The organism is Microbacterium sp. A8/3-1 (assembly GCF_040267695.1).
Taxonomy (GTDB): Bacteria; Actinomycetota; Actinomycetes; order Actinomycetales; family Microbacteriaceae; genus Microbacterium; species Microbacterium luteolum.
In genome coordinates this window covers 3,608,900-3,665,097 of sequence record NZ_CP158357.1, presented here as the reverse complement: position 1 = coordinate 3,665,097, position 56,198 = coordinate 3,608,900, and the positions used below count along the sequence as shown (strand labels likewise).

Genomic DNA, 56,198 nt, shown 5'->3' with positions numbered 1-56,198 from the left:
GCACGTCGGGAGCGCTGTGGGTGCCGCCCGGATCGACGGCGTCCGAGGTGCCGACCCTGATCGAGCGGTTCATCGCGCTGCGCGCTGAGAACGCCGCGGCCGGCTTCGACACGTCCACGGCGAAGGCGATGGTCGACGGCGTGCCGCACGGCGAGACCGCCGCGCTGCTGGAGCCCTACTGCAGCCACGCCGGAAGCGGTGAGCTGCACATCGATGCCGCAGCGCTCGAAGCCCTCGTGGTGGGTCTGGACGCCGCCGGCTTCGCGATGCACCTGCACATCATGGGCGATCGCGGAGTTCGTGTCGCCCTCGCCGCCGTCGAGGCCGCGCGGCGCGCGAACGGCACGGGACAGCGCCACCATTTCGCCCACCTGTCGATGGTGCATCCGGACGACGCGAGGCGTTTCGGACCGCTGGGCATCACCGCGAACATCCAGGGCCTCTGGGCGTCCCACGACCCGGCCGTCGTCCCGATGATCGGCGAGGCGCGCATGCGCGCCGGCTATCCGTTCCGGTCGATCGCCGACAGCGGCGCCGCTCTCGCGATGGGCTCGGACTGGCCCGTCTCCCCTGCCGACCCGTGGCTCGCGATCCACGTGGCGGTCAACCGCAGCCTGCCGGGCCCTGGAGGACAGCCGAGCGAGCCCCTCGACGCGACTCAGCGTCTGACGCTCACCGAGGCGCTCGCGGCGTACACGAGCGGATCGGCGGAGCTCGTGCTGGGAGACGGCGGGATGCTGCGCATCGGCGCCCGCGCGGACATCGTCGTGTCGACCGTCGACCCGTTCGCCATCCCGTCGGAGGCTCTGATCGGTGTCGGCACGGCTGTCACGATCGTCGCCGGAGAGGTGGTCTACTCCCGCTCGGACGGCTGAGCGGGGGGCACCGCGCTCACGCCACCGGCACCGGAACCGAGTCGATCAGCAGTCGCGTGTAGTCGTGCTGCGGGTCGCCGAGGAGCTGCTCCGTCGATCCCGCCTCGACGATCTCGCCGCGGCGCATGACGATCGTCTCGGCGCACACGCGTCGCACGACCGCGAGGTCGTGGCTGATGAAGAGCAGGGTCAGTCCCTGATCACGACGGATGCCGGCGACGAGGTCGAGCACCTGCGCCTGCACCGAGACGTCGAGTGCGCTCGTCGCCTCGTCCATCACCAGCAGCGCGGGTTCCACGGCGAGCGCCCGTGCGATCGCCACGCGCTGCCGCTGCCCTCCGGAGAGGGTGCGGGGCCGGGCGGCGACGTGCTCTTCGCCCAGCCCGACGGCGGCGAGGAGTTCGACCGCGCGGTCTCGCGCCGCCGCGCCGCGGCGCCCGGTGTGCAGCGTCAGGACGTCTTCGATCGCGCGGCCCACCGGAATACGCGGGTCCAGCGACAGGTACGGGTCCTGGAAGACCATCTGCACGCTCTTCGCGCGCTTCAGGCGGTCCACCCGCGAACGGGGGATGCCGGCCATCGAGCGTCCGCCGATCCTGATCTCACCGGCGTCCGGCTCCTCGAGGCCGACGATCATCCGGGCGAGCGTCGATTTACCCGACCCCGACTCCCCCACCACCGCGAGAGAGCCGCCGCGCGGGATCGAGAGCTCGGCGTTCGCCACGGCGACCACCGGTTCCTTCCCGCGTCGGCGGTAGGTCTTGCCCACGCCCGACACCACGAGCTGAGCGTCGGTGCCGGTCGCCGGCGAGGGTGCGGTGATCGCCCCGGAGATGCGCGGGGTCGCCGCCACCAGCCGCCGCGTGTAGTCGGCCGCGGGGGCCGAGAGCACCGCGGTCGCCGGCCCTTCCTCGATCACCGCGCCGTCCTTCATGACGACGAGTCGGTCGCACAGCGAGCCCGCGAGATTCAGGTCGTGGGTGATGAACAGCATCCCCATCCCGTTCTGCGCGCACAGCTCTCGCAGTACCCGCACGATCTCGGCCTGGGTCGTGACGTCGAGCGCGGTGGTCGGCTCATCGCACACGAGCAGGCCCGGCGATGCACTCAGGGCACCGGCGATCATCACGCGCTGCAGCATGCCGCCGGAGAGTTCGTGCGGATGCTGCCGGAGATGGTCTTCCGGAGCGGGGAGCCCGACCGCGGTGAGCAGCTCCAGGGCTCTGGCGTGCGCGGCTTCCCTCGACCATCCCTCGCACAGACGCAGCGCCTCGGTCACGTGGTCGCCGACCGTGCGCATCGGGTTCACTCCGGCGCGCGGGTCCTGGAAGACCATGGCCGACTCATGACGACGGATCTCCTGACGCGCGGCGGCGCCGGCGAGCGGCGAGCGCCCGTTCACGGCGATGTTGCCGCCGACGACCGACCGATCGGGGAGGAGTCCGAGCACCGCGCGCGCGGTGAGGGACTTGCCCGACCCCGACTCGCCGACGAGCCCCACGGTCTCGCCGGCCGCGACCTGCAGGCTGATGCCGTGCAGCAGCCTGTCGCCGTCCGGGAGATCGAGTGTCAGGTCCTGGATGTCCAGCAGAGTGCTCATGCGGGGGTTCCTCCTCCGATGCGGTCGGACAGCTCCTCGCCGATGATGTTCACGGCGACGACGACGAGCACGACCGCCACGGCCGGTGCGATGGCCGGCAGAAACTGCCCCGCGGCCACGCCCGACTGCGCCTCGTTGATCATCGCGCCCCAGTCGGCCGTCGGCGCCTGCACGCCGAGGCCGAGGAACGAGAGACCGGCGAGCTCGGCGAGCACGTATCCGAAGTTGAGAGTGGATTGCGCGCCGACGATCGGCGTCACGTTCGGCAGCACGCGGCGCAGCGCGATCCACGCACCCCCGAATCCCTGCACCCGGTAGGCCGAGACGTAGGGACGCGTGCGCTCGGCCGCCACCAGCGACCGGGTGAGTCGGGCCACGAACGGCGCGTAGGCGATGCTCATCGCGATCACCGGTGCGACCAGTCCCTTCCCGAACAGGGCGACGGCCATGATCGCGATCAGGAGCGACGGGAAGGCGAAGAGCACGTCGAACACCCGGCTCAGGGCGGCGTCGATCCAGCCACCGCGCCAGCCGGCCCAGAGCCCGAGCAGGATGCCGATCACGGTCGAGAAGACGACGACCAGGAGCGGTCCGATGAGGGCGGTGCGTCCGCCGTAGATGAGGCGGCTGAACAGATCCCGGCCGAGAGAGTCGGTGCCGAGCCAGTGCGCGGCGGACGGTGGGGCCAGGAAGGACAGGAAGTCCACGGCATCCGGATCGTACGGGGCGACGAACGGCGCGAAGATCGCGGCGAGTGTGACGACGGCGAGCACGACGATCGCCGCGAGGAAGAGGAATCGCGGCCGCTTCCGGCGCGGCGAGCGCAGCAGCCGGATCGCGAGGGTGGGGGTCGAAGAGGTCATCGGGCACCTGCTCCCGCTGCGGAGCGCGGATCGATCCAGGGTTCGAAGATGTCGACCAGGGCGTTCATCACCACGAAGGCGAGCACCACCAGGAGGACGATGGCCTGCACGACCGGGAAGTCCAGCCGGTCGACCGACTGCACCAGGAGCGAGCCGATGCCGGAGAGGCCGAACGCCGCCTCGACGATGGAGCTCGCGACGATGAGCCCGGCCACGAGCACCCCGCTCACGGTGAGGATGGGACCCAGCGCGTTGCGCAGGACGTGACGACGGATGACCGTCGATCGGCGCACGCCGCGACTCGTGGAGACCTCGACGTGCTCACGGCCCAGCTGATCGACCATGGCCGACCGGGTCACCTTCCCGACCAGCACGATGAAGACGAGCGCCAACGCGAGCGAGGGCAGGGTCAGGTGGTAGAGCATGTCGAAGAACCCGTCGCCGGAGCCGAAGGAGGGGAACCAGCCGAGCTGGATGGAGAACACGGCGATGAGCACGATCGCGCCGACGAAGGACGGGATGGCACCCAGCACGGTGAGTCCGATGAGGATGAACCGATCGACCGCCTTCCCCCGGTTGAGCGCCGCGGCAGCGCCGAGCACGACCCCGGCGATGAGCACGATCGCGCCGGCCATGGCGACGAGCATCAGGGTCGCCGGCAGCCGATCGCCGATCACCTGGGTGACATCCTGCCGGTACTGCAGCGAACGGCCGAAGTCCCCCTGCAGCACGCCGACGATCCAGCGGAGGTACTGCTCCCACGGCGGAAGATCCAGACCGTACTGCGCCGTGACCGCGGCCACCGCCTCGTCGCTCGGCTTGCGGCCGCGCAGCAGGAAGCTCACCGGGTCGCCCGGCACCAGGAACCGCGAGAAGAAGACGAGCAGCGACGCCAGGAAGAGCGTCAGCAGCAGCCCGCCGAGCTTCCCTGCGACGCGTCGCGCGCTGCTCATCGAGCGCCGATCGTGGCGGCCCACGGGTAGTACATGAAGGCCACAGAGGGCTGGACACCGGTGATGCGCTCGCCGAGGTACAGCGAGACCGGCGCCTGGTACAGGGGCAGCCACGGCAGCTCGGCGTTCGCGATCTGCTGCGCCTTCGCGGTCACCTCGCTGCGCGCCGCCGGGTCGTCGATCGCGGTGGCCTCGGCCACGACCGCATCGAACTCAGGGTTCGACCAGCCGCCGTAGTTGCTGAAGTCGCCGGTGCGGAGCACGGAGTACATCTCGAGCGCGTCCGGGCTGGAGAGATACCAGCTGGTGTAGAACAGATCGACGCCCTCACGGGCACTCGGGTCCGAGAACAGGGCCGTGTACGCGTTGGGGGTCACGGTCTCGACGTTCACCTTCAGGCCGATCGACTGCGCAGCGGCGACGGTCGCCTGCGAGATGACGGCGAAGTCGTTGCTGATGGGCGCGGTCACGTAGGTCAGCTCGGCTCCCTCGGCTCCGGCTTCGGCGATCAGCTTCTTCGCCTCCTCGACGTTCTGGTCGTAATGGCTGACATCGTCGAAGGCCGCGCCGCGCCCGGCATCCGACGCCTCCTGCCAGACCGATTCCGTCGTCATCACGTCGGTGGTCTCCCCCACGCCGCGGTAGGCGGCCTGCAGGATGCCGTCGCGATCCAGCGCGAGCAGCAGCGCCTTGCGCACCCGGAGGTCGCCGAGCGGGCCTTCGAGGTCGCTGACCACGAGGTTGCCGACGGCCGTGTTCAACCCGAAGACCACGTCGCCCTTGCCCGAGGACTGCAGAGCGGGGACGGCCTCCATCGGCAGCATCCAGGAGCCGTCGACGCTGCCGGACTTCAGCGCGTTGATCCGCGCCGTGGGATCCGTCATGAACACGAATTCGACCTCGCCGGACCGTGCCTTGAGCTCGTCGTCCCAGTAGTCGTCGAAGCGGGTCAGCGTGATCGACTCGCCCGACTCCCAGGCGGCCAGCTCGAACGGGCCGGTGCAGTTCACCCCGCCGGTGGAGTTGCCGTAGTCGGCCCCCTTGTCGGCGAGCGTCGCGGCCGACTCGATGACACCGGCGGCGCCGCCCATGCCGAGGTTGAACTGCGAGTCGGGTCCGTTCATGGTGACGGTCACCTGGCGGTCGCCGGTCTGCTCGATCGATGCGACGTTCTGGTACACCGAGAACCAGAACGATCCCACCTCGGGGTCGAGGTGCCTGCTCATCGAGGCGACCGCGTCGGCCGCGGTGAGCGGCGTGCCGTCGTGGAACGTCACGCCCTCGCGGATCGTGTACACCCAGGTGTCGGGGGTCGGATGCTCGAACGATTCGGCGAGACCCGGGCTGAGGGAGAAGTCCGGGTTGAGGCGCAGCAGCGACTCGCAGACGTTGGCCAGCACGGAGTTGTCGGCGTAGTCGAACGCGTAGGCGTAGTCGAGTGAGTTCGGCTCGGCGTAGCTCGCGAACGTGAACGAGTCGATGTCCCCCGAGGGCTCGGCCGTGGTCTCGGTCAGTTCCCAGTCGATGGGGTCGTCGGCGCCGGAGTCGGCCGTGCCCGCCGGGGCGCAGCCGGCGAGCGCCGCGACGGCGAGGATACCGGCGAGCACACCGGCGCCCGTGCGGCGGGTGGAGCGTACGGAGGAACGGGAGCGGAGAGTGCGGTTCATCAGGACTCCTGGCGATCGTCGGCGGATGCGGTGCGTTCGGGTGCAACAGGTTCGGATGCAGCGGGCTCCGGTGCGGTGTAGACGCGGCGCCCTTCGATCCAGGTCGAGGTGACCCGGGTGAGGTGCAGATCATCGGCGGGGATGCGGAAAGGATCAGGGGAGATGACGACGAGGTTGGCGAGACAGCCCTCGCGGATGCTGCCGGTGTCGTCGTCGCGTCGATTCACGTAGGCGCTGCCGGAGGTGTACGCGGCCAGCGCCGTCTCGAGGTCGAGACGCTGGTGCTCGCCACCGAGAGGCGGATGCTCGGATCCCGGGTAGGCGCGGTTCACGGCGACGTGGATCGCCGCGAGGGGGTCCGCCGTGGACACCGGCCAGTCACTGCCGGCGGCGAAGCGCACACCGTCGCGCGCCAGGTCGCCGAACGGGTACTGCCGATCGACCTGCCCCTCCTGCAGGAACGGCAGCGTGAGCTCATCGAGCTGGTCCTCGTGAGTGGCCCACAGCGCCTGGATGTTGGCGACGGCACCCAACTCCGCGAACCGCGGCACGTCATCGGCGGCGACGACCTGCAGGTGCGCGAGGTGGTGGCGGCCGTCGGTGTCGCCGTTGGCGTCGTGTGCGACCTGCAACGCATCGAGCGCCTCGCGCACGGCGCGGTCGCCCAGTGCGTGCATGTGCACCTGCTGACCCGAGGCGTCGAGCGCGGTCACGTACTCGCGCAGCCTTTCCGGCTCGATGAAGCTCAGACCGTGGTTGCACGTGTCGTGGCCGGCATCGTCGCGGTAGGGCGTGAGCATCGCCGCGGTCTGGTTCTCGGCGACCCCGTCGACCATGATCTTGGTGGTGCCGAGGTCGATACGTCGATCGGGGTGGGCTGCGGCGGCGCGCTCACGCCGCTCCGCCATCCGCTCCACCTGGTCGATCCCGCCATCGCGCCTCCACCACTGCGCACCCACGACGTGCACGAGCAGCCGTCCGTCGGCGGCGGCACGCTCGTACGCGGCGAGCGGATCGGCGATCCCGCCGGAGTCCGCTCCCACCATGGCGTCCTGCCAGCCCGTGATGCCGAGCGCGATGAGCTCGTCCTGCGCGCGAAGCAGCCCCTGGTAGGCGAGGTCGTCCGAGGTCGCAGGACGCACAGCGGCGAAGAGGTCCCCCGCCCCCTCGTGGAAGGTGCCGGCCGGGTATCCGTCCGGCTCGCGCACGATGCGTCCGTCGTCCGGATCCGGGGTGTCCGCGGTGATCCCGGCGCGTTCGATGGCGGCCGTGCTCGCCCAGGTGCTGTGGTGGTCGCGGCTCTGCAGCAGCACGGGGCGCCCGCCCGCCGCCTCGTCGAGGATGCCGCGCGGCGGATTGCCGCCGGGGAAGTGGTCCATCCCCCACCCGCCGCCGAGGATCCACTCCTCTTCGGGGTTCGCCTCGGCGTACGCCCGGATGAGCTCGGCGGTCTGCGCGGCATCCTCCGCCTCCGTGAGGTTGCACTGGAGCAGTTCGATGCCGCCCCCGACCGGGTGGATGTGCGCGTCCTGGAATCCGGGGCTGAGGAGCGCGCCACCGAGGTCGACGCGCTCCGCGTCGGCGAAGGCCGGCAGGGCGACCGACGTCTCGGGGACCACGGCGACGATGCGACCGTCGCGCACGACCACGGCGTGCTGCTCGAGGGGCGCCCCGGCACCGGTGAACACGGGACCGCCATGGAAGATGAGCTCGTCGGCCATCGTTCGTCTCTTCTCGTCGTGCTTCGCCATCGAAGCTGCTGGATCGCCCCACGGTAGAACGCCGACGGCTATGCTGTCAACAGTGTTGACATCGGCGTGGACGAATTCGAGCGAAGTCGTGCCGATCGACGTGACACGATGGACTCGGACGGGACCGGAGAGACGATGACGAACGACAAGGCGACCACGCGGGTACGACTCGACCGGCAGCTGATCATCGACACGGGCTTGGAGCTCGCCGAGTCGGGTGCGGCCACGATCTCGGTGCGCGAGCTCGGCAACCGGCTGGGCGCGGATCCGACCGCGATCTATCGCCACTTCGCGAGCAAGGATGCGCTGATGAGCGCCCTCCTCGACGAACTCACCGTGCAGGCCACGGCATCCGTCTCGATCCCGGTCGAGGACTGGCGCGGCCGCCTCCGTCAGCTCAGCGAGACGACGCTCGGCGCCTTCACGCGCTACCCGGCCATCGGGGCGGAGGCGACGTCGCTGACGACCCACGGCCCCGGCGAGCTCGCGGCCATCGAGCTCATGCTCGAGGCGTTCCATCGCGCGGGCCTGCGCGGTGAGGCGCTGGTCCGCCATTACGCGCTGCTCGCCTCGTATGTCCTCTCCGCTGCGGCAGGCATCGCGCGAGCGCGCGCCGGCCATGCCGACGAGAACGCCGACACCCCCTGGATCGACTCTCCCCTTCTGGCCGACCCCCGGGAGTTCCCGCACATCGCCGAGAACGGCATCCTGCTCTCCGAGCTGAAGGACCGCGAGCTGTTCCTGCTCGGCGTCGACGTGATCCTCGAATCGGCGGAGCGCGCCGCCGAGCACGACTGAACATCCTCTTGCGCTCCGTATAGTTTTGTGACAAAACTATAATCGCTGCTCACGACGAGCAGAGATCAGGAGAGATCGATGAAGATCATCATCGTCGGCGCGGGCATCGGCGGCCTCGCCGCCGCAGTCAGCCTTCACGAGGCGGGCCTGCGGGACGTCGCCGTCTACGAGCGCAGCACCGCGATCCGCGGACTCGGCGTCGGGATCAACCTGCTCCCGCACGCACTGCGCGAGCTGACCGAACTCGGCGTGGCCGAGACCATCGCCGCCCTCGGCGTCGCCCCGACGAGCCTCAGCTACTTCAATCGGCACGGACAGCGCATCTGGAGCGAACCCCGAGGCATCGCCGCCGGGTACAGCTGGCCGCAGCTCTCCGTGCATCGCGGACGCCTGCAGCTGGCGCTGGGCGATCTCGCCGAAGCCCGCCTCGCCGAGCCGATCCGCCTCGGTCATCGCCTCGTCGGCGTCACCGCGAACCCCGACGGCACCGAGACCGCCCGCTTCGCCACGGAGGACGGCGAGGTCGAGGCGACGGGCGACGTGATCGTCGGCGCCGACGGCATCCATTCCGCGCTGCGCGCCCTGCGCTATCCCGCCGAAGGTTCGCCGCCCTGGAGCGGCCTGACGCTGTGGCGGGGCGTGAGTCGGATCCCGACGTTCCTCGACGGACGCACCATGATCATGGCGGGAGACGGCGAGCAGAAGTTCGTCGCCTACCCGCTCTCGGAACCGGATCAGGATGGACGGATGCTGGTGAACTTCATCGCCGAGCGCCGGGTGGGCGGCACGGGAGACGCGGACTGGAACCGCTCCGTCGATCCCGGACCGATCGCGGAGCTCTTCCGAGACTGGCGCTTCGACTGGCTCGATGTGCCCGCCGCCATCGCCGCGGCCGACGAGATCCTCGAGTACCCGATGGTGGATCGGGACGCCCTGGCGCAGTGGACGTTCGGGCGCACCACCCTGCTCGGCGACGCCGCGCACGCGATGTACCCGAACGGCTCGAACGGGGGGTCGCAGGCGATCCTCGATGCGCGCACGCTCGCTTTCCACCTCGCGACCGCGGGAACCGCCGAGGAAGGGCTCGCCCGCTACGAGCAGGCCCGGCGACCGGCGATGACGGCCCTGCTCGCCGGTACCCGGGCGACCGGTCCCGAGCGAGTCATGCAGCTCGCCGCCGAACGCGCCCCACAGGGCTTCACCGACATCGACGAGGTGATCCCGCTCGCCGAGCGCGAGAAGATCGCGGCCGACTACAAGGCGGCAGCGGGCTTCCTCCCGTCGGTCCTGAACGAACGCGCATCGCTCACCCCTCAGGCGGAGGCTTCGCGATGACCGGGTTCGACGCCGCGCGGCTCGCCGCCGTCATCTCACCGCTCCGCCGCGCGCTTCTCGCTGCCACACGAGCCGAGGCTGCGCTCCCCGAACTGAGCGACGCGCAGATCGACGTGATCCGCGCCCTCCCGCGCGGCACATCCCGAGGCTCGGCAGAGATCGCCGCCCGCCTGCGCCTGAGCCGCCCCACCGTGAGCAACCTGCTCGGCACCATGGAGGCCGAGGGACTGGTCGAACGTGCACCGGACCCCTCCGACGGCCGACGCGTCACCGTCCGCGCCTCGGCGACGGCGCTGGACCTGTTCGACCGATTCGATGCGGCGAACGCGGCCCTCGTCACCCGGGCGACGGCGACCCTCGACGACGAGGATCGCGTGGCCCTCGGTCGAGCGCTGCCCGTGCTCGAGAAGCTCTGCGCCGCGCTGGGAGCCGCCGACGTCCCGGCCTCGGCCGACCCGAAGGAGATCCGATGACGCCGCACGACCTGCTGCCCCCGCCGACGCTGGACGTCGCATTCGACGTGACCGTCGATCTGGGGCCGCTCGAAGATCATGGTGTCACCAGCGCCGGCCACCGCCGTGTCGTGCCGATCCTGGGGGGACGCATCACGGGCGCCGTCGAGGCGGACATCCTGCCCGGCGGGGCGGACTGGCAGGTGGTCCGCCCCGACGGCACGATCGAGATCGACGGCCGCTACTCCGCGCGCACGGCATCCGGCGACATGCTGCTGCTGCACGCGAAGGGCCTGCGCACGGGGTCGCCCGAGGTGCTGGAGCGGCTGGGACGCGGTGAGGACGTCGACCCGCGCAGCTACTGCTTCCGCACGACCGTCGCCGTGGAGACTGCCGCGGAGTCGCTCGCACATCTTCCGCGGAGCCTGTTCCTCGCGGTGGCCCAGCGGCAGGCGAGCACCGTGCTCTACCGGGCCTATCGCGTGGGCTGAGCGGCCTGCGCCTTCCGCAGGAACCACACCCGGCGGTCGTGATCGCGCCGCAGCCACGGGAGGAACGCCCACCACAGCAGCACGGCGACCGCCGCCCCGCCGATCAGTCCCGCGCAGGTGTCGGTGAACCAGTGCGCGTTGATCAGTGTGCGCTGCCACACCATTCCGACGGCCAGCAGCACGCCGATCGCGATCCAGATGCGTCGCGCCCACACGGCGGATGCCGGGATGAGGGCGAGCACCGTGATGATGATCGCGGCCATACTCACCGAGTGCCCGGACGGGAACGAGCCGTGGTCGACCTGGACGAGCGGTCCGAACAGGCCCGCCACGGTGTCCTCGGTCGGGCGCGGCCTGTCGACGAGGTTCTTCGTGAGCTGCGCCAGGAGCCCCGGCCCGGCCAGCTGCACGGCGATCACGAAGAGCGCCGAACGCCACCGCCCGAGGAGCACGAGCACCAGCGGGAGCAGGAGCATCATCAGCACGACTCCGGGGAGCTGGCCGAGGTGCTGGAACAGCTGCGCCAGCGCGAAGCCGGGGAGCCAGGACTCCGGCCCCACACCGGCGAACCGTCTCCAGCCGTCATCGAGCGCCTGCGACCACGGCGCATCCGGCGCGGCGAGCACGCCGAGAGCCAGCGCGACGAACACGACGAGAAGCCCGAGGGCGATCCACAGCATCCGTCGCGGACGCACGACCTTCACCGGCCGGGTGCGGATCCCGGCCGTCTCGACCGCGGTCACGACGCCGCACCCCGCAGCGGGCGCACCGAGGCGTAGGCGTCGGCGACGTCACGCGTCGGGGTGTCGTACACCCGCGCGATGCCTCCCGCCCCTTCGTGCCGTGGCCAGCCCGGGTCTCCCCCGGTGATGAACGCGACCGCGGCGCCATGCAGCTCATCGGCAAGACCCTGCGGCGGGTTCGGGCCGGCGAGCGGTTCCATCGAGGGGCCGTCGAGGCAGTCGAAGAAGAACGGCACGTCGAGGCAGTGCTCGGCGAAGCCGAAATGTCCGGACGGCCACGCGAAGCGGTACAGCCAGGTCGGGGCCGACCCCCGATCCTCCACCACGTTCAGCAGCGCGGTGCGGAACATCCGGTCGGTGAGCAGCCGCCCCGCGAGGCGCGCCTTGCCCTGTCCCGCGACATCGGCGTTCGCGGCGAGATACGCGTGCCGCGCGCTCTTCGGAAGGCCGAGCCTGGCGAGCAGGAAGTTCTGCGGCACCCAGCGCAACGCACGCTCCGCTGCACCCGTGAACGCCATCGTGAACTCGTCGTCGGTCGCCCCGAGGACGAGCGGCTTGTCGGCGCCGACGCCCGCACGCAGCGACTCCCGCGTCGAGCGCGGCAGCAGGTCGCCGTCGATCGTCGGCCCGAGCGGCAGCCCCTCGTCGACGATCGTCCCGAGTGAGTTCGGCCCCATCCGGGTCGCCTTCTTCTGCAGCTCCAGGATGCGATCCTCACTGAGCGCCGAGAACCCGGCGACGGTCGGCTCGACACCGCCCGCCGCCGCAAGGCCGCGGCCGAAGGCCTCCGCCCGCTGCGGCGCGACGTCGGCGAGGGCGCCGGAGAGGGCGTAGACGCCGTGGAACAGATGCTGCGCCTTCTCCATCCCGAGCAGCGTCAGTACCGCGCCGCCGCCCGCGGACTGCCCGGCGATCGTCACGCGTGACGGGTCGCCGCCGAACGCCGCGATGTTCTGCTGCACCCACTCGAGCGCCAGCAGCCAGTCACGCACGCCGCGGTTCGACGGAGCATCCTCGATCCAGCCGAAGCCGTCGAATCCGAGCCGGTACGAGATCGACACCGTGACGACGCCATCGCGGTTGAAGTTGCGACCGTCGTACCAGGGGCTGGCCGGCGAGCCAGCGAAGTACCCGCCGCCGTGGATCCAGACCAGCACCGGCAGGCCGGCACCCGCCTCCTCCGCCCCACTGGGTCCCTGAGCTCGTCGAAGGGCGGGCGTGAAGACGTTGACGTTCAGCGTGGCCTCGCCCTCGACGCTCGGCTCGGGGATCAGAGTGACTCCGGGGTCCCCGCGCTGTGCGGTCGGCGCGAAGACCAGGGCGTCGCGCACCCCGGCCCAGGGCGCCTTCGGCACCGGCGCCTGGAATCGCCGCGCGCCCACCGGCGGTTCGGCGAACGGGATGCCGAGGAATGCAGCGGACCGCGGATTCCTCCGCCCGCCCGTGGTCGGACGCCAGCGACCTCGCACGCGCCCTGCGGCGGTGGTCACCTCGACGAACTCGGTGTCGGTGTCGGTGTCGGTCATCACAGCATTCTCCTGTTCGTTGCTGAGCATCAGCGGACTCCCTTGATCGGCGCGGTGGCGATCGCCGCGAGGATGACGAAGACGATCGCGAACACGAAGAGCGTCGCGTATCCGCCGAGCGCTGTGATGATCACTCCGCCGATCGCCGGGCTCAGGGCCTGCGGCACGTTCGTCGCGACGTTGAGGATGCCGAGGTCCTTGCCCGCCGAGACGCCTTCGTTCGGCAGCACCTCGGTCATCAGCGCGGCATCCACCGACATGTACAGTCCGAAGCCGATGCCGTTGATGATGCTCATCAGGATCATGCCGGTCATGTTCGGCTGCAGCAGGGGCATCGCAAGACCTGCGACCATCACGACGGATGCCGCGTAGATGAACACCTTGCGGCGCCCCACCTTGTCGCTCCACCAGCCCGACAGCGCGATCGCGATGAGCGTGGGGACGAAGGCGACGAGCGTCAGCGTGACGACGGCCCCCTGCGCGTCGGCGAGCGGCAGGCCGATGTAGTCGGTGAGCATGTACAGCTGGTACGACGTGACGACGAAGTAGCCGAGGATCAGCAGGAAGCGGGCGGCGAAGGCCCACGCGAAATCGGGGTGGCGCCGCGGGTCGATCCAGAAGCCCTTGAAGAACGCGCCCCAGCGGAACGCGTCGACCGCGGCATCCTTCGAGGACCAGTCCCGGTTGACGAGGGCGAACAGCAGCGCCGCGACGATGACCGCACCGCCGAACACCGAGTACCCGATGCCGATCTGCGCGGCGAAGGCACCGGCGAGCATGATCCCGACGGTCATCCCGAGCTGGGTGCCGAGCCCGATCATCGCGCTCGCGCCGCCGCGCTTCGCCCGGGGGAAACGGTCGGCGGTGATGGCGGTGAGCGGCGCCTGGAAGAAGTTGAGGGCGACCTGGATCACGACCCAGAACACCGTGATCCAGAGGATGTCGCTGAGCGAGCCGAGCCCGAAGAGGAAGATGCCGCCGACGATCGCGCCGATCACCATCCACGGCACCCGGCGGCCGAAGCGCGACCGGGTGCGGTCGCTGAGCGCGCCGACGATCGGCTGCGCGAAGAGGGTGAAGACGAACGAGATCGTGGTGACCAGGCCGAGGTTGGCGACCTTGTTGGCCTCGTCGATCAGCAGCACCTGACTCGGCAGCAGGATCGCGATGAGTCCGCCGTAGGTGGCGAACAGGGTGAGCGAGGCGATCAGCAGGCTGGGCAGCAGGCGCCTGTTCGCGGGTGGACTGGCAGCGGGTTCGCCCGGCGCGGGCGGTGCGGATCGGATCGTCCCGGTCGGGGCGAGATCGGTGGCGGGGTCGAGCGGGGACACGGACATGTCGGCTCCTCGTTGAGCGGATTCGGAATGAATACCAAACGTCATTCGGTATTCATCGGACATCGTGACAGACGAGCGGTGGCGAGCGCAAGTGATTCACGAACGTTGTTCGGTATTCGTGACCGAGTCGTGAGAAAGACATCGCCGTGACGGTTACCCTGGATCCATGGCGACTCGAGGGGCATACGCGAAGGGCGTCGCCAAGCGCGAGGAGATCCTCGAAGCCGCGCTCTCCGTCGTCGCCGAGCACGGCTACCGCAAGGCATCGGTGCGGGAGATCGCGGATGCCGCCGGCCTCAGCCCCGCCGGCCTGCTGCACTACTTCGGCACGAAGGAAGAGCTCTTCGTCGCGATCCTCCAGGCGCGCGACGACCGCGACGAGCAGGAGTACGCCGGCGAAGACGTGATCGCCGCCTTCCTCGCCGTGACCCGGCACAACGCCTCGGTCCCCGGACTCGTGCAGCTGTACGCGCAGCTCGCGGCGGAGGCGGGCGACCCCGAGCATCCGGCGCATGCCTACTTCCGCGAGCGCACGGCGCGGGTCGAGAGCTTCACGCTCGCCCAGGTTGCCGCGGATCAGCAGGCGGGGCTTCTGCGCGACGACCTCGATCCGGCGTGGATCGTGCGCACCATGCACGCCCTCGCCGACGGCCTCCAGTCCGCGTGGATGCTCGACCCGACGCTCGACATGGCTGCCGAGATCGAGCAGTTCCTCGTGCTGCTGCGCCCGTCCTGACGCCGGGGCGGCTGCATCTGCAGGTTCGTTTCACAGTTGCAGGTCGAAACCGCCCGTTTCGACCTGCAACCGTGAAATCGACCGATGGATGCCGGTGGCGGCGGCTACTCCGACGGGCGCGAGACCTCGGCATGCGGCATCCGCTCGGTCATCACGCGGACGGCTTCGGGGTTGTCGTCGACGAGCACGGCATCGCGGCCGAGCGCCGAGGCGACCGCCCCTGTCGTGCCGCTGCCGGCGAAGAGGTCGAGCACGCGGTCGCCGGGACGGCTTGACGCAGTCACGATGCGGCGGAGGATCCCCTCGGGCTTCTGCGTCGGATATCCGGTCTTCTCCCGACCGGTCGTCGGCACGATCGTGTGCCACCAGACGTCGGTGGGGAGCTTGCCCCGCGCCGCCTTCTCGGCCGTGACGAGCCCCGGCGCCATGTAGGGCTCGCGGTCGACGTCCTCGGAGTTGAAGACGTACTCCCGGGGGTTCTTCACGTAGACGAGGATCGTGTCGTGCTTCGTGGGCCAGCGACGGCGAGACTTCGCCCCGTAGTCGTACGCCCAGATCAGCTCGTTGAGGAAGCAGTCGCGCCCGAAGACCGCGTCGAGCATCACCTTCGCGTAGTGCGCCTCGCGGTAGTCGAGGTGCAGGTAGAGGGTGCCGTCGTCGGCGAGGAGCCGCCATGCCTCCTCGAGCCGCGGCATCAGGAACGTGCCGTAGTCGTCGAAGCTGTCGTCATAGGTGCGCAGCATGCCGCGGACCCGCTCGTAGGCGTGGCCGTGGAATCCGTGGCGGACCTCGGTCGCGGCGGCCGGCTGTGCAGTATTCAGTCCATTCGTCGCGAGTTCTGCCGAAAGGGCGCCTTCAACGCCCGGTTCGGCGGATTCTTGCTGAGTTGTGAACGTGCGCCGAGCGGTGACCACCTGCCGCTCCTGCGCGCGACCGGTGTTGAACGGCGGGTCGAGATAGACCAGCGTGAAGGATGCCGTGGGCAGAGTCGCCGCGACGGCGAGGTTGTCGCCCTCGATGATCGTGACGGCGCCGGTCACGGTACCCGATGCAGCCACGCCTCGGTGGCGAACTTCGACTCCACCAGGTCTTCGGCTGCGGCGTACTCCTCCGGGGCGATCGTGCCCGTCTCGGCATCCGTCAGCGAGCGGAAGGTGTCCTTGAAGCGCTCGATGATCTCGGCGCGCGTCAGTCCGGTCTGGCTGCGCAGCGGGTCGACGCGCTTCGCCGCCGAGGTGGTGCCCTTGTCGCTCAGCTTCTCTCGGCCGATGCGCAGCACCTCGGTCATGGTCTGGCCGTCGATGTCGTACGAGAGCGTGGCGTGGTGCAGCACGCCGCCGTTGGCGAGGCGCTTCTGCGCGGCGCCGCCGATCTTGCCGGTCGGGCTCGCGATGTCGTTGAGCGGCTGGTACACCGCATCGATCCCGAGCGACCGCAGCGCCTGCAGCACCCAGTCGTCGAGGAACGCGTACGAGTCGGCGAACGTCATGCCCGCGACGAGGGATGCCGGAACGTACAGCGAGTACGTAATGATCTGCCCCGCTGCCATGAGCATCGCTCCACCGCCGGAGATGCGGCGCACGACGTCGAAACCGTGCCGTGCCGCCCCCTCGGGGTCGACCTCGTTGCGGTACGACTGGAACGAGCCGATCACGACGGCCGATTCGTCCCACTCCCAGATGCGCAGCGTCGGCCGGCGACGCCCTTCGCCGACGCGCGAGGTGAGCACCTCGTCGAGGGCGAGGTTCATCCGCGGCGAGACCGCCTTGTCGTGCACGATCTCCCAGTCGAAGTCGCGCCAGCCCGGCGCGGTCACCAGCGCACGGCGCACGGCGGTGCCGACGGCCTCGGGCGTGAAGCCGAGGAGCTGCGCGCCGTCCGGGAGCGCCTCGCGCACCGCGGCGGCGATGACCGTCGCATCCGACTCGACCGCCAGGCCGTTCACGGCGGCGTTGATGTCGTCGAGCGCCGTGTCGGGCTCGAGGAAGAAGTCGCCGGCGAGGCGGAAACGCGCGATCCGGTCGTCTTCGACATCGAGGTCGACGACGACCAGCTTTCCCCCTGGGACCTTGTATTCACCGTGCACGGTTCCAGCTTAAGGCGCGCAGAGCGCCCGCGGCGGGTCAGCCGCCGAGCACCACGACGCGCTCTCCGGCCCGGATCGGCGTCGAGTAGCGGTTGCCCGACGGTGGGAGCGGGCAGACGAACTGATCCGAGAACGCGCAGGGCGGCAGGTAGGCGCGGTTGAAGTCGATGATCGCGGAGCCGTCTTCGGCGGGCTCCTCGATCGGGAGGAAACGGAACCGGTAGGTCTCGAGCCCGTTGGTGCCGTCGGCGAAGACCGCGCTCAGCGTCCCCTGCGAGCTCCGCGTCACGGTCAACGTGTGCGGCGCGCCCGCGAGCTCGAAGTGCAGACGCCCGGCGACCGGCGATTCCCGCTCCTCGCCGTCGACCGCGGTGATGACGATCCGCTCGTCCGGCGTCGGCTCGAACCGCGCGGGCAGACGCCACCGCTCGTCGGGCGCGTAGGCGTCGATCGCCGTGAACCACTCACGCTGCGGGCGGGACGGGTTCAGCACCCGGAGTGCCAGCGTCCCGTGCCGGTCGAAGACGCGCAGCTCGCGCCGCCCGAGCCGGAAGCTCTCCGCACCCCGCAGCGTCACGCTCGCGCCGGACTGCCCGAGCTCGCTGCCGCGGATGCCGCCGTCGCCGGTCAGCGCCCAGAGGCCGGGGATGCCGTCGACAGCCGCGGGCATCTCGATGAGCCAGTTCGTCGACTCGAGGGCCGATGGCCCGTATTCCGAGCCCGCGAGCCGCTCACGCGCCGCGTGCCAATCGCGCCATTCGCTGACGAAGCTCATCCGACCGCCCTCTCGCGTTCCCGCGGAATACTGGTCCGAATGTAGAGCGCATCAGGCGTCGCCTGCCCGGATGACGTCACGCACCTTCACCGTGCGTAATCTCGCGACTCCGAAGGGAATGCGCGGGCGCTCAGCCGGGTTGGCGGTCAGCTCTGCGCGCGCGAGGGGAAGTGCGTGTCGAGCCAGGCGAGCACGTCGGCGCGCACCTCTTCCTGCTGCAGCTCGTTGAAGATCTCGTGACGCGCATCCGGATAGACCAGGGTGGTGACGTCGGTGAGACCGGAACGCGAGCGGTACTCGTCGGCGAGCTTGTGCACACTGTGCGGTCCACCCACCGGATCGTCGCGGCCGACCATCAGGAGCATCGGGATGTCGTGGCCCGCCTTCGCGACGAGATCCTTCGCCGGGCGCCCGTAGAGCTTGGCGGCCTCGATCGGGCCGAACAGCTTGAGGAGCGGGACGTCGGTGGTGAGCGGATCGTCGTCGAACGACGCCCACACGGCGGGATCGCGACTGAGCCACTCGAGCCCTGTGGCGCCTTCGTCCTTCGCCCAGCGCGCGTTGAGCGGCGCGGCATTCAGCGAGCCCGGAGTCAGCAGGGCGGAGCCGGAGAGGATGACCGCGTCCCAGGCCTCGGGGTGATGGTTGACGAGCTTCTGCGCCAGGAACGATCCCCAGGAGTGCCCGAGGAGCACGAGCGGCAGGTCGGGGTTCTCGTCGCGGATGATGCCGGTGAGCTGCCAGATGGCATCCTCCGCCGCGCGCAGTCCACCCTTGCCGAGGTGCCCCAGTCGCGCGGGTCCGTCGTGCTGGCGGATGCCGGTGCGGCCGTGGCCGCGATGATCGTCGGCGTACACGGTGAAACCGGCCGCGGCGAGGGCCTTCGCCAGCACGCCGTACCGGCCGGCATGTTCGCCGACGCCGTGCAGGAGCTGGACGACTCCGCGCGGCGTCGTGGTGGCCGGATGGACGTCGTAGACGATGGCGATGCCACGGGCGTCGGTGAACTCGCGAGTATCCGTCACGGGGAGAGCCTACCGACCGCAGGTCGCCGCCGGGTCACCGACCGAGCGCGGCGCAGACCGCGAGCGCCGTCTCGCGGTCGGTGACCTCGTAGCCCCCGACGCCGTCGGAGGCGGACCCCATGCGCACTCCCCCGACCTCGGTGACGGCTCGCTTCGCGGAGAAGTGGATCGCGTCCACGCCGCTCGCGGCGAGCGCCGGAGCGTTGGCTGCGTCGACGCCGCTGCCCGCCATGATCTCGATCTCACCCTCGGCCGCGGCCACGAGAGCGCGGAGCGTGTCGATGCCGTCGATCGCGACGGATGCTCCGCCCGAGGTGAGGACGCGACGGAGTCCGAGGTCTCTGGCAGCACGCAGCGTCGCGACAGGATCGGCCGTCATGTCGATCGCGCGGTGGAGGGTGACGGATGCTCCGCCGGCAGCGTCGCGCAGACGCGCCATGGCATCGACGTCGAGTGCGCCGTCGGCATCGAGGGCGCCGATCACGACACCGGCGGCACCGGCTCCGATGGCCCGGCGCACGTCGCGCTCCGAGACGACGAGCTCGTCCTCGGTGTAGTGGAATCCCCCGCGCGCGGCCGGATCAGCACGTGCACCTCCGGCCCTTCGGCGCCGGCGGTCTCGACGGCCAGCTCGAGCGTCGCGGGCGAGGGAGTGAGCCCGCCGAGGGCGAGGGCGGTCGCGAGCTCGACGCGCGTCGCGCCGACCTCCGCGGCGATGCGCACTCCGGCGGGGTCCTGCACGGCGATCTCGAGGGCGAGGGTTCGGGTCATCCCCCCATTCTGCCGGGTCGGCCTTTCCCTCTTCCAGAAGGTTAGGTAGGCTACCTAAGTAATGTCTGCGTCTGATGAATCCCTCCACCTCACCGCCACAGACCTCCGCATGGCCACATTCCGGCTGGCCCGCCGCCTGCGCTGCGCCCGGGCCGCGGATTCGATGAGCGATGCGCAGCTCGCGGTGCTCGCCGATCTGCGCATGAACGGTCGCCGGACGATCTCGACGCTGGCCGAGCGCGAACGCGTGGCTGCTCCATCGATGACCGGCCTCGTCAACGGCCTGGAGGAGCAGGGGTTCGTCGTGCGCACGCCCGACGAAGACGATCGCCGCCGCGTGCAGGTCGACATCACCGACGCCGGGATCGCGATCGTCGTCGAGACCATCCGACGCCGCGACGAACTGCTGGCCGACATGCTGCGCGAGGTCGACTACACCGAGGCGGAGCTGACCACGCTCCGCGAAGCCAGTGCACTGATGCGACGGGCGGTCGAGCGATGAGCGCCATGTTCCGTTCGTTCGCGAACATCAACTACCGCATCTGGTTCGCCGGCGCCCTCGTCTCGAACATCGGCGGCTGGATGCAGGCCACGGCGCAGGACTGGGTCGTCCTCACCGAGCTGACCGACAACGACGCGACGGCGATGGGCGTCACGATGGCGCTGCAGTTCGGCCCTCCCCTCCTGCTGGTCAGCCAGACCGGCTGGGTGGCGGACCGCTTCGACCGGCGCCACATCCTGATGGTCACGCAGACCGCGCTGCTCGGCCTGGCCATCGCCGTCGGCATCCTCCTTCTCAGCGGCGTCATGACGCTGCCGATGATGTTCTGCTTCGCGCTCGGGTTCGGCGTCGTCAACGCCTTCGATGCGCCCGCGCGGCAGGCGTTCGTGTCCGACATGGTCTCCGCCGGCGACACGTCGAACGCGGTCGCCCTGAACTCGGCATCCTTCAACCTCGCCCGCATGATCGGGCCCGCTGTCGGCGGCCTCCTGATCGTGGCGATCGGCTCCGGCTGGGTGTTCATCGTCAACGCCGCGACATTCCTCGCGATGATCCTCGCCCTGCTGATGCTTCGGAAGAGCCTGCTCGCCGCGCGTCCGAAGACGCGCAACAGGGGCGGCCTCCTCGCCGGCTTCCGTTACGTGTGGGGGCGCAGCGACCTGCGCGTGGTGTTCGTGACCGTCTTCCTGATCGGCGCGTTCGGCATGAACTTCCCGATCTTCGCCTCGACCATGGCGATCAAGTTCGGGTCCGGAGCCGACGGCTACGGCGTGCTCAGCTCGATCCTCGCGATCGGCTCCCTCGCGGGCGCCCTGCTCGCCGCACGACGCGACCGGGCGCGCGTGCGCGTCGTCATCCTCGCCGCGGGCGGATTCGGCGTCGCCGCCTTCGTCTCCTCCGCGATGCCGACCTACGCGTCCTACGCGGTCACGCTGATGTTCACGGGCTTCATGATCGTGACGCTGCTGACCACCGCGAACGGCTACGTGCAGATGACGACGGACCCGTCGCTGCGCGGACGCGTGCTCGCCCTCTACATGGCCGTGATCATGGGCTCGACGCCGGTCGGCGCGCCCATCGCCGGCTGGGTGGCCGATGCCTTCGGGCCGCGCACCGCGATCATGCTCGGCGGGACGGCCGGATTCGTCGCCTGCGCGATCGGCGCGATCTGGGTGTTCACCTCCGGACGCCTGCACCGCGACGAGAACCGCCGGTTCCTGCTCACCCTCGACGAGACGCGACCCCTGAGCGTGATCGAGCGGGCCGACCCGATCGAGTTCAGCGACGAGGCCGCCGCGACCACGCCGATCCGCACCGCTACGAAGAACGACTGAAGGGTCCTCGCACGACGGCCCGTTGTCAACACCCTTCGTGCACGCTGCGGCCGAACGTAGTGTCGGCGCATGGACGAGAACAGCGAAAGCACCCCGCACCCGCAGGAACCGGCCGAAGGCGCGACCGGCGTCGACGGCACGACAGAGAACGAAGGCCACGAGGGCGGTGACGACGGCGCCATCCAGGGCGATGCCGCGCGCGGCGAGTCCACGGGCGGTGCCATCCAGGGCAGCGCAGGCCCCGATCACGACGGTGCCGACAGCGGCGACGGCGGCGCGATCCAGGGCGACAGCTCCCGCGGCGAGTCCACGGGGGGCGCCATCCAGGGCAGCGCAGGTCCCGATCACGAGGCACCGCTCGGCGGCGACAAGGCGACCGAGGATCAGCTCCAGGCCGACAACGCGGCCGAAGAGGACACCCTCAAGACGCTCGACCCTGATTCCCCGCCGGCCTGAGTCACCGCGCCGCCGAGCCACCCCTTTTCGTGCGAGCGGCCCCTGTGAAGACGTTCACAAAGGGGCCGCTCGCACCGAAGCGGGTGGTTCGACAGGAGCGCGAGTCAGGCCCCGAGAACGAGCTTGAGCTGCTCCACCGCCCAATCGAGCTCCGTCGCGCGGATCACGAGCGGCGGGGCGATGCGGATGGTCTGACCGTGCGTGTCCTTGACGAGCACGCCCCGCGCGAGCAGCTTCTCGGCGATCTCGCGGCCGGTGCCCTTGGCGGGGTCGATGTCGACGCCCGCCCACAGTCCTGCGAGGCGGACGGCCGTGACGCCGTGGCCGATCAGCGGCTGCAGCGCCTGACCGAGGTGCTCCCCGAGTGCGCGGGCGCGCTCCTGGAACTCCCCCGACTCGAGCATCTCGACCACGCGCAGGCCCACGGCTGCGGCGAGCGGGTTGCCGCCGAACGTCGAGCCGTGCTCCCCGGGCTGGATGACGCCGAGCACGTCGGCGTTCCCGACCACGGCCGAGACGGGAAGGATGCCGCCGCCGAGCGCCTTGCCGAGCAGGTAGAGGTCCGGGACGACGCCCTCGCGGTCGCATGCGAACGTCTCGCCGACACGGCCGAGTCCGGACTGGATCTCATCGGCGATGAAGAGCACGTTCTTCTCATCGCAGATCTCGCGGATGCGGCGCAGGTACCCTTCCGGCGGGATCACGACACCGGCCTCGCCCTGGATCGGCTCCACGAGCACGGCGGCCGTGTCGTCGGTGATGGCTGCCGCGATGGCATCCGCATCCCCGTAAGGCACCACGTCGAACCCGGGCGTGTACGGCCCGAAGCCTTCGCGTGCCGACTCGTCGTCGCTGAAGCTGACGATCGTGGTGGTGCGGCCGTGGAAGTTGCCGGCGGCGACGATGATGCGCGCACGGCCCTCCGCGATGCCCTTCACCCGGTAACCCCAGGCGCGGGCGACCTTGATGCCGGTCTCGACGGCCTCGGCCCCGGTGTTCATCGGCAGGACCATGTCCTTGCCCGCGAGCTGGGCGAGCGCCGCGGCGAACGGCTCGAGCCGGTCGCTCTGGAACGCGCGGCTGATCAGGGTGACGCGTCCGAGCTGCTCGGTGAGAGCTGCGACGAGAGCCGGATGCCGGTGGCCGAAGTTCACCGCGGAGTAGGCGGCGAGCAGGTCGAGGTAGCGCTTGCCCTCGACATCCGTCAGCCAGGCTCCCTCACCCCGCGCGATGTTCACCGGAAGCGGGTGGTAGTTGTGCGCGACGTGCGGCTCGGCCGCCGCCTCCACGAGCCCCGTCACTTCGCGCCTCGCAGCTCGAGCGTGCAGCACTTGATGCCGCCGCCGCCGAGCAGCAGCTCGGAGAGGTCGATCATGATCGGGTTGTAGCCGCGCTCGCGCAGCTGCTTCTCGAAGCCCTTCGCGCGCGGCGAGATGATGACGTTGTAGCCGTCGCTGGCCGAGTTCAGCCCGAACACCGAGCCGTCCTCGTCCGAGACGAGGATCGCATCGGGGAAGCGCTCCTCGAGGATCGCGCGGCTCGCGTCGTCGAACGCGCCGGGGAGGTACGCGATGTTGGCGCGCTCGGGCCCGCCGTTCTCCGTGCCCTGCACCGGGTCGAGCACGGCGATCGCGGTGTCGAGGTGGTAGAAGCGCGGATCGACGAGGTTCAGCGACACGACCTCGCGACCGAAGACCTCGCCGACCTCGCGGTGGCTGTCGCCGGTCGAGCGGAAGCCGGTGCCGGCGAGGATCACGTCGCCCACGAGCAGGAAGTCGCCCTCGCCCTCGTTGACCTCCTCCGGGATGACGGTGTCGTAGCCGGCCGCGCGGAACCAGTCGGCGAAGGCCGGGGACTCGCCCTGGCGCTCAACGAACCGGAACTTCGGCACATAGGCGCGGCCGTCGATGAGGAAGCCGCCGTTGGCCGTGTAGACCATGTCGGGGAATCCGGCGAGCGGCTCGATGAGCTCGACCTCGTGGCCCAGCTCGAGGTAGAGGTCGTGCAGCTGCTGCCACTGTGCGACGGCCTTCGCCGTGTCGGTCGGGTTGGCCGGCTCCATCCACGGGTTGATCTTGTAGCTGACGGTGAAGTGCGACGGCTTGCACATCAGGTAGTGCCGGTGGTGAGCGGTGCGGGTCGCGGTGGTCTTAGGCGTCGACAGCGTGTTTTCGAAAGACAAGATGCTCCTCGGAACGGGACGCGGCGGACTCTGTCCAGGGGCCCGGCGGTCCTTCGACCCGCTTCTCGTCAGAGGGGTTGCGGGGAAGATGCGACTCGAGCACGCCAGCTCCCATTCTGTCATCCACCCCCTGTGCGTCGCCAGAGCGCGCGCGCCGGTGTGCGGAGCGCGTCAGGCCCCGCGGACGACGAGCTTGCCGACCGTGTGACCGGCTTCGATGTGCGCGAGCGCAGCGGATGCCTCGGCGAAGGGGTACTCGCGTTCGATCACGGGCGAGATGCGGCCCTCGGCGACGAGCTCCAGGAGCTTGGCCAGGACCTCGGGGCGCGGCGAGGCCGCGAGGGGACGGATGCGGCGGGATCCGATCGAGAGGAAGGCGGCCTTGATCATGCGCGGCACCGGTCCCAGCACGTGCCCTCCGTCGCCGGTGACGAGCACGACCGTGCCGCCGGGCGCGACGAGGCGCTGCAGATCGCGCAGCGGCATCCCACCGGCGATGTCGATGACCGCGTCGAAGTGCTCGGCCGGCAGCTCGCTCAGCGGCGACGTGCGGTGGTCGAGGGTGCGGGTGGCCCCGAGGTGCTCGATGAGCGGCGCGTTGCGCGTGCGGCACGTCGCCCAGACCTCGGCGCCGCGGAGCGCGGCGAGCTGCACCGCGAAGGTGCCGACTCCGCCGGACGCGCCGATGATGAGGACCCGTGGAGCGCTGCCCGCGCGCAGCCCGACCTCGGCGAGGTCGAGAGCCTGCCAGGCGGTCCCCCCGGCGACCGGAAGGCACGCCGCGACCGCGGGCTCGACGTCGGGCGGGACCGGCACGAGCCGGGCGGCGGGTACGCGCACGTACGTGGCGAGCCCCCTCCCCCGACGAGCTCTCCCACCACATGTTCGTCGAGCTCGGCGCCCACGACATCGGGTCCGACCGCGACGACGGTTCCGGCGACCTCGATGCCGCGCACCGGGTATTTCGGCTTCGTGAGGCCGAACACCGGCCGCACGAGCAGCGGGTCTCCGAGCATCAGACGCACGTCGCCCGCGTTGAGAGCCGTGGCGGTCACGCGCAGGACCACCTCTCCGCGGCCGGGGACGGGCACGGGGATCTCCTGCAGGGTCGTGCCGGCGGCGGGCCCGTACGTCTCACGACGCCAGGCGCTCATGGTCGAGGTCTCAGGTGTGTTGTCCATGTCACTGCTCCGGATACTGGAAGAGGTCGTCGATCCCCACGCCGAAGGCGCGGGCGATCTGGAAGGCGAGTTCGAGCGTGGGCGAGTACTTCTCCTGCTCGATCGCGATGAGCGTCTGCCGTGTCACGCCGATCGTGCGGGCGAGGTCGGCCTGGGTCATCCCCGCCGACTCCCGATGTGCGCGGATGCGGTTGGAGACGCGGGTGGGCTTGACCATCAGATCAGTCCCCGGCGGTAGGCGACGACCCGGGCGACGCTGCCGATGGCGGCGGCCACCCAGAAGCCGGCGAACATCGTGTTCGCGATCCAGAAGACGTCGGCGCCGACGGCGCAGAGGGCGATCACGCCGAGTCCCGCGATCACGAGGAAGGCCTGCTCGACGCGTCCGCCCAGGCGGCTGATGTCACGGTCGCGGATGTCGGACTTGCCGATGCCGCCGGCATCCGTCATCCCGGCGATCATGCCCCAGACGACGCTGAGGAGGATCACGGCCACGATGCTGCCGCCGATCACCCACAGCATGAGCGGGAACCAGTCGACGTCGGTGAGCGGACCGCCGGCCGCCTGCTGAACGATGAGGATGACATAGACGATCATCGTGATCGGGCTCACGATCAACCCCGCCCAGGCGTTGCGCTCCTCGTAGACCATGATGCCTCCTATGTAAAAGATTCTTGACACACTGAGCGTACGACGCAGATGCGGGCTATGTCAAGAATCTTTTACATGCGCGGTCGCCGGCCCGCGCGATCCGCTCAGATGACGTCGCTGAAGCGGCGGTCGACGTTCCCGTAGCGGTGGGCGGTGATGCTGATGGACTGCTCGTGCACGAACGGCAGCAGCTCGATGCGGGCGGCCGCGGTCACCTCGCCGTCGTACACCGCAAGGTCGGGATCACCGCTCGACGCCACGGCCAGCGAGGCATGGGCCGCGGCGACCGCGTCGCGGCCGCCGACCAGGCGCACCCGGTTCCGGCTCGGCGCAGGACGACGGTCGCCCTCCGCGAGCTCCTCGTGGCGCAGCATCCGCCCGATCCACTCGCCCTCGGTCTCGAGGAAGACGACGGCGTCCAGATCGCCCAGAGCCCGACGCACCTCGGCCGGCAGACCGCTCGGCGTGGACAGCACGAAGCGGGCGCCCGCACGCACGCCGGCGATCACGACCCGCAGCAGATCCTGCAGGGCCGCATCGTCGGTCGTCCTGATCTCGACGGGCACCGGCCGATAGCGGAAGAGGTTGCGCTCGATGCCCAGCCGGGACACGTCGCGCACCTGGCCGAACTCGCGATCCCAGGCGAGCGCGTCCGACAGAGCGGAGCGTCGCAGCCACTCGAACGGCTCGTACGCGAGCGACGGCTGCGCCGCCTCGATCAGGGCGGTGATCCGGGAATCGAGACCACGGAGGTGCAGGGTGCTGGATGCCGGACCGCCCGGGTGCGAGCGCCACGACCCGAGGCCGATCAGGTAGTTCGGACCACCCGCCTTGGCGCCGGGACCGACCGAGGAGCGCTTCCAGCCGCCGAACGGCTGCCGCTGCACGATCGCGCCGGTGATGCCCCGGTTGACGTACAGGTTGCCCGCCTGCACGCGGTCGAGCCACTGCGCGAGATCGTCGGGGTCCTGGGTGTGCAGGCCCGCCGTGAGGCCGTAGGCGACTGCGTTCTGCAGCTCGATCGCCCTCTCGAGCGTGGGCGCGTGCATCACGCCGAGCACGGGACCGAAGAACTCCTCCGTGTGGAAGCGCGATCCCGCCTGCACGCCGACCCGGATGCCGGGGCGCCACAGGCGTCCGCTGCCGTCGTCGTCCGCCGCGAGCGCGGGCTTGATGAGCCACTGCTCGTCGCCCTCGAGCTCGGTCAGCGCCCAGGCGAGCTTGCCCTGCGGCTTCTCGATCACCGGGCCGACCTCGGCGAGCGGATCCGTGGGCCAGCCGACGTGCAGGGAACGGACGGCATCCGCCAGCTGCCTCGCGAACCGGGGAGAACGGCCGACCGGCCCGACCAGGATCGCCAGCGAGGCCGCGGAGCACTTCTGTCCGGCGTGGCCGAAGGCGCTCTTGACGAGGTCGGCGACGGCGAGATCCAGGTCGGCGGACGGCATCACGATCATCGCGTTCTTGCCGCTGGTCTCGGCCAGCAGCGGCAGATCGGGCCGCCATGAGCGGAACAGCGCCGCCGTGTCCCAGGCGCCGGTGAGGATCACGCGTTCGACCGCGTCGTGACTGACCAGCGCGCGACCGAGGTCGCCCTCCTCGATGTCGACCAGTGCGAGCACGTCGCGCGGGACGCCGGCCTGCCAGAGCGACTCCGCGACGACGGCCGCGCAGCGGCGGGCCTGCGGGGCGGGCTTGAACACCACGCCGGAACCTGCGGCGAGCGCGGCGAGCACGCCGCCCGCCGGGATCGCGATGGGGAAGTTCCAGGGCGGCGTCACCACGGTCACCTTCGCGGGGACGAAGGATGCTCCGGAGATCGCATCGAGCTCGCGGGCCTTGGCGGCGTAGTAGCGGGCGAAGTCGACGGCCTCGCTGACCTCGACGTCGGCTTCGGCGAAGACCTTGCCCGTCTCGGATGCCGCGACTTCGATCAGCTCGCCGCGGCGCGACTCGAGCGCGGCGGCGGCGCGGAGCAGGACCTCGGCGCGCTCGGCGGCGGGACGAGCGCCCCATGCGGGAGCCGCGTCGCGCACCCGCTGCACGGTCTCGTCGAGAGCGGCGGGGTCGTCGATCCGCGCGGCCTCGAGGGTCGTGCCGCCGACGGTCGAGCTCGGGACGCTCTCGCGCACGGAGCGCGCCCAGTCGCGGTTGGCCGGGAGGGCGGGGTCGCTGTCGGCGGTGTTCGAGAACCCGGGGGCGCCGCCGGTGCCTTCGGCCACCTCTCGCGCAGAGTAGACGGCGGTCTCGAGGAAGGCCTCGCCGTCGCTGTCGTCCGATCCGCGCGAGATGCCGAGCACGGCCTTGGTCAGGCCGACCTCGGGGGCGGGCACCACCGGAGCAGGTCGCACCGACTCGTGCACCGGGGCGAGCCGGTCCTGTGTGCGGCGCGGGCCGATCCGCAGCGTCGGGTCCGTGGACCGGTCGAGGGCGTCGAGGAACCGATCCTGCTCGCGGACGAACAGGGACTCGTCCTCGTCGAGCCGGAACGCCGCGGACAGGAAGTTGTCAGTGGACGCGTTCTCCTCGAGTCGGCGCACCAGGTAGCTGATGGCGACGTCGAACTCGGCAGGCTCCACGACCGGCACGTAGAGGAGCACGGCGCCGACCTCGCGGGACACGGCCTGCACCTGCCCCTGAGCCATGCCCAGCAGCATCTCGAACTCGATCGCCTCGCGCACGCCGCGTTCACCGGCCAGCAGCCAGGCGTAGGCGATGCCGAAGAGGTTGTGCCCGGCGACGCCCAGCTTCACGGCCGCCGCCCGCTCGGGGTGCAGCGCCCAGTCCAGGCAGCGCAGGTAGTTCGCGTCGGTGTCGAGCTTCGTGTCGTAGGTCGCGGGTGTCCAGCCGTGGAGCTGCGCCTCGACGTTCTCCATCGCGAGGTTGGCGCCCTTCACGAGGCGCACCTTGATCGGCGCTCCCCCGTGCGCGACCCGGTCCTGCGCCCATGCGGTGAGCTCCTGCAGGGCGGGGAGGGCGTCGGGCAGGTACGCCTGCAGCACGATGCCGGCCTCGAGGTGCTGCAGTCGCGGGTCCTCGAGGATGCGCGTGTACACCGCGATCGTGAGATCGAGATCGCGGTACTCCTCCATGTCGAGGTTGATGAACGTCTGGGTCCCCTCCTGGGTCCCTGAGCCCGTCGAAGGGCCCGCCGCGGTCAGGTAGAGCGGCATCAGCCGCTCGACCACCTGATCGACGACCTCGTCGAACGCCCACATCGAGATGTGGCTGATGATCGCCGACACCTTGACCGAGACGTAGTCGACGTCGGGGCGGCGGATCAGCTCATGGATGCCGTCGAGCCGGCGCTTCGCCTCGGCTTCGCCCAGCACAGCCTCGCCGAGCAGGTTGAGGTTGACGCGCGCGGCGGTCCCGGTGGCGGTCGAGGGCGTGCGGATCTTCTCCAGCGCGGGTCCGAGCTTCGCGGGTCGGGCGTCGACCACGAGGTGTCCGACCATGTCGCGGAGCACGCGACGGGCGATGGGCACGACCGGAGACGGCAGGATCTGCGCCATGCCGCCGCCGAGACGCACGGCGGACCGCAGGTACCACGGCAGGAATTCGGGCACGATCGGAGCGATCCGGTGCAGCTGGGATGCTGCTGCGGCCAGGCTCTCCGGACGCATCACGCCGTCGACGAACCCGAGGGTGAAGGGGAGTCCGTTCGTGTCCTGCAGCACGCCCGCGAGTCGCTCTGCCGCGGGGTCGACCTCGGCCGCCGCGGCCTCGGTCACCCAGCGGCGCGCGAGCTCGACGGCACGATCCGCGAGAGGAGCGGATGCCACGGCATCCGAGGAGGATGACGACGACTCTGCCATGGTCTCCACATTAGGTCTGGATGCCGCTCGAGCAGCGGACGCCACCCGGTTCTCCCCGTCACAGCGCCGCGATGATGTCCTCCACCTTCTGCTTCGCGTCGCCGAACAGCATCGACGCGTTCTCGCGGAAGAACAGCGGGTTCTGCACGCCGGCGTAGCCCGCGGCCATCGACCGCTTGAACACGATGACGTTCTCGGCCTCCCACACCTTCAGCACCGGCATCCCGGCGATGGGGCTCGACGGGTCTTCGGCAGCGGCCGGGTTCACGGTGTCGTTCGCGCCGATCACGAGCACGACCGAGGTCGCGGCCAGGTCGTCGTTGATCTCGTCCATGCTGAGGACGATGTCGTACGGCACCTTCGCCTCGGCCAGCAGCACGTTCATGTGCCCCGGCAGTCGGCCGGCGACCGGATGGATGCCGAAACGCACGTCCACGCCCCTCTCGCGCAGCCGGCGCACGAGGTCGGCGACCGGGTACTGCGCCTGCGCGACGGCCATGCCATAGCCGGGCGTGATCACGACCGATTTCGCCTCGGTGAGCATCTCGGCCGCACCTTCGGCGGTGATCTCGCGATGTTCGCCGTACTCCTCGTCCGACGCGGACGGCGCGACGATCCCGAAGCCACCGGCGATCACCGACAGGAACGAGCGGTTCATCGCCTTGCACATGACGTAGGAGAGGTACGCACCCGACGACCCGACGAGCGCACCCGTCACGATCAGCAGGTCGTTGTTGAGCAGGAAGCCGGCCGCGGCCGCCGCCCACCCCGAGTAGCTGTTCAGCATCGACACGACCACGGGCATGTCGCCGCCGCCGATCGAGGCGACCAGGTGCCACCCGAGAGCGAAAGCCAGCACCGTGACGCCGATCAGCAGTCCGAGCTGCTGGTCGTTCACGAACCAGACCGTCAGCGCGATGAAGGCGACGAGCGCGCCGATGTTCAGCACGTTCTTGCCCGGCAGCACGAGCGGCTTGGAGGAGATCTTCGCCGACAGCTTCAGGTACGCGACGATCGATCCGGTGAAGGTCACGCCACCGATGAAGATACCGATGAAGACCTCGGCGTTGTGGATCCCCTCGAGCTGCGGAGCGATCTCCGGATGCGCGAGGTAGCCGTTCCAGCCGACGAGCACGGCGGCGAGACCCACGAAGCTGTGCAGCAGGGCGATGAGCTCGGGCATGCCGGTCATCTCGACCGAGCGCGCCCGCCACAGGCCGATGGCCGCACCGATGGCGACCGCCGCGACGAGCAGGCCGAGTCCGAGGAAGGCACCCGTGGTCCAGGCATCCGCCACGGTGAGGGCGACCGTCGCGAGCAGCGCGATCGTCATGCCGGAGATGCCGTAGACCACGCCGGAACGGGCGGACTCGTGGCGGCTGAGCCCGGCGAGGCTCAGGATGAACAGCAGGGCCGCGACGATGTACGCCGCGCCCGCGAGGGCGTCGACGGTCACTTGTGGCCGCCCTTCGTGAACATCGCGAGCATTCGGCGGGTGACCGCGAATCCTCCGAAGATATTGATGGATGCCAGCAGCACGGCGATCGCGGCCAGCACCTGCACCACCGGGATGGCGGAGGTGATCTGCAGCATCGCGCCGACGACGATGACGCCGGAGATGGCGTTGGTCACCGACATGAGCGGCGTGTGCAGCGCGTGGTGCACCTTGCCGATCACGTAGAACCCGATCACGACGGAGAGCACGAGCACGGTGAAGTGCTGCGGCAGCGGCGCGGGCGCGAACGCGTTCACGGCGAAGAGCGCCGCGATGCCGACCACGATGAGCGCGACCTTGCGGCCGGTCGACATGGTCTTCGGGGGCGCGATCTCGGCCGGCGCCTCGACCGCTTTCGCGGGTGCCGCCGCGACCTGCACGGCGGGCGGCGGCCAGGTCACGGCCCCGTCGCGGACGACGGTGACCGAGCGCTGCACGACGTCGTCGAAGTCGATCACCAGCCGGCCGTCCTTCGCCGGCGTCAGAAGGGCGACGAGATTCGCGAGGTTCGTGCCGTACAGCTGCGAGGCCTGCGCGGCGAGGCGCGAGGCGAGATCGGTGTAGCCGAGGATGATGACGCCGTTGCCGGTGACGATGCGCTCCCCCGCGACCGAGCCCTCGACGTTGCCGCCCTGGCCCGCGGCCATGTCGACGATGACGCTGCCCGGCTTCATCCGCGCGACGTCGGATGCCGTGATCAACCGCGGCGCGGCGCGACCGGGGATCAGCGCGGTCGTGATGATGATGTCGACGTCGGCGGCCTGCTCGGTGTAGATCTCGGCGGCGCGGCGGTTGTAGTCCTCGCTGGTCGCCTTCGCGTAGCCGTCGGCGGATGCCGCGACGGCGACGTCGACGGCGAGGTACGTCCCACCGATCGAGGACACCTGGTCGGCGACCTCGGGACGCGGATCGGTGGCGCGGACGATCGCGCCCAGGCTCGACGCGGCACCGATCGCCGCCAGACCGGCGACACCGGCTCCAGCGACCAGGACCTTGGCGGGTGGCACCTTGCCAGCGGCGGTGACCTGCCCGGTGAAGAATCGTCCGAACTCGTGTGCGGCCTCGACGACCGCGCGGTACCCGGCGATGTTCGCCATCGAGCTCAGCACGTCCATCGACTGCGCGCGCGAGATGCGCGGCACGGCGTCGAGGGCGAGGGCGGTGATGCCCCGCTGCGCGAGCGACTCGACGAGGTCAGGACGGAGAGCCGGCGACAGCAGCGCGATGAGCGTCGCCCCGTCAGCGAGGAGTGCGATCTCCGCGGCATCCGGTGCCGTGATCGCGAGGACGATCTCGCTCCCCCAGGCCCCGGCCCGATCGACGAGCGTCGCACCCGCCGTCTCGTACTCCGAATCCGGGTAGGACGCTGCTGCGCCCGCTCCCCGCTCCACGCTGACCGTGTGGCCCAGCTTCCGCAGCGACGCGATCGTCGCCGGGGTGGCCGAGACCCGTGCTTCGCCCGCAGGCTCCCGCACGATGCCGATGACTGCCACTTGCTCCTCCTCCGCCCGTCTGCCTCGACGGGGTCTTGCGGGCTACCGTGCCCGTATGTTCCGCTCACAGTACTGAGAGGAGACGCCACCACTCTGCTCTTCTCGCCACATGACGAGAAAAGAATTCCATTTCTTGCGGAATGCGTATGCCATGCGCTGGGCACTCCTTCCCGCCGCGCGAACGCACCCCCGGCTCTATGCTGTTTCCGTGAAAGCCACACCGCCGGGTGACCCGGGAGCGCAGCCCGATGCCCGCGGCGTCGTCGCCGCGAACGCGAGCGCACGCGCGAAAGTGCTCGGCTGGGCACGGCGCAGCATCGACCTCGTCCCGACCTCGTGGCTGATCACCGGCGCGGGGGCCGTGCTGCTCGGCGCGACCGCGATCTTCGGAGGTCTGGAGGCCGCGGCGGTCGACCCGACACCCACGGTCGACGTCGGCGAGACGTTCGAGGGCTCGGACCTGGAGATGACCGTCGTAGGAGTCGAGCTCAGCGACGACCCCGACAATGTGATGGTCTTCCCCGATGAGGAGAAGGGCGAGCGCGTGCTCGTCGTCACCGTCGACGTGGTCAACACCTTCGACAAGCCGCGGAAATCTGCTGCTCTCAAACAGAACTCTCCTGTCCTCGACGGCATCCGCATCGACGGGATCGACGACCGGCCCGAGACGTCGCGCGCGGACGACGGGCTGGGTTATCCGACGCTGCAGCCCGACGTGCCGACCCGGATCCTGCTCGCCTGGATCGTAGGGCCCGACGACTTCCACGACGGCGACGAGATCCGCCTGACGCTCCCTGATTCGACCCACTATGTCGGCCAGAGCATCATGCGCGGCGACTACTGGACCGACGTCGTCGTCGGAGCGACGCTGACGACGACGATCGAGGAGGTGGCGACGCCGTGAAGCAGAAGGTCCTCGTGTGGTCGCTCACTCTCGTGCTTCTCGCGGCGGCGTGGGGGGTGTCCAAGGCGACGCTGCCCGATGACACCTCGATCGCCGCGTTCTCGACCGTCGCCGTGCTCGACGAACCGGTGACGGTTCGCAACCTCGAGGTCACGGTCACCGATGTGCACGCCGCCAGCAGGGTGACGGATGCCGACGGGTGGTCCGCCGAGGGCACCTGGATCGTGGTCGACCTGGAGGCCGCCTCCGTCGTCACCCAGGAGGCCGCCACTCTCGGTCTCGCCGAACTGGTCATCGGCGATCGCACCTTCAGCGCCACCGACCGGGGAACGACCTTCGCCGAGCAGCGTCTCTTCACGGGCGTCGCGCGAGCCGGCAGTCTCGCGTTCGAGCTCCCCGCCGACGCGTTGACCGGCCCCGCGACGCTCCGTCTGGGCGTGCCGAGCGGATCCCCGAACGAAGTGCTGCTCGACGGCCTCATCGAGCTTCCCCTCGTGCTCGATGATCTGCCCGTCGAGGTCGAGGTGCCCCTGGACGAGAACGGGTGGGCGCGATGACGATTCCTCCTCCGCCGATCCGCGAGCAGCCGCAGCCGGAGCCGACGCGTTCGCCGTCGTGGTGGCGACGCAATCGACTCGCGCTGATCGCCCTCGCGGTCCTCGCTCCCGGGACCGCCATCGGCATCGGCTGGCACGAGTGGCACCAGTACTACGGCTTCGAGGCTCGCCCGTTCCAGCCGATCGTCGTCGAGGAAGACGCGACGGCCGAGCTGGTCGGAGCGACCTGGGGCCCCGTGCGCGGAGGAGAGATCGACGACCTCTCGGGCTTCGACGTGCCCGACGGCGCGAAGGTGATCGCGGTCGGTGTGCCCGTCGACGCGGGGAGCGACGGCGTCACCTGCACGGCGCCGGTCCTCGTGCACCAGGCGAGCGGTCGCGAATGGCAGACGGCGCGATTCGAGATGGGGCTGCTCTCCGACTCGGAGGAGCCGGAGACGTGCGTGAGCGACGAGAAGGGCGTGTACGAACTGATCGTCCCGTTCGTCGTCCCCGATGACGTCGAAGGCCCGTTCTGGGTCGACGTCTGGCCTCAGGAGGCGGGCGGATCGTTCCTCAGGTTCGCGCTGGAGGACTGACCGCCCACAGCATCCCGAGGCGATGTCGAGACGACGGCAGCGGCGACGGCATTCGCTGAAGCCGGAAGAAGACCGGCGGCATCCGCCACGGCGCGCATCTCGGTCTCCTCGGCCGAGACGGATGCCGAATCGGCGCGCTCCTGCGGGCGGCGGCGCAGACGCCCCAACGTCGCGTCGTACGCGCCGCTGATGACGGCGATGCGCAGCGGCTCGATGATGAGCAGCGGAACGATCGAGACCACGGGCAGGATGATCGCCCACGTCAGGAACTCGTGCGGGCCGATCAGCCGCGTGATGCCGAGGGAAAGGTAGGACTCCAGTGCCTTCACGACCACGTAGACGAGGGCGTACGAGGCGACCAGCAGCGGCCCGGCCCGCCACATCAGGAGGATCGCGCGCCCGATGGGCCGGAAGCGCGCACCGAGCTCGCCTCCGAGATCCTTCAGCCGCCGCACCACCGGGTTCGGGATCACGGTCGCGTGCTGACGGAAGCGGGAGATCAGCTGGTTCTCGACGCGCAGCTTCTCCGCGACGATCGCCTGGCCGAACACGACACCGGCGATCGTGAGCCAGGCGAGCGGAGCGAGGAGCACGGGTCCCGCCTCGGTGAGCACCCACCCGATCGCCTCCCACAGCCAGCGCAGTGGCGCGACGGCGTTCAGGATCTGCTCCCGCAGATCCTCCAGGAACGCCATGGCCGCGCGGCTGTCCACCCACGCCTTGATCGAGTCGAAGAGATCGCCCAGCAGGATGACCGAGAAGAAGACCCACACGACCTCGAAGTAGACCGCGACCGGCGACAACCAGGTCGAGAGCTTCGCCGACCACTTCGACCACGCCCATCGCCCGGCGAACGCGATCACGATGATCGCCACCGTCCAGACGTTGAACGGCAGGTTGAGGACCGTGTCCTGATCGCCGACCGGAGCGTCGCCGTTCACGCTCGCCGTGAAGATGATGCCGGAGCGCACCTCCAGCGCTCGCGACGAGTAGGCGTTCACATCCTCCCGGAGAAGCCCCTGCGCCCAGTACACGGCGAAGAAGGGCAGGATGCCGGCGAGAAGCGCGGAGAGGAAGGTGCGCCGACGCTCGACCGGCTCCTCCGGCAGCGGGGCGACCTCCTGCAGATTGCGCAGCCCGTCCCGCAGCACGAGGAACATCGCGACGAGACTGATCAGTCGCGCGAGGATCCCGATCGGCAGCACGAGGAAGCCGAGCGTGGCCGAGGACGCTCCGATGAACCCTGCGACCTGGCCGATCACGTACTGCACGAGCACGCCGGCGAGATACCACGCCATGAGTGCCGGCCAGTGCCGCATCAGCACGCGTCCGGTCGTGGTCAGGATCCCCAGCACGGCCCTAAACTACCGCGTCGAGCGCCTACCGGAATACCGGAATCACGACCAGACGCTCGGCGCCTTCACCCGCACGGGCGGAAGAGCGGATGCCGCGGCCCAGTCGTGCACCCACGGATCGATCTCCGGCACGCCCTCGGGCTTGCCGACCGCGGCGAAGAGCTCCTCGTTGCTGACGGTGCCGCCGGTGCGGCGCAGCATCCGCGCCCGCACGATCGCGCGCGCGTAGACCTCGCCGTCGACCACGGCCCGGTGCTCCATGAACAGCGCCTTCTCGTCGTGGCCGATGAACCGCGACTGCACCTCGAACCGCTGCCACAGCTCCAGCGACTTGCGGAAGGTGATGGTCTCGCTCGACACCACCGCGTACCAGCCCTGGTCCTTCATGGCGCCGAACAGGCCGGTGCGGATGAGCAGGTCCCAGCGACCGAGGTCGAACAGCGACAGGTAACGGCCGTTGTTCATGTGGCGCAGGATGTCGATGTCGGTCGGCAGGGTGGTGAGGCGGACGGTGCCGACGGCCGTCGGGTCGAGGGTCTTTCCCCGCCGCACGCGGCGACGAGCACGGAGGATCACCAGGAGGGTGCGCCAGATCACATTCACGAAGATCGATCGTAGCCATCGACGAACGATCCGCGAACATCGTTGTACGAATCCTCCATCCGCTCCGATCACTCCGCGCAGGGCATCCGCTCGATTTCCCGTTCGCTCATGCCGCGCGTAGAGTCGCGACATGAGCGCCGAAGCCCAGCCTGAAGTCATCGTCCGTCCGGTCCGTGATGTGGACGCGGAGGCGCTCGGTCGCGTGCACGCCCAGTGCTGGCACGAGACCTACGACCACCTGATCAGCAAGGCCGCGCTCGAACGGGTCTCACCCCGGCGCATGGCGGAGCTGTGGACGCACTGGGCGGCCCAGGGCCCCGAGTTCACCATGCGTGCCGCGCTGGTCGACGGCGAGATCGTCGGGTTCGTGGGCTCCGGCCCCGCCCGCGACAAGGATGCCCCGGCGTTCCGCGAGCTGTACTTCATCTACCTGCTCGACGCGCTGCACGGCACGGGCATCGGCCAGAAGCTCTTCGACGCCGCGGTGGAGAAGGAGGAGCCGCTGTACCTCTGGGTCGCCGAGGACAACCCTCGCGCACACCGGTTCTACACGCGCAACGGCTTCACGCTCGACGGCGCCACGCACACCGAGCCCTTCCTCGGCGAGACGCTGACCGAAGTCCGCTTCGTCCGCTCCTGAGTGCGGTGATCCGCGTCTCGCAGACGCGGATCAGAGGCGCTCGATGATCGTGACGTTGGCGACGCCACCGCCCTCGCACATCGTCTGCAGTCCGTAGCGGCCGCCGGTGCGCTCGAGTTCCGCGAGCAATGTGGTCATCAGTCGGGTGCCTGTCGCGCCGATCGGGTGACCGAGGGCGATCGCTCCACCGTTGACGTTGACCTTCTCGTACGGAACGTCGAGCTCCTGCATCCAGGCGAGCACGACGGAGGCGAACGCCTCGTTGATCTCGAACAGGTCGATGTCGGCGACGGTCAGCCGCGTCCGCTCGAGCGCATGCCGGGTGGCGGGGATCGGCGCGGTGAGCATGAGCACGGGGTCGTCGCCGCGCACGGACAGATGATGCACGCGCGCCCGGGGAACCAGCCCGTGCTCCTTCACGGCCCGCTCGCTCGCGACGAGAACGGCACTCGACGCATCGCTGATCTGCGACGAGACGGCGGCGGTGATGCGGCCGCCGGGTCGCAACGGCTGCAGCCCCGCCATCCGCTCGAGCGTCGTGTCGCGGCGCACGCCCTCGTCGTGGTCGAGCCCGTTCAGCGGCGCGATCTGACGGGCGAAGCGCCCCTCGTCCTGCGCGAGCGCTGCACGGCGGTGACTCTCCAGCGCGAACTGCTCCATCGTCTCGCGGGTGATGCCCCACTTCTCGGCGATCAGCTCGGCGCCGACGAACTGCGAGATCTCCTGGTCGCCGTAGCGCGCCTGCCATCCCGGCGACTCCGCGTAAGGCGTCGTGAACCCGAACGCCTCCCCCACGAGGGCCGACGACGTCAGCGGCACCTGCGACATGCTCTGCAGCCCGCCCGCGATCACGAGGTCGGCCGTACCGCTCATCACGGCCTGCGCGGCGAAGTGCACGGCCTGCTGACTCGACCCGCACTGACGGTCGATCGTGACGCCGGGCACATGCTCGGGGAATCCGGCGACGAGCAGGGCAGTGCGGGCGACGTTGCCGGCCTGCCCGCCGATCGCGTCGATCGTGCCGAGGATCACGTCGTCGATCAGTCCCGGGTCGATGCCGACCCGGTCGACCAGCGCCCGCAGACTGTGCGCGCCCAGGTCGGCGGGATGGATGCCGGAGAGCGATCCGCCGCGCCTGCCGACCGGCGAGCGGACCGCGTCGACGATGTATGCCTCTGCCATGTTCCTCTTCCTCTCCCTCGTCGCGCGCGTGCACGTTCGCGGGTTCACGCGGCGTGGATCAACCGGAACCTCTCGCACACGACGGGCATGTCGGGCGCATAGCCGCGGGGGTTCTCGGAGTGCTCACGCCAATACCGCTCGTGAACGGCACGCCAGTGCGCGAGCGTGCGGTCGCCCTCACCCTCGGCGTGGGCGTGCGCCTCGTCGACCTCGTCGAAGGGGACGATCTCGACGGCCGTGGTCTCGATGACCGCTCGCGGTGCACCCACCCCGTCGAGGATGATGCTCAGCTCTCCGACCGTCGGCAGCGGGTCCCGGTTCGCCTCGTAGTCCCACAGGGACGACGCGGTTCCGTCCTTCAGTCCGGTGACCACGAGCGCAAGGAGCTCATCGGCCTGCTGGGGGGTCGCGCCGAATCCCCATGCCTCGGGTGGGGTCTCCGGCAGCTCCGGCAGCGCTGTTCGCGCATCGCGCCAGTAGTCGGCGATATGCGCGTCGTCGCTCTCCGGACTCACCGGCCCGACACCTGGCCGAAGAGCTTCGCGATCGGCGCGAGCACGAGCGGCCGCGCCGAGAACCAGCCGACCGCGAGCACGGCCAGCGAGGCGAGGAACACCCAGAAGCCGGTCCAGGTCACGGCATCCTGCGCCGCGTACATGTGGTTCAGGTTGCGCAGGAACCCGGTGAGCATCACGAGCGCGACGTGGGCGATGATGAACGCCACGAAGTACAGCATGATCGGGAAGTGCAGCGCCCTGGCCCACTCGACCGGGTACGCCTTCGACAGCGTCTCGGCCTTCTTCGGCCACAGCCCCGACATCCGGAATCCGGTCGCCACGGCCAACGGCGCGGCGATGAAGACGGTCGTGAAGTACGCGAGCTGCTGCAGGCTGTTGTAGTTGTTCCAGCCGTTCTCATGCGGCCAGTCGAACGACACGTACTGCAGAGCAGCGGAGAGAGCGTTGGGGAAGACCTCCCAGCTCGTCGGCACGATCCGCACCCAGTGCCCGGTGACGAAGATCAGCACGACGAAGATCACGCCGTTGATGATCCACAGGAGGTCGAGCGCCTGGTGGAACCAGAGCGTCAGGCTGATCTTGCCCTTCTGGCTGCCGCGCGGTGTCCAGAACACCGTCGGCCGCTTCTCGCTGCGCACACGCAGCCCCGAGCGGATGATCAACGCGATCAGGAACATGTTGAAGAAGTGCTGCCAGCCGATCCACGGCGCGAATCCCGGTGCGACCGCGATGGCCGGTTCGTACTCCCCGGGGAATGCGGCGAGGAAGTCCTGCATGAAGGGGAAGCTGAGGAGGGTGCGAACGAACGCGATCGCCGCTCCTGCGATCAGCCCCAGTGCCGCGGCACCCAGCAGACCGGCGATCGCCTGCGGCCACGACGGAAGGCGACGAGCGGATGCCGGAGCCGCAGCCACATGCCGGGGAGCGCGGCCGTTCCAGACGGTGCGCGTCCACGGCAGCGGGGTGTCGAGGTCGGCGGAGAGGATCGCGACCGGCGCCGAGGCTTCGGTCTGGACGACGGCGGCACCGGTCTGCTCCGGCGCGTCATCGGCCGGAGCCTCCGAGCCCGTCGCCGGGCTCGCGCCCAGCAGCGGCGCCGTTCCGGCCGGCGGCCAGGGCTCGCCACCGGCGACGCGCGGGAGGCCTCGGCGGACCGAGGACTCGCCGGATGCCGGCGCCGCGGCGGTTGCCCCAGCCGCGGGCGTCGTCACCGCCTCGGGCGCGGCGGGCGCCACAGCGGGGGCACGGTCAGACGCGGGACCAACCGCAGCCGTGGCGGCGGGCGGCCAGGGCTCGCCGCCGACGACGCGAGGCAGACCGCGGCGCATGCGCGCGACCGGACCTTCCGCGACCTGGGTCTCCGCGACCTGGGTCCCTGAGCTTGACGAAGGGCCCACGGCGGAAGACGCTTCGACAGGCTCAGCGACCCAGCCGGGAGTCGCCTCTGCACTGCTCGCGACCTGGGTCCCCGAGCTTGTCGAAGGGCCAACGACGGAGGACGCTTCGACAGGCTCAGCGACCACTCCCGCGGCATCCGCCGGGGGCCACGGCTCGCCGCCGGGCACGCGCGGGAGTCCGCGCCGCAGCATCCGTGTGGCCATGTCTACTTCTTCCGCGCCTCGAGCGCGGCGATGACCTGCGGCACGACGGTGAAGACGTCGCCGACGATGCCGAAGTCGGCGACGTCGAAGATCGGCGCCTCGCCGTCCTTGTTGATCGCGACGATGTTCTTCGAGGTCTGCATGCCCGCGCGGTGCTGGATCGCCCCGGATATGCCGAGAGCGACATACAGCTGCGGAGACACCGAGACTCCGGTCTGTCCGACCTGGTGCGACTGGGGGATGTATCCGGCATCCACCGCCGCACGCGAGGCGCCGACGGCGGCGCCGAGCGCATCGGCGAGCTCCTCGACGAGCACGAACTTCTCCTTCGACGCGAGACCGCGTCCGCCCGAGACGACGCGCGTCGCCCCTCGGAGCTCGGGCCGGGAGGAGGCGACCTCGACCGCCTCGACCGCACCGGCGGTCGCGGCGACCGCACCGGATGCCGCGACCTGCAGCACCTCGACCTGCGGCGAAGCCACGGCCTCGGCACGCGCGTCGACTGCGCCCTGACGCACCGTGATGACCGGCGCCCCGAAGGTCGCCGCCGCGTCGACGAGGTACGAGCCGCCGTACACCGAGTGGTGCGCGACGATCCCCTCGTCATCACGGGAGACGCCCACCGCGTCCACCGCGAGCGCGCTCCTGGAGCGCACGGCGAAGCGACCGGCGACGTCGCGGCCCGCGATCGAGTTGGAGATGAGCACGGCATCCGGCTTCACCTGGTCGAACGCGGCCTGCAGGGCGTCGACGATCGGCACGGTGAGCGAAGCGGAATCGCCCTCGGCGGTCAGCACGACCGCCGCACCGGCGGCCGCTGCGGCATCCACCGCCGCCTGGCTGCCGCCGACGATCAGGGCCACGGGAGCGCCGATCGTCGAGGCCGCGCCGACAAGAGCGGCGGTGCTGCTCGCGGCGCCGCCCGACGGGTCGACGTCGATGAGGACGAGGATGGGGTTCTCGGGATAGGTCATCTCACACCAGCCTGTTCTGCACGAGGTACTCGACGAGCTTCTCGGCGGCATCGCCCTCGTCGGTGATCTTCACGCCTGCCGCCCGCGGCGGCTTCTCCGACACCGCGGTCATGATGGTGCGGGGCGCTGCGGCAGGGTCCGCCGAGACGTCGAGGTCGGCGAGCGAGAGCACGTCGAGCGGCTTCTTCTTGGCCGCCATGATGCCCTTGAAGTTCGGGAACCGCGCGTCCGGGAGCGCCTCGGTGATCGAGACGACGGCGGGCAGCGGAGCCGAGACCTGCTGGCCGCCGGCATCCGCGGCGCGCGTGCCGGAGACGCCGTCGGCGGTGATCTCCACCGAGCTGAGGGCTGTGGCCTGCGCGAAGCCGAGATGCTCGGCGAGCATCGCCGGGATCACGCCGCCGGAGCCGTCGGTCGACAGGTTCCCGGTGATCACCAGGTCGGGGGCTCCGCGGCGGATGGCTGCGGCGAGCACCTCTGCCGTGAGCCCGAGATCCGCACCGGCCAGCTGCTCGTCGGCGATGTGCACGGCGGAGCCGGCGCCGATCGCGAGCGCCCGTCGGACGGATGCCGTCGACCCGGCAGGTGCCATGGAGAGGGCCACCACCTCGGTGCCCTCGTTCTTGTCGGCGTAGCTCAGCGCGACCTCGAGCGCCCGCTCCGTGATCTCGTCGAGGACCACGTCGCCGGCTCCACGATCAGCCAGGCCGGTCTCGAGATTCAGCTTGCGATCGCCATAGGTGTCGGGCACCTCTTTGACCAGGACGAAGATCTTCATCGATTGCTCCTCACGACTGCTGCAATTCTAGACCGCGATACTGAGTCCCAGTCCACCTGCGACTCAGACCCAGAAGCCTCGGCAGCGGGCGCGTCGCGCGCCGTCCCGCCGCACCGCCCTCCCGCCGCTACCGTAGGGATGTGGCCCAATCCCGACCGCTCCCCGTTGACCCGCTCGCCGAGGCGAAGCGGCAGTGGCTCGCGCACGGATGGACGGATGCCGCTGACGGCATGACCGTCGTCACCTCGGTCATGCGTGCTCAGCAGCTGCTGCTCGCCCGCGTCGACGCCACCCTCAAGCCGTTCGCACTGAGCTTCGCCCGCTACGAGGTGCTGCGGCTTCTCGCGTTCAGCCGCGCGGGAAGCCTGCCGCTGTCGAGCGTGGTCGCCCGACTCCAGGTGCATGCGACGACGGTGACGAGCACGGCAGAGCGCCTCGTGCGGGACGGTCTGATCGTGCGCGCGCCGCACCCCTACGACGGCCGCGCCGCGCTCCTCGCCCTGACGGATGCCGGTCGAGACCTCGTCGAGCGGGCGACCGAGGCCCTCAACGCCGACGTCTTCGCCGATCCGGGCCTCAGCCGCGACGACGCCGCCGAGCTCGTCGCGATCGTGGCCAGGATGCGCAAGGACGCCGGCGACTTCACCGACCCGCGCCCGCAGCCCGAAGCGCTCTGACGTGGCGCGGTTCGTTCTCGAGACGATCGTCGCCGCCGGCCCTGCCGAGGTGTTCCGCGTCTCGCTCGATCCGGGCATGCACGTGCGCTCCATGTCCCGATACGGCGAGACGATGGTCGAGCCTCCCGCGGGCGGAGTGTTCACCGAGGGCTCGACGGTGACGTGGCGGGCGCGCCACTTCGGTATCCCCTTCCGTCTGCGCTCGGTGGTCTTCGACATCGATCCGCCGCGCGGGTTCTCCGATCGGCAGATCGCCGGACCGTTCGGCGCCTTCCTGCACGAGCACAGGTTCGACGAGCATCCGGCCGGCACCCTCATGCGCGACACCGTGACCTTCCGCTCGCCGTTCGGTCCGCTCGGCAGGCTCGTCGATGCCGTCTTCCTGCGCGCGTACATGCGCCGGCTGATCGCGCAGCGCAACGAGGTTCTCGTCGCCGAGATCGACGATCCCGGGCGTAGCCTGTCGGCATGAGCGAACTCAGGCTGCACACCGTCCTCATCGGCCGCGGTCCCGCTGCGGCGATCGTGCTCAGCGACGAGCAGGTCGACTCGTTCGGCGCGGGCAAGGTGTTCCCGGTCGCGGTCACGATCGGCGGACGCACGGCGCGGCTGCGTCTGGCGCGCATGGGCGGCGAGAACATGATCGGCTTCACGAAGGCCGTGCGCGCCGATCTCGGACTCGAGATCGGCCAGGAGATCGACGCCGTCATCCGGGTGGACTCCGCCGAGCGGACAGTCGACGTGCCGACCGAGCTGGCCGCGGCCCTCGACGCCGAGCCCGCGCTGCGCGCCGCCTTCGACGCCCTCAGCTACTCGGCCCGCAAGGAGCACGCCCGGATGGTGACCGACGCGAAGCAGGACGCGACGCGCGAGCGTCGGATCGCGAAGATCGTCGAGACGCTGCGCGGCTGACCGGTCAGCGGTTCTCAAAGGCGGGCGTCCTCTTCTCCCGGAACGCGGCCATGCCCTCTTTCTGATCCGCGGTGTCGAACAGCGCCGCGAAGGCCTGCTTCTCGTGGGCCAGCCCTTCCGCGAGGGGCGTCTCCATCGCCGCGTCCAGAGCCGCCTTCGCGGCGAACAGCGACGGCAGCGACTTCGAGGCGATCGTCTCGGCGAGCGTCGAAGTCTCGGCGAGGAGATCGGATGCCGGAACCACCCGCGAGACGAGACCCGCGCGTTCCGCCTCCTCGGCACCCATGAGGCGTCCGGAGAGGACCAGCTCCGCGGCCTTGTAGTAGCCGACGGCGCGGATCAGACGCTGCGTCCCTCCCATGCCGGGAATGACGCCGAGGTTGATCTCCGGCTGCCCGAACTTCGCGGTGTCGGCGGCGAGGATGATGTCGCACATCATCGCCAGCTCGCATCCGCCGCCCAGGGCGAAGCCGGAGACGGCGGCGATCACCGGCGTGCGCACGGCCGCGAACTCGTGCCACACGCCGAAGTGGTCGGTCTCGAGCATCTCCGCGGCGGACATGCTCTCCATCTCCTTGATGTCGGCACCCGCCGCGAACGCCTTCTCGGACCCGGTCACGACGATCGCGCCGACGCCGTCATCCTCGTCGAAGGCGACAGCGGCCGCGGTGACCTCTTCCGCGAGCCGGCTGTTGAGGGCGTTGAGCGCCTGCGGCCGGTTCAGCGTGATCCATCCGACGCGTCCGCGCTGCTCCACCAGGATCGTCTCGTACTCCGTCATGTCGCCCTCTCCGTCGTGGTCATCCCAGTATCGCCCTGCGTGTCGTCTCGTCGCGTTCCCCCGGCCCGCCACTTGCAGGTCGAGAAGACAGTTGCAGGTCCGGATGCGCGGATACGACCTGCACATGTGTTTCCGGCCTGCAGGCGTCCGACACCGGTCAGGAGCCCGCCTCACGGATGTCGGTGATGATGCCGGAGAAGTCACGGCCGGCACCGTCTCCCGCGGCGAACTCGGCGTAGATCCGCTGCGCGAGCCTGCCCATCTGGGCATCCGTCGACGTCTGCTCGATCGCCTGCAGCGCGAGACCCAGATCCTTCGCCATCAAGGCTCCGGCGAACCCCGGCTGATAGTCCCGGTTCGCGGGACTGGTCGGCACCGGACCGGGCACCGGGCAGTTGGTCGTGATCGACCAGCACTGACCGGAGGCCTGCGAGACCACGTCGAACAGCGCCTGATGTTCGAGGCCCAGGCGCTCCCCCAGCACGAACGCCTCGGCGACCGCGATCTGCGACACCGCGAGGACCATGTTGTTGCACACCTTCGCCGCCTGGCCGAGGCCCGGACCGCCGCAGTGCACGATCCGCTTGCCCATCACCTCGAGCAGTGGAAGGGCGGCGGCGAAGTCCTCATCGGAGCCGCCGACCATGAAGGCCAGAGTGCCGTTCTCGGCCCCGACGACGCCACCCGAGACGGGGGCGTCGACGTTGCGGTGGCCGGCGGCGAGCGCCAGCGCGTGTGCGGCACGGGCTTCGTCGACCGCGATCGTCGACGACTCGATGAAGAGGGTGCCAGGGCGAGCGGCAGCGAGCAGCTCGGTGCGGTACGCCTCGATCACGTGCTTCCCCGCGGGGAACATCGTGATGACGACATCCGCGTCGACCACGGCATCCGCCCCGCTCGAAGCCACCGTGATCCCGGCTGCCTGTGCCGCCTCGATCGCTGCCGGAACCAGGTCGAACCCGCGCACCTCATGGCCCGCGGCGACGAGGTTCTTCGCCATCGGCAGGCCCATGTGGCCGAGACCGAGGAAGGCGACGACGGCCGGCGCCGTGGTCATGATGCGCTCCGCATCGACGACGACCCCGCGGGTCGCAGCATCTCGCGGCCGACGATCAGGCGCATGATCTCGTTCGTCCCCTCGAGGATCTGGTGCACGCGCAGATCGCGCACGACCTTCTCGATCCCGTAGTCCTGCAGGTAGCCGTATCCGCCGTGCAGCTGGAGCGCACGGTTCGCGACGTCGAAGCCGGCGTCGGTGGCGAAGCGCTTGGCCATGGCGCAGCGCATGGTCGCGTCGGGTGCGTGCTGGTCGACGGCCTCCGCGCCGTCGCGCACCATCAGGCGGGCGGCCTGCAGGTCGGTGCGCATGTCGGCGATCGCGAACATGATCGACTGCTTCTCGGCGAGCGGCTCTCCGAAGGCGACCCGCTCGTGCACATACTGCACCGCCCTGTCGAGCGCCCACTGCGCACCGCCGAGCGAGCACGCGGCGATGTTGAGCCGGCCGCCGTTGAGGGCCGACATCGCGATCGCGAAGCCGCGACCCTCCTCGCCCAGAAGAGCGGATGCCGGAACGCGCACGCCGTCGAGGATCACCTGCCGCGTGGGCTGGGCATGCCAGCCCATCTTCTTCTCCGGCGCTCCGAAGCTGAGACCGTCCGCATCACCGGCGACCAGGAACGCGCTGATGCCACGGGCACCCGGCTCCCCGGTGCGCGCCATCACGACGTACACCGCCGCCTCGCCCGCGCCGGAGATGAACTGCTTCACGCCGGTGAGCACGTAGTCGTCGCCGTCGCGGACCGCACTCGCGGCGATGTTCGCGGCATCCGATCCTGCTCCGGGTTCCGTGAGGCAGTAGCCGCCGAACTCCTGCATCGCGGTGAGCTGCGGCAGCCAGGCGCTCCGCTGCGCGTCGTCGCCGTAGGTGTCGATCATCCACACGACCATGTTGTGGATCGAGATGTAGGCGGCGACCGCGGGATCGCCCTTCGCGAGCTCCTCGAAGATCGCGACGGTGTCGGTGCGGCTCAGACCGCTTCCCCCGAACTCCTCGTCGACGTAGATGCCGCCGAGCCCGAGCTCGCCGGCCCGGTTCAGCGACTCCCGCGGGAAGATGTGCTTCTCGTCGCGCTCTGCGGCGAACGGTGCGAGCTCGGTCTCCGCGAACTCGCGGACCGCGTCGAGAATGGCCTCGCGCTCTTCGGCGGTGGTGGTGACGGTGGTCATTGTCATCAGAGTTCCTTGTCGAAGGGTGGGTCAGTGCATGGTGGGGATGACGAAGCTGGCGCCGTCCTTGATGCCCGAAGGCCAGCGGCTCGTCACGGTCTTGGTCTTCGTGTAGAAGCGGAACGCGTCGGCGCCGTGCTGGTTCAGGTCGCCGAAGCCGCTGCGCTTCCAGCCGCCGAACGTGTAGTACGCGATCGGCACCGGGATCGGCACGTTCACGCCGACCATCCCGACCTGCACCCGGGCTGCGAAGTCGCGGGCCGCATCGCCGTCACGGGTGAAGATCGCGACGCCGTTGCCGTACTCGTGCTCCGACGCCATCCGCAGCGCCTCTTCGTAGTCGCCGGCCCGCGCGATCACGAGCACCGGCCCGAAGATCTCCTCACGGTAGATCGCCATGTCGGTCGTGACGTGGTCGAACAGGGTCGGGCCGAGGTAGAAGCCCTCCTCGTAGCCGTCGACGGTGAATCCGCGGCCGTCGGCGAGGAGCGTGGCTCCCTCGTCGATGCCCTGCTGGATGTATCCCTCGACGCGCTCGACCGCGGCGCGGGTCACGAGAGGCCCGTAGTCGACATCCTTCGCGAGCGACGGACCGATGCGGAGCTGTGCGACGCGCTCGAGGAGCTTGGCCGCCAGCGCGTCGGCGGTCTCCTGCCCGACCGGGACGGCGACGGAGATGGCCATGCAGCGCTCCCCCGCCGAGCCGTACCCCGAGCCGATGAGAGCGTCGACGGCCTGATCGAGGTCGGCATCCGGCATCACGATCATGTGGTTCTTGGCGCCGCCGAAGCACTGGGCACGCTTGCCGTGCGCCGCGGCGGTCGAGTAGATGTACTCGGCGATCGGCGTGGAGCCGACGAAGCCGACCGCGCGGATGCGGTCGTCGGTGAGCAGCGCGTCGACGGCTTCCTTGTCGCCGTGCACGACGTTCAGCACACCGGCGGGGAGGCCCGCTTCGAGGAACAGCTCGGCGATGCGCACCGGCACGGAGGGGTCGCGCTCGCTGGGCTTGAGCACCACGGCGTTGCCCGCGGCGAGCGCCGGCCCCGCCTTCCACAGCGGGATCATGGCGGGAAAGTTGAACGGGGTGATCGCGGCGACCACGCCGAGCGGCTGCCGCATCGAGTAGACGTCGATGCCGGCGCCGGCGCCCGTCGAGTACTCGCCCTTGAGGAGGTGCGGGGCACCGGCCGAGAACTCGATGACCTCGAGGCCGCGCTGGATGTCGCCCTTCGCGTCGTCGACGGTCTTGCCGTGCTCGCTGGCGAGGAGCTCGGCGAGCGACTGCATCTCGCGCTGCACGAGATCGAGGAAGCGCAGGAGCACACGGGCGCGCTTCTGCGGGTTCGTCGCGGCCCAGGCGACCTGCGCCGCCTCGGCGTTCGCGATCACCTCGCGCACCTCGTCGGCCGACGCCAGGGGCACTCGCGCCTGCACGGCGCCCGAGCTCGGATCGAACACGTCGGCGAAGCGACCGGTGTCCGGGGTGAGAAGCGATCCGCCCACGAAGTGCGGGATAGTACGAGTCATTGTGTGACATCCCTCCGAGCCATCATTGGCACATTGGGAGTTTACTCCGGCATCCGACCATTTACTAGGACATCCTTGTAAATGATGAACGGCGCCTGCGAGCGGATGTTCGCGCCGCGTTCACCATCCGGCCACCTCGGTCGATTACAACTGCAGATGCGCGGGCAAGGAGACTCAGACCGGATCGGGTAGTCACATCATCCGCGCACTCGGTGAGCACTCTCGCTCCCGTCGCGGTGCCCACGCCGCGAGACCCCCGCCGAATCGGGTCGGCGGGGGTCCTCTCTTTCCTGGGAGCCTCATGCGGAGGCGCGAGATCAGGGGATCGCGTGGATTCAGGCCGTTTCGCAGCCGATCGGCCTGAATCGGCGCGATCGCCTGATTCCGCGTGCCCGCCGAGCCGAAATAGAATCGACGGTGCGCCCACACCCCGGCGCGACCGCTCCGGCAGCCCGCGATCCGGGCTCCCCGTCACGAGGACTTCGCCGTGTCCGAACCCATCACCGTGTCCATCCGCCGCGAGGTCGACCCCGGTCGCATCACCGAGGCGACCGTCTGGGTGCAGACGGGAGTCAACCTCGCGACGAAGTATCCGGGATTCCTCGGCTCCGGCTGGGTGCGCGCCGGCGAGGATTCCCAGATCTGGCACATGCTCTACCGCTTCGCGAACGAGGAGTCTCTCGTCGCATGGGAGAAGTCCGGGGAGCGCGAGTGGTGGCTCTCGATGGGCGAGGGCTTCATCCGCAGCGAGCGCTCCAAGCGCCGGACGGGCATCGAGGGCTGGTTCGACGAGCCGACCACCGGGACGATCACCCTGCCGACCAGCGAGGGCGGGACCACCACCGTCACCGTCGCGCCCGCCCCGCCCCGCTGGAAGCAGGCGGTCTCGATCTGGCTCGGCTTCTTCCCCGTGAACGTCGCGTTCACCTACGCCATGAGCCCTGTCCCCGGCTGGGACGCTCTGCCGATCTGGCTGCGCGTGCTCGCCACGACCCTGGTGCTCACGCCGATCATGACGTACTGGGTGCTGCCCTTCGTGACCCGTTCGCTGCGGAACTGGTTCGCGCGCTGATTCAGAGGTCCGCGACGGCGTCGCGCAGCGCGCGCTCGACCACGGCGACTCCATCGGCGAGCGGCCCCGGACGCCGCACCAGATAGAGGGTGTTGATCGGCGGGTCGTCGGTCTCACGGAGGACCGTCAGACGCCCGTCGGCCAGCTCGTCGGCGATCAGGTAGGTGGGCAGCACCGTGACTCCCGCACCGGCCACCGCCGCGGCGACCAGCGTGCGCAGGTCGGGCGCGACGAGAGCGGGCGTGCGCTCGAGCCGGATCCCGAACACGTGCCGCCAGTAGCGGCGGAGGATCGGCACGTCCTGGGCGAAGGCAAGAAGCGGCGTCGACGCCAGCACATCGGGCCGCAGGTCGACGGACGACTCGATCCCGAGCGAGGACGACGCGACGAGGACGAACTCCTCGTCGAAGAGCGCGGCGGTCGGGAGCGCGCGCCCGCGTGGCCGCACCGCCGAGATCACGAGATCGAGGCTCCCCGCCGCGATGCTGTCGAGCAGGTCGGCCGCGAGCCCCGGCATCATCGTGATCCGCAGCCCTCCCGCCACGGCCGGTGCGAGTGCGGGAGCAGCGACCGCCGCGAGCAGGTCACCCGCGCCGCCGAGGCGGACCGGCGGCGCATCCGCGGCCGGCGGTGAACCGAGCGCGGTCGCGAGAGCGTCGAGCGGACCGGCCAGCCGGTCGGCGAGATCGTCAGCCCGGAGCGTCGGACGGATGCCGCGGGCGTGACGCTCGAACAGCGGTTCGCCGATGCGCACCTCCAATGCCTGCAGCTGCGCCGTCACGCTCGACTGCGCCAGTCCCAGCATCCGCGCCGCTGCCGACACCGACCCCGACCGATACGCCGCGAGGAACGTCCGCCACAGCGCGACATCCCTCAGTCCATCGGAATTCCGATCGCTCATATCGCGAATCTATCGGAAGATCGCGCGACGGTGAACCGTTGTCCTCGATACCGGCATCCGCTCGGCACTCGTCGCCCCTTGAAGGAGCATCCATGTCCACCGTCCTCTTCGTCGTCACCGCCGCCCGCACCTGGACGCTCACCGACGGCACCGCGCACCCCACCGGGTTCTGGGCCGAAGAACTGCTCGCCCCCTACCGACTGCTGACCGCGGCCGGTCACGACATCGCGTTCGCCACTCCGGCTGGCGCGTCCCCGGTCGCCGACGCCGCGAGCCTGGCCGACGGCGACGCCGCAGCGCTCGCGGAGATCTCCGCGCTCACCACACCCCTGGTGCTGGCCGACGTCGACCCCGCGGCCTACGACGCCGTGTACTACCCGGGCGGCCATGGACCGATGCAGGACCTCGCCGAAGACGACGACTCGGCGGCGCTCATCACGGCGACCCTCGCCGCCGGCCGCCCCCTCGCCGCGGTGTGCCACGGCCTGGCTGCCCTCCTCCCCGCCCGCACGGCCTCCGGCGACCCGGTCGTCTCCGGACGACGGATCACCGGCTTCTCCGACGAGGAGGAGCGCCTGGGCGGTCTCGCCGACCGCGCGCCGTTCCTGCTCGAGAGCGCGCTGCGCGCACAGGGCGCCGAGGTCGAGGTCTCCGAGGCCTGGAGCGACCACACGATCGTCGACGGACTGCTCATCACGGGGCAGAACCCGCAGTCGTCGGAGTCGGCAGCGCGGGCGCTCGTGGCCGCGCTCGCCTGATCCGCCCACCGGCGAGGCTCGTCAGATCACGCCGACCGAGGTGAAGGCGAGTTCCGCCGCACCGAGCAGCAGCCGGTCGGCGGCGAGCGATGCCGGGAGGATGCGGAGACCCTCCGCATTCTCCGACATCGCACGCTCCGCCACGGCGGCGGCGAAGCCCTCCGGGTCGAGCTCCTCCAGCTGGGCGAGGAAACCGCCCAGCACCACCACGGAGGGGTTGAGGATGTTCACGGCATCCGCGATCGCCTGCGCCAGCAGTCGCCGCTGGCGCAGGCACTCCTCACGGACCGGATCGTCGTCGGATGCCGCGGCGAGAGCATCCGCGAGCGTCGCGTCGTCCGCCGCCGCCAGGCCGAGCACGGCCAGGAGCCGGGCGCGGCTGACGTCGTCCTCGAGCACGGTCGCATGCACGGCGTCGACCCGGTTCTGACCGAACTCGCCGGCGTAGCCGCCCACGCCGCCGACCGGTGAGCCGTGCACGATGATGCCGCCGCCGATGCCGGACGGTCCGCCGTTGAGGTACACGACGTCGTCGGCTCCCTGCGCCGCGCCGAACAGGTGCTCGGCGAGCGCGCCGAGACTCGCGTCGTTCCCGACGGCGGCCGGCAGGCCCGTCGCCTCGGCGATCAGCGCCCGCACCGGGACATCCGTCCATCCGAGGTGCGGGGCGTTGCGGACGAGGCCGTCGGCCGCGCGCACGAGTCCGGGCACCGCCACTCCGACGGCGACGAGCCGCGCATCCTCGAGCGGACCGGCACGCCAGCGCTCGACGACGTCCGCGACGAGGTCGGCGACATCGACGGCGGTGAGCAGGGTCGAGGACTCGATGCGCTCGCGGACCGCGATCGTCCGCGAGAGGTCGATCGCGGCGATCTCGACCGCGTCGATCTCAGGATTCACCGCGATCACGACCGAGCGGGGCGAGGCCGCGACGACGGGCGATGGTCGCCCCACGCGTCCGACGGGATCGGGATCGCGCTCGACGACCCACCCCTCGCCGACGAGCTCGGCGACCAGATCGGCGATCGTCGAGCGGTTCAAGCCGGTCGCCGTCGTCAGCTGTGCCCGGGACTGGGCACCGCCGAGGTGGACGAGCCGCAGGACCCGTGCGAGGTTGCGCGCACGCACGCCGTCGCCCGAGTCCTTGAGCACAGCGGTTCCGCTGCGCCCCGTCGAAGCGTCCGTCACATCGTCCTCGCATTCGGTCCGGCGTCTCAGTCTAGGAGGCTGGACATCCGCTCCTCCAGGTTATATGTTGTTGCTCACAACATTTTCTGCCGCGCCGCTGTCCGGCACCATGCGAAGGAGCATCATGAGCCTCACCCCGACCCGCGACGACAAGTTCTCGTTCGGCCTCTGGACCATCGGCTACAACGGCACCGATCCGTTCGGCGGCCCCACGCGTCCGGCCCTCGACGTCGTGCACGCAGTCGAGAAGCTCGCCGAGCTCGGCGCCTACGGGCTCACCTTCCACGACGACGACCTGTTCGCGTTCGGATCGACGGATGCCGAGCGGCAGAACCAGATCGACCGCCTCAAGGGCGCGCTCGCCGACACCGGACTGATCGTGCCGATGGTCACCACCAACCTCTTCAGCGCCCCGGTCTTCAAGGACGGCGGGTTCACCTCGAACGACCGCGACGTGCGCCGCTACGCGCTGCGCAAGGTCTTCCGTCAGCTCGACCTCGGCGCCGAGCTCGGAGCCAAGACGTTCGTCATGTGGGGCGGTCGCGAGGGCGCCGAGTACGACTCCGCCAAGGACATCCGGGCGGCGCTCGAGCGCTATCGCGAGGCCGTGAACCTGCTCGGCGACTACGTGACCGACAAGGGCTACGACATCCGCTTCGCGATCGAGCCGAAGCCCAACGAGCCCCGCGGCGACATCCTGCTGCCGACGCTCGGGCACGCGATCGCGTTCATCGACTCCCTCGAGCGCCCCGAGCTCGTCGGCGTGAACCCCGAGGTCGGGCACGAGCAGATGGCGGGTCTAAACTTCACTGCCGGCATCGCCCAGGCGCTGTACCACGGCAAGCTGTTCCACATCGACCTCAACGGCCAGCGCGGCATCAAGTACGACCAGGACCTCGTGTTCGGACACGGCGACCTGCACAACGCCTTCTCGCTGGTCGACCTGCTCGAGAACGGCGGACCGAACGGCGTCCCGGCCTACGAGGGTCCGCGTCACTTCGACTACAAGCCGAGCCGCACCGAGGACGAGAACGGCGTCTGGGACTCGGCCGCCGCGAACATGCGCACCTACCTGCTGCTGAAGGAGCGCGCCGCGGCCTTCCGCGCCGACCCCGAGGTGCAGGAGGCGCTGGCCGCCGCCAAGGTCGCCGAGCTCTCGACGCCGACGCTCAACCCCGGCGAGAGCTACGACGACTTCCTCGCCGACCGGAGCGCCTACGAGGACTTCGACGCCGACGCGTACCTCGGCGGTCACGGCTTCGGGTTCGTGCGCCTGCAGCAGCTGGCGACCGAGCACCTGCTCGGCGCGCGCTGAGCACGGCGATGGCCCTCGTCCTCGGCGTCGACTCCTCGACGCAGTCGTGCAAGGTCGTCGTCGTCGACAGCTCGACCGGTGCCGTCGTGCGCACCGGTCGGGCATCGCACCCCGACGGCACCGCGGTCGATCCCGAGGCGTGGTGGACCGCGCTGCAGACGGCGATCGCCGGTGCGGGCGGACTCGACGACATCGCGGCGTGGGCCATCGGCGGGCAGCAGCACGGCATGGTCGCGCTCGACGCCGACGGCCGGGTCATCCGCGATGCGCTGCTGTGGAACGACACCCGATCGGCGGATGCCGCGACGGCGCTCGTCGCCGAGTTCGGGGCGCAGGAGCTGGCGGATCGCACGGGACTCGTGCCCGTGGCATCCTTCACGATCTCGAAGGTGCGCTGGCTCCGCGACCACGAACCCGACAACGCGGCGCGAGTGGCCGCGATCGCCCTGCCGCACGACTGGCTCACCTGGCGGCTGCGCGGCTTCGGTCCGGCAGGCGAGGCGCCGCGCGGACCCGTGCTCGACGAGCTGGTCACCGACCGCTCCGACGCCTCGGGCACCGGGTACTGGAACCCCGCGACCGGCGAGTACGACCGCGAGCTCTTCATCGCCGCGCTCGGACACGACGCGGTGCTGCCGCGGGTGCTCGGCGCGCACGAGTCGGTGACGGATGCCGCGGGGCGCCTGGTCGCGCCAGGAGCCGGCGACAACGCCGCGGCCGCCCTCGGTCTCGGTGCGGGGCCCGGCGACGTCGTCGTGTCGATCGGCACCAGCGGCACGGTCTTCGCGGTGAGCGAGACGCCGTCGGCCGACGCCTCAGGGATCATCGCCGGGTTCGCCTCCGCCGACGGGCATTTCCTCCCGCTGGTCTGCACGCTCAATGCGGCGCGGGTTCTCGACGTGACGGCATCCCTCCTCGGAGTGGATCACGACGAGCTGAGCCGGCTCGCGCTGGCGGCGCCGTCGGGCGCGGCCGGCCTCGCACTCGTCCCCTACTTCGAGGGGGAGCGCACCCCGAACCTGCCCGATGCCACCGCGACGCTCAGCGGCATGACCCTCGCCTCGACCACGCGGGAGAACCTCGCGCGGGCCGCGGTCGAGGGGATGCTGTCAGGCCTCGGCGCCGGCCTCGACGCACTACGCGCGGAGGGTGTGCCGCTGCGGCGCGCACTGCTCATCGGCGGCGGCGCGCAGTCGGAGGCGGTGCGCGCCATCGCCCCCGAGGTGCTCGGCATCCCGGTCGAGGTTCCCGCGTCCGAGGAGTACGTCGCCCTCGGCGCTGCCCGGCAGGCGGCATCCGTTCTCGCTGTCTGACCGGCTCCGGTCTCTCGGCTTCCGGTCGCGGTTATTGCCGGTTCCCCCGGCTCCGGTCGCAGTTGCTGCCGCTTGGCGGCGCCGGAAACGGCTGGAAATGCGACCGGAGCCGAAGCGCCTCGGCTACAGAGCCCGGATGCGCCAGGCTGCGGCGTGCGACTGACCGGGGGCGAGCGTCACGAGGTCGGTGCCGGAGTTGAAGGCGTCGGGCGGGCAGGTCATCGGCTCGACCGCGAGGCCGATGCGGTGGATGCCGTCGAGTCCCGGGTTGTCGGCCGTGTGCACCTGCACCCACGGGCAGCGCTCGTCGAAGCTGATCGCCACCCCGGTTCCGCCCTCGCTCGTGAGCCGCACCTCGGCCACGCCGTCGGTGCGGGCGAGACCCGTGAACGCGTGGTCGATGAAGACGTCGCCGATCGGGCGGGCCGTGCGGAAGTCCCACTCGGGATGCTCCGCCACCGGCTCGACGGCGACCGGGCTCAGACGATCGGGAGTGACCGTCAGAACCTCGGATGCCGGGAGGGTGAGGGTCCAGGAGTCGACCGGCGGCGCGGCGTGCCGTTTCGTCTCGCGGAGACCCGCACTGAGCGAGCGCACGCGAGTCGAAGTGTCGCTCAACGACCGGGACTCTGCCACGAGGTACGGATGCGGTCCGGTGCCCCAGGGCGCGGCATCCGCTCCGATGTTGTGCGCGGAGACCGTCTGCCGCAGACCGTCGGCGTCGAGGCGGTACTCGACCTCGACCTCGATGCGGAACGGATAGCCGGACTGCGGCTCGATGACCGCGGCGAGCACGACGCGGTCGTCGACCACGAGGCGGTCGGAGAACTCCGCCCAGGCGAGCAGACCGTGCAGGGCCTGTCCGCGCGCGGGCTCGGTCAGCGGGAGCTGGTGCGTGGCGCCGCCGAAGCGGTAGCGACCGTCGACGATGCGATT

54 protein-coding genes and 2 pseudogenes (2 of these 56 running past the window's edge) are annotated in these 56,198 nt (G+C 70.3%); 20 read left to right on the top strand and 36 right to left on the bottom strand.

Annotation, left to right across the window (positions count from 1 at the left end):
* On the top strand, positions 1–875 hold the 3' portion of the coding sequence (locus ABS642_RS17935) for an amidohydrolase (RefSeq protein WP_350351188.1). It extends 754 nt beyond the left edge of the window; only the last 875 of its 1,629 coding nucleotides appear in the window; its start codon lies beyond the left edge, outside the window; it ends in the stop codon at positions 873–875.
* Positions 876–891: 16 nt separating this feature from the next.
* Here ABS642_RS17935 and ABS642_RS17930 read toward each other — a convergent pair whose 3' ends face one another.
* Genes ABS642_RS17930 through ABS642_RS17910 form a run of 5 tightly spaced genes read right to left on the bottom strand, consistent with a single transcriptional unit; the run spans position 892 to position 7,679 of the window.
* Positions 892–2,475 carry an ABC transporter ATP-binding protein gene (locus ABS642_RS17930; protein WP_350351187.1) on the bottom strand — a complete coding sequence of 528 codons (1,584 nt, stop codon included), beginning with the start codon at positions 2,473–2,475 and terminating at the stop codon, positions 892–894.
* Positions 2,472–3,338 (bottom strand): ABC transporter permease, encoded by an 867-nt coding sequence (locus ABS642_RS17925; RefSeq protein ID WP_350351186.1) that lies wholly within the window; start codon positions 3,336–3,338, stop codon positions 2,472–2,474. Before ABS642_RS17925 ends, ABS642_RS17930 begins: the two co-directional genes overlap by 4 nt.
* Positions 3,335–4,291, bottom strand: coding sequence for an ABC transporter permease (locus ABS642_RS17920; protein WP_350351185.1), 957 nt, complete (start codon positions 4,289–4,291; stop codon positions 3,335–3,337). The genes ABS642_RS17925 and ABS642_RS17920 overlap by 4 nt, the downstream gene beginning before the upstream one ends.
* On the bottom strand, positions 4,288–5,958 hold the full coding sequence (locus ABS642_RS17915) for an ABC transporter substrate-binding protein (protein ID WP_350351184.1): 1,671 nt from the start codon (positions 5,956–5,958) through the stop codon (positions 4,288–4,290). The genes ABS642_RS17920 and ABS642_RS17915 overlap by 4 nt, the downstream gene beginning before the upstream one ends.
* On the bottom strand, positions 5,958–7,679 hold the full coding sequence (locus tag ABS642_RS17910) for an amidohydrolase (protein WP_350351183.1): 1,722 nt from the start codon (positions 7,677–7,679) through the stop codon (positions 5,958–5,960). Before ABS642_RS17910 ends, ABS642_RS17915 begins: the two co-directional genes overlap by 1 nt.
* 165 nt (positions 7,680–7,844) lie before the next feature.
* Here ABS642_RS17910 and ABS642_RS17905 point away from each other — a divergent pair, with 165 nt between their 5' ends.
* The 4 genes from ABS642_RS17905 (at position 7,845) to ABS642_RS17890 (ending at position 10,785) form a co-directional block, all read left to right on the top strand.
* Positions 7,845–8,507 carry a TetR family transcriptional regulator gene (locus ABS642_RS17905; protein ID WP_350351182.1) on the top strand — a complete coding sequence of 221 codons (663 nt, stop codon included), beginning with the start codon at positions 7,845–7,847 and terminating at the stop codon, positions 8,505–8,507.
* A gap of 78 nt (positions 8,508–8,585) precedes the next feature.
* Positions 8,586–9,842, top strand: coding sequence for a flavin-dependent oxidoreductase (locus ABS642_RS17900; RefSeq protein WP_350351181.1), 1,257 nt, complete (start codon positions 8,586–8,588; stop codon positions 9,840–9,842).
* Positions 9,839–10,315 carry a MarR family winged helix-turn-helix transcriptional regulator gene (locus ABS642_RS17895; protein WP_350351180.1) on the top strand — a complete coding sequence of 159 codons (477 nt, stop codon included), beginning with the start codon at positions 9,839–9,841 and terminating at the stop codon, positions 10,313–10,315. Before ABS642_RS17900 ends, ABS642_RS17895 begins: the two co-directional genes overlap by 4 nt.
* Positions 10,312–10,785, top strand: coding sequence for a DUF3237 domain-containing protein (locus tag ABS642_RS17890; protein WP_350351179.1), 474 nt, complete (start codon positions 10,312–10,314; stop codon positions 10,783–10,785). The genes ABS642_RS17895 and ABS642_RS17890 overlap by 4 nt, the downstream gene beginning before the upstream one ends.
* On the opposite strand, the gene ABS642_RS17885 is transcribed toward ABS642_RS17890, so the two are convergent.
* The 3 genes from ABS642_RS17885 to ABS642_RS17875 are packed head-to-tail and all read right to left on the bottom strand — an operon-like array spanning position 10,770 to position 14,391.
* Positions 10,770–11,528, bottom strand: a complete 759-nt coding sequence (locus ABS642_RS17885) for a phosphatase PAP2 family protein (protein ID WP_350351178.1) — start codon at positions 11,526–11,528, stop codon at positions 10,770–10,772. The two genes, ABS642_RS17890 and ABS642_RS17885, sit on opposite strands and share 16 nt — an antisense overlap.
* Positions 11,525–13,054: a carboxylesterase family protein gene (locus ABS642_RS17880; protein WP_350351177.1), complete on the bottom strand. Its 1,530-nt coding sequence runs from the start codon at positions 13,052–13,054 to the stop codon at positions 11,525–11,527. Before ABS642_RS17880 ends, ABS642_RS17885 begins: the two co-directional genes overlap by 4 nt.
* 29 nt (positions 13,055–13,083) lie before the next feature.
* Positions 13,084–14,391, bottom strand: a complete 1,308-nt coding sequence (locus ABS642_RS17875; protein ID WP_350351176.1) for an MFS transporter — start codon at positions 14,389–14,391, stop codon at positions 13,084–13,086.
* Positions 14,392–14,557: 166 nt separating this feature from the next.
* On the opposite strand from ABS642_RS17875, the gene ABS642_RS17870 reads away from it, so the two are divergent.
* Positions 14,558–15,127 (top strand): helix-turn-helix domain-containing protein, encoded by a 570-nt coding sequence (locus ABS642_RS17870; RefSeq protein ID WP_350351175.1) that lies wholly within the window; start codon positions 14,558–14,560, stop codon positions 15,125–15,127.
* A 104-nt stretch (positions 15,128–15,231) separates the two neighbouring features.
* Here ABS642_RS17870 and ABS642_RS17865 read toward each other — a convergent pair whose 3' ends face one another.
* From ABS642_RS17865 to ABS642_RS17845, 5 genes and pseudogenes are all read right to left on the bottom strand, one after another.
* Complete coding sequence (locus ABS642_RS17865; protein WP_350351174.1) at positions 15,232–16,185, bottom strand: DNA methyltransferase; 954 nt, start codon at positions 16,183–16,185, stop codon at positions 15,232–15,234.
* Positions 16,164–17,213: a biotin/lipoate A/B protein ligase family protein gene (locus tag ABS642_RS17860; RefSeq protein WP_350351173.1), complete on the bottom strand. Its 1,050-nt coding sequence runs from the start codon at positions 17,211–17,213 to the stop codon at positions 16,164–16,166. Before ABS642_RS17860 ends, ABS642_RS17865 begins: the two co-directional genes overlap by 22 nt.
* Positions 17,214–17,250: 37 nt before the next feature.
* A complete protein-coding gene (locus ABS642_RS17855) occupies positions 17,251–17,988 on the bottom strand; it encodes a DUF1684 domain-containing protein (protein ID WP_282215879.1) in 738 nt (245 codons plus the stop codon).
* A 146-nt stretch (positions 17,989–18,134) separates the two neighbouring features.
* The gene (locus ABS642_RS17850; protein ID WP_350351172.1) at positions 18,135–19,013 is read right to left on the bottom strand and encodes an alpha/beta hydrolase; all 879 of its coding nucleotides are present in this window, start codon (positions 19,011–19,013) and stop codon (positions 18,135–18,137) included.
* A gap of 34 nt (positions 19,014–19,047) precedes the next feature.
* Positions 19,048–19,784, bottom strand: a pseudogene (locus ABS642_RS17845) (copper homeostasis protein CutC).
* Between the two features lie 61 nt (positions 19,785–19,845).
* Between ABS642_RS17845 and ABS642_RS17840 the strand changes: the two are divergent.
* From ABS642_RS17840 to ABS642_RS17830, 3 genes are all read left to right on the top strand, one after another.
* Positions 19,846–20,286 (top strand): MarR family transcriptional regulator, encoded by a 441-nt coding sequence (locus tag ABS642_RS17840; RefSeq protein WP_282215876.1) that lies wholly within the window; start codon positions 19,846–19,848, stop codon positions 20,284–20,286.
* Positions 20,287–20,291: 5 nt separating this feature from the next.
* Complete coding sequence (locus ABS642_RS17835) at positions 20,292–21,620, top strand: MFS transporter (RefSeq protein ID WP_350351171.1); 1,329 nt, start codon at positions 20,292–20,294, stop codon at positions 21,618–21,620.
* A 69-nt stretch (positions 21,621–21,689) separates the two neighbouring features.
* Complete coding sequence (locus ABS642_RS17830; RefSeq protein WP_350351170.1) at positions 21,690–22,076, top strand: hypothetical protein; 387 nt, start codon at positions 21,690–21,692, stop codon at positions 22,074–22,076.
* A 104-nt stretch (positions 22,077–22,180) separates the two neighbouring features.
* Here the strand turns inward: ABS642_RS17830 and rocD are convergent, their stop codons facing one another.
* The 9 genes and pseudogenes from rocD to ABS642_RS17785 all read right to left on the bottom strand — a co-directional run bounded on the left by rocD (position 22,181) and on the right by ABS642_RS17785 (position 32,896).
* Complete coding sequence (rocD, locus tag ABS642_RS17825) at positions 22,181–23,377, bottom strand: ornithine--oxo-acid transaminase (RefSeq protein WP_350351169.1); 1,197 nt, start codon at positions 23,375–23,377, stop codon at positions 22,181–22,183.
* Complete coding sequence (ddaH, locus tag ABS642_RS17820) at positions 23,374–24,240, bottom strand: dimethylargininase (protein WP_350353459.1); 867 nt, start codon at positions 24,238–24,240, stop codon at positions 23,374–23,376. The genes rocD and ddaH overlap by 4 nt, the downstream gene beginning before the upstream one ends.
* 189 nt (positions 24,241–24,429) lie before the next feature.
* On the bottom strand, positions 24,430–25,098 hold the full coding sequence (locus tag ABS642_RS17815) for an NAD(P)-dependent alcohol dehydrogenase (RefSeq protein ID WP_350351168.1): 669 nt from the start codon (positions 25,096–25,098) through the stop codon (positions 24,430–24,432).
* Positions 25,099–25,124: 26 nt separating this feature from the next.
* Positions 25,125–25,274 (bottom strand): annotated as a pseudogene (locus ABS642_RS17810) (NAD(P)-dependent alcohol dehydrogenase); the annotation flags it as partial.
* Positions 25,275–25,440: 166 nt separating this feature from the next.
* Positions 25,441–25,656: a helix-turn-helix transcriptional regulator gene (locus ABS642_RS17805; RefSeq protein WP_282215871.1), complete on the bottom strand. Its 216-nt coding sequence runs from the start codon at positions 25,654–25,656 to the stop codon at positions 25,441–25,443.
* Complete coding sequence (locus ABS642_RS17800; protein ID WP_350351167.1) at positions 25,656–26,090, bottom strand: hypothetical protein; 435 nt, start codon at positions 26,088–26,090, stop codon at positions 25,656–25,658. Before ABS642_RS17800 ends, ABS642_RS17805 begins: the two co-directional genes overlap by 1 nt.
* 104 nt (positions 26,091–26,194) lie before the next feature.
* On the bottom strand, positions 26,195–29,908 hold the full coding sequence (locus ABS642_RS17795) for a proline dehydrogenase family protein (protein WP_350351166.1): 3,714 nt from the start codon (positions 29,906–29,908) through the stop codon (positions 26,195–26,197).
* A 58-nt stretch (positions 29,909–29,966) separates the two neighbouring features.
* Positions 29,967–31,364, bottom strand: a complete 1,398-nt coding sequence (pntB, locus tag ABS642_RS17790) for a Re/Si-specific NAD(P)(+) transhydrogenase subunit beta (RefSeq protein WP_282215868.1) — start codon at positions 31,362–31,364, stop codon at positions 29,967–29,969.
* The gene (locus ABS642_RS17785) at positions 31,361–32,896 is read right to left on the bottom strand and encodes a Re/Si-specific NAD(P)(+) transhydrogenase subunit alpha (protein ID WP_350351165.1); all 1,536 of its coding nucleotides are present in this window, start codon (positions 32,894–32,896) and stop codon (positions 31,361–31,363) included. Before ABS642_RS17785 ends, pntB begins: the two co-directional genes overlap by 4 nt.
* 208 nt (positions 32,897–33,104) lie before the next feature.
* On the opposite strand from ABS642_RS17785, the gene ABS642_RS17780 reads away from it, so the two are divergent.
* From ABS642_RS17780 to ABS642_RS17770, 3 genes are read left to right on the top strand one after another with little or no spacing between them, the layout of a single operon-like run.
* A complete protein-coding gene (locus ABS642_RS17780) occupies positions 33,105–33,800 on the top strand; it encodes a hypothetical protein (RefSeq protein ID WP_350351164.1) in 696 nt (231 codons plus the stop codon).
* Positions 33,797–34,357 (top strand): hypothetical protein, encoded by a 561-nt coding sequence (locus ABS642_RS17775; RefSeq protein ID WP_350351163.1) that lies wholly within the window; start codon positions 33,797–33,799, stop codon positions 34,355–34,357. The genes ABS642_RS17780 and ABS642_RS17775 overlap by 4 nt, the downstream gene beginning before the upstream one ends.
* A complete protein-coding gene (locus ABS642_RS17770; RefSeq protein WP_350351162.1) occupies positions 34,354–34,935 on the top strand; it encodes a hypothetical protein in 582 nt (193 codons plus the stop codon). Before ABS642_RS17775 ends, ABS642_RS17770 begins: the two co-directional genes overlap by 4 nt.
* Here ABS642_RS17770 and ABS642_RS17765 read toward each other — a convergent pair.
* The gene (locus ABS642_RS17765) at positions 34,890–36,290 is read right to left on the bottom strand and encodes a hypothetical protein (RefSeq protein ID WP_350351161.1); all 1,401 of its coding nucleotides are present in this window, start codon (positions 36,288–36,290) and stop codon (positions 34,890–34,892) included. The two genes, ABS642_RS17770 and ABS642_RS17765, sit on opposite strands and share 46 nt — an antisense overlap.
* 42 nt (positions 36,291–36,332) lie before the next feature.
* A complete protein-coding gene (locus tag ABS642_RS17760; protein WP_282215862.1) occupies positions 36,333–36,893 on the bottom strand; it encodes an acyl-CoA thioesterase in 561 nt (186 codons plus the stop codon).
* Positions 36,894–37,023: 130 nt separating this feature from the next.
* On the opposite strand from ABS642_RS17760, the gene ABS642_RS17755 reads away from it, so the two are divergent.
* Positions 37,024–37,533 (top strand): GNAT family N-acetyltransferase, encoded by a 510-nt coding sequence (locus tag ABS642_RS17755; protein ID WP_282215861.1) that lies wholly within the window; start codon positions 37,024–37,026, stop codon positions 37,531–37,533.
* Between the two features lie 30 nt (positions 37,534–37,563).
* Here the strand turns inward: ABS642_RS17755 and ABS642_RS17750 are convergent, their stop codons facing one another.
* Genes ABS642_RS17750 through ABS642_RS17730 form a run of 5 tightly spaced genes read right to left on the bottom strand, consistent with a single transcriptional unit; the run spans position 37,564 to position 42,586 of the window.
* The gene (locus tag ABS642_RS17750) at positions 37,564–38,715 is read right to left on the bottom strand and encodes an acetyl-CoA C-acetyltransferase (protein ID WP_350351160.1); all 1,152 of its coding nucleotides are present in this window, start codon (positions 38,713–38,715) and stop codon (positions 37,564–37,566) included.
* A gap of 44 nt (positions 38,716–38,759) precedes the next feature.
* Positions 38,760–39,230 carry an ASCH domain-containing protein gene (locus ABS642_RS17745; protein WP_350351159.1) on the bottom strand — a complete coding sequence of 157 codons (471 nt, stop codon included), beginning with the start codon at positions 39,228–39,230 and terminating at the stop codon, positions 38,760–38,762.
* Positions 39,227–40,834: a cytochrome b/b6 domain-containing protein gene (locus ABS642_RS17740; RefSeq protein WP_350351158.1), complete on the bottom strand. Its 1,608-nt coding sequence runs from the start codon at positions 40,832–40,834 to the stop codon at positions 39,227–39,229. Before ABS642_RS17740 ends, ABS642_RS17745 begins: the two co-directional genes overlap by 4 nt.
* A gap of 2 nt (positions 40,835–40,836) precedes the next feature.
* Positions 40,837–41,808 carry an electron transfer flavoprotein subunit alpha/FixB family protein gene (locus tag ABS642_RS17735; protein ID WP_350351157.1) on the bottom strand — a complete coding sequence of 324 codons (972 nt, stop codon included), beginning with the start codon at positions 41,806–41,808 and terminating at the stop codon, positions 40,837–40,839.
* Between the two features lies 1 nt (position 41,809).
* Positions 41,810–42,586, bottom strand: a complete 777-nt coding sequence (locus ABS642_RS17730; protein ID WP_350351156.1) for an electron transfer flavoprotein subunit beta/FixA family protein — start codon at positions 42,584–42,586, stop codon at positions 41,810–41,812.
* Positions 42,587–42,726: 140 nt separating this feature from the next.
* Between ABS642_RS17730 and ABS642_RS17725 the strand changes: the two genes are divergently transcribed.
* From ABS642_RS17725 to ABS642_RS17715, 3 genes are read left to right on the top strand one after another with little or no spacing between them, the layout of a single operon-like run.
* The gene (locus tag ABS642_RS17725; protein WP_350351155.1) at positions 42,727–43,263 is read left to right on the top strand and encodes a MarR family transcriptional regulator; all 537 of its coding nucleotides are present in this window, start codon (positions 42,727–42,729) and stop codon (positions 43,261–43,263) included.
* Between the two features lies 1 nt (position 43,264).
* Positions 43,265–43,735 (top strand): SRPBCC family protein, encoded by a 471-nt coding sequence (locus tag ABS642_RS17720; RefSeq protein WP_350351154.1) that lies wholly within the window; start codon positions 43,265–43,267, stop codon positions 43,733–43,735.
* Positions 43,732–44,175: a YdeI/OmpD-associated family protein gene (locus ABS642_RS17715; protein WP_350351153.1), complete on the top strand. Its 444-nt coding sequence runs from the start codon at positions 43,732–43,734 to the stop codon at positions 44,173–44,175. Before ABS642_RS17720 ends, ABS642_RS17715 begins: the two co-directional genes overlap by 4 nt.
* A gap of 4 nt (positions 44,176–44,179) precedes the next feature.
* On the opposite strand, the gene ABS642_RS17710 is transcribed toward ABS642_RS17715, so the two are convergent.
* The 4 genes from ABS642_RS17710 to ABS642_RS17695 form a co-directional block, all read right to left on the bottom strand.
* Positions 44,180–44,956 (bottom strand): enoyl-CoA hydratase-related protein, encoded by a 777-nt coding sequence (locus ABS642_RS17710; RefSeq protein WP_350351152.1) that lies wholly within the window; start codon positions 44,954–44,956, stop codon positions 44,180–44,182.
* Positions 44,957–45,113: 157 nt separating this feature from the next.
* Complete coding sequence (mmsB, locus tag ABS642_RS17705) at positions 45,114–46,013, bottom strand: 3-hydroxyisobutyrate dehydrogenase (protein ID WP_350351151.1); 900 nt, start codon at positions 46,011–46,013, stop codon at positions 45,114–45,116.
* Positions 46,010–47,191, bottom strand: coding sequence for an acyl-CoA dehydrogenase family protein (locus tag ABS642_RS17700; RefSeq protein ID WP_282215850.1), 1,182 nt, complete (start codon positions 47,189–47,191; stop codon positions 46,010–46,012). Before ABS642_RS17700 ends, mmsB begins: the two co-directional genes overlap by 4 nt.
* 24 nt (positions 47,192–47,215) lie before the next feature.
* Complete coding sequence (locus ABS642_RS17695; protein WP_350351150.1) at positions 47,216–48,715, bottom strand: CoA-acylating methylmalonate-semialdehyde dehydrogenase; 1,500 nt, start codon at positions 48,713–48,715, stop codon at positions 47,216–47,218.
* A 487-nt stretch (positions 48,716–49,202) separates the two neighbouring features.
* Between ABS642_RS17695 and ABS642_RS17690 the strand changes: the two genes are divergently transcribed.
* Entirely contained in the window at positions 49,203–49,787 is a 585-nt protein-coding gene (locus ABS642_RS17690; protein WP_350351149.1) for an antibiotic biosynthesis monooxygenase, read from the top strand.
* A gap of 1 nt (position 49,788) precedes the next feature.
* Here ABS642_RS17690 and ABS642_RS17685 read toward each other — a convergent pair whose 3' ends face one another.
* A complete protein-coding gene (locus ABS642_RS17685) occupies positions 49,789–50,688 on the bottom strand; it encodes a LysR family transcriptional regulator (RefSeq protein WP_350351148.1) in 900 nt (299 codons plus the stop codon).
* A 92-nt stretch (positions 50,689–50,780) separates the two neighbouring features.
* Here ABS642_RS17685 and ABS642_RS17680 point away from each other — a divergent pair, with 92 nt between their 5' ends.
* Positions 50,781–51,446, top strand: a complete 666-nt coding sequence (locus tag ABS642_RS17680; protein ID WP_350351147.1) for a type 1 glutamine amidotransferase domain-containing protein — start codon at positions 50,781–50,783, stop codon at positions 51,444–51,446.
* A gap of 21 nt (positions 51,447–51,467) precedes the next feature.
* Here the strand turns inward: ABS642_RS17680 and ABS642_RS17675 are convergent, their stop codons facing one another.
* Positions 51,468–52,634, bottom strand: coding sequence for an ROK family protein (locus tag ABS642_RS17675; RefSeq protein WP_350351146.1), 1,167 nt, complete (start codon positions 52,632–52,634; stop codon positions 51,468–51,470).
* A 124-nt stretch (positions 52,635–52,758) separates the two neighbouring features.
* On the opposite strand from ABS642_RS17675, the gene xylA reads away from it, so the two are divergent.
* Together xylA and xylB are read left to right on the top strand one after the other, a co-directional pair.
* Positions 52,759–53,949, top strand: a complete 1,191-nt coding sequence (gene xylA / locus ABS642_RS17670) for a xylose isomerase (protein ID WP_282215844.1) — start codon at positions 52,759–52,761, stop codon at positions 53,947–53,949.
* A gap of 8 nt (positions 53,950–53,957) precedes the next feature.
* Positions 53,958–55,262 (top strand): xylulokinase, encoded by a 1,305-nt coding sequence (gene xylB / locus ABS642_RS17665; RefSeq protein WP_350351145.1) that lies wholly within the window; start codon positions 53,958–53,960, stop codon positions 55,260–55,262.
* A 123-nt stretch (positions 55,263–55,385) separates the two neighbouring features.
* Here the strand turns inward: xylB and ABS642_RS17660 are convergent, their stop codons facing one another.
* On the bottom strand, positions 55,386–56,198 hold the 3' portion of the coding sequence (locus ABS642_RS17660) for an aldose 1-epimerase family protein (RefSeq protein WP_350351144.1). It continues 183 nt past the right edge of the window; 813 of the gene's 996 nt are visible here — the last part of the coding sequence; the start codon falls outside the window, past its right edge; it ends in the stop codon at positions 55,386–55,388.

Excerpts from the sequence above, each read along its gene's own strand:
- ABS642_RS17930 (WP_350351187.1), bottom strand. The coding sequence starts at position 2,475 with ATGAGCACTCTGCTGGACATCCAGGACCTGACACTCGATCTCCCGGAC.
- ABS642_RS17925 (WP_350351186.1), bottom strand. The coding sequence starts at position 3,338 with ATGACCTCTTCGACCCCCACCCTCGCGATCCGGCTGCTGCGCTCGCCG.
- ABS642_RS17920 (WP_350351185.1), bottom strand. The coding sequence starts at position 4,291 with ATGAGCAGCGCGCGACGCGTCGCAGGGAAGCTCGGCGGGCTGCTGCTG.
- ABS642_RS17915 (WP_350351184.1), bottom strand. The coding sequence starts at position 5,958 with ATGAACCGCACTCTCCGCTCCCGTTCCTCCGTACGCTCCACCCGCCGC.
- ABS642_RS17910 (WP_350351183.1), bottom strand. The coding sequence starts at position 7,679 with ATGGCCGACGAGCTCATCTTCCATGGCGGTCCCGTGTTCACCGGTGCC.
- ABS642_RS17905 (WP_350351182.1), top strand. The coding sequence starts at position 7,845 with ATGACGAACGACAAGGCGACCACGCGGGTACGACTCGACCGGCAGCTG.
- ABS642_RS17900 (WP_350351181.1), top strand. The coding sequence starts at position 8,586 with ATGAAGATCATCATCGTCGGCGCGGGCATCGGCGGCCTCGCCGCCGCA.
- ABS642_RS17895 (WP_350351180.1), top strand. The coding sequence starts at position 9,839 with ATGACCGGGTTCGACGCCGCGCGGCTCGCCGCCGTCATCTCACCGCTC.
- ABS642_RS17890 (WP_350351179.1), top strand. The coding sequence starts at position 10,312 with ATGACGCCGCACGACCTGCTGCCCCCGCCGACGCTGGACGTCGCATTC.
- ABS642_RS17880 (WP_350351177.1), bottom strand. The coding sequence starts at position 13,054 with ATGACCGACACCGACACCGACACCGAGTTCGTCGAGGTGACCACCGCC.
- ABS642_RS17875 (WP_350351176.1), bottom strand. The coding sequence starts at position 14,391 with ATGTCCGTGTCCCCGCTCGACCCCGCCACCGATCTCGCCCCGACCGGG.
- ABS642_RS17870 (WP_350351175.1), top strand. The coding sequence starts at position 14,558 with ATGGCGACTCGAGGGGCATACGCGAAGGGCGTCGCCAAGCGCGAGGAG.
- ABS642_RS17855 (WP_282215879.1), bottom strand. The coding sequence starts at position 17,988 with ATGAGCTTCGTCAGCGAATGGCGCGATTGGCACGCGGCGCGTGAGCGG.
- ABS642_RS17840 (WP_282215876.1), top strand. The coding sequence starts at position 19,846 with ATGTCTGCGTCTGATGAATCCCTCCACCTCACCGCCACAGACCTCCGC.
- ABS642_RS17835 (WP_350351171.1), top strand. The coding sequence starts at position 20,292 with ATGTTCCGTTCGTTCGCGAACATCAACTACCGCATCTGGTTCGCCGGC.
- ABS642_RS17830 (WP_350351170.1), top strand. The coding sequence starts at position 21,690 with ATGGACGAGAACAGCGAAAGCACCCCGCACCCGCAGGAACCGGCCGAA.
- ABS642_RS17805 (WP_282215871.1), bottom strand. The coding sequence starts at position 25,656 with ATGGTCAAGCCCACCCGCGTCTCCAACCGCATCCGCGCACATCGGGAG.
- ABS642_RS17800 (WP_350351167.1), bottom strand. The coding sequence starts at position 26,090 with ATGGTCTACGAGGAGCGCAACGCCTGGGCGGGGTTGATCGTGAGCCCG.
- ABS642_RS17795 (WP_350351166.1), bottom strand. The coding sequence starts at position 29,908 with ATGGCAGAGTCGTCGTCATCCTCCTCGGATGCCGTGGCATCCGCTCCT.
- ABS642_RS17770 (WP_350351162.1), top strand. The coding sequence starts at position 34,354 with ATGACGATTCCTCCTCCGCCGATCCGCGAGCAGCCGCAGCCGGAGCCG.
- ABS642_RS17755 (WP_282215861.1), top strand. The coding sequence starts at position 37,024 with ATGAGCGCCGAAGCCCAGCCTGAAGTCATCGTCCGTCCGGTCCGTGAT.
- ABS642_RS17750 (WP_350351160.1), bottom strand. The coding sequence starts at position 38,715 with ATGGCAGAGGCATACATCGTCGACGCGGTCCGCTCGCCGGTCGGCAGG.
- ABS642_RS17740 (WP_350351158.1), bottom strand. The coding sequence starts at position 40,834 with ATGGCCACACGGATGCTGCGGCGCGGACTCCCGCGCGTGCCCGGCGGC.
- ABS642_RS17735 (WP_350351157.1), bottom strand. The coding sequence starts at position 41,808 with ATGACCTATCCCGAGAACCCCATCCTCGTCCTCATCGACGTCGACCCG.
- ABS642_RS17730 (WP_350351156.1), bottom strand. The coding sequence starts at position 42,586 with ATGAAGATCTTCGTCCTGGTCAAAGAGGTGCCCGACACCTATGGCGAT.
- ABS642_RS17715 (WP_350351153.1), top strand. The coding sequence starts at position 43,732 with ATGAGCGAACTCAGGCTGCACACCGTCCTCATCGGCCGCGGTCCCGCT.
- ABS642_RS17710 (WP_350351152.1), bottom strand. The coding sequence starts at position 44,956 with ATGACGGAGTACGAGACGATCCTGGTGGAGCAGCGCGGACGCGTCGGA.
- mmsB (WP_350351151.1), bottom strand. The coding sequence starts at position 46,013 with ATGACCACGGCGCCGGCCGTCGTCGCCTTCCTCGGTCTCGGCCACATG.
- ABS642_RS17700 (WP_282215850.1), bottom strand. The coding sequence starts at position 47,191 with ATGACAATGACCACCGTCACCACCACCGCCGAAGAGCGCGAGGCCATT.
- ABS642_RS17695 (WP_350351150.1), bottom strand. The coding sequence starts at position 48,715 with ATGACTCGTACTATCCCGCACTTCGTGGGCGGATCGCTTCTCACCCCG.
- ABS642_RS17685 (WP_350351148.1), bottom strand. The coding sequence starts at position 50,688 with ATGAGCGATCGGAATTCCGATGGACTGAGGGATGTCGCGCTGTGGCGG.
- ABS642_RS17680 (WP_350351147.1), top strand. The coding sequence starts at position 50,781 with ATGTCCACCGTCCTCTTCGTCGTCACCGCCGCCCGCACCTGGACGCTC.
- xylA (WP_282215844.1), top strand. The coding sequence starts at position 52,759 with ATGAGCCTCACCCCGACCCGCGACGACAAGTTCTCGTTCGGCCTCTGG.
- xylB (WP_350351145.1), top strand. The coding sequence starts at position 53,958 with ATGGCCCTCGTCCTCGGCGTCGACTCCTCGACGCAGTCGTGCAAGGTC.